Below are 57,671 nucleotides of genomic sequence, written 5' to 3'. Positions count from 1 at the left end.
CCATGCCGTTCGCCCCGTATTGACTCATACCAACACCGTGACCGAAGCCTTTCGTCGTAACGATGATTTTATCCCCTTGTTGTTTCCACGTGAAATCAGAAGAACGTAAATCTAACTTTTCACGAACTTCTTTTCCAGTTAATGTTTTTCCTTGAAAAGCTACATCCTTTACGCGCTTTCCTTCCGTAAGGTCTTTAATATTTCCAACCTTCCCGTCTGCTAGCACTTTCACACCGAGACGTTTTTGAAAATCAGCTACTGTAAATGTTTGCTCGCTCGTAAACTTTGGAGAGGCTTGATCCCACGGACTATCTACACTTTTCAAGTACGGATAATCATTTCCCCAATAGTCAACTGCATTTTCTGTTCGGCCATTACTCGTTGAAAAGAAGGATGCTGAAATTGGTTTTCCATCATACGTTAAAACTTGTCCTGCTGTTTTCGAAACGGCTTCTTCGATTTTCTTCAAATTATTTTCGTAGTTATTACCCCATTGCTTCTTCAATTCATCTTTGCTTTTGTACACTTGATCTTTCACCGTATCTGTCACGTCCGCATTATTTTTCTTTCCTCCGCTTAGCATACGTTGTACTACAAATGTTCTCGCTGCTAATGCCTGCGCCTTTAGTGCCTCTATTTCAAAACTGGCATTCATCTCAGAAGCTACTACACCTGTCACATACTCCTCCACTGGTAATGTTTCTACCTTCTTCTGTTTTTCGCGATATACAGCAACTTGAACAGCTGTATCTACTTTTCCTGGAGCTGGTATGCTTTCTATCGCTGGAGGAGTTTTAGAGGCCGTTTCTTCCCCTACTTTTGCTTTCGCAAATGGAATAACAAGGGCTGCAGGTACAATGATAACGAGCGCTATTAAGAGCGCTACTGTAATAAAAAGTGGCTTTGAAAATTTCATCCTATTTTCCTCCAATATAAAAGCTTTACTCCATTCATTCTTATGGAACAACTCTTTCTTTTAGAACATACTTAAGGGGAAGAGTATAAAACAGAAATTTTCTAAATATTTTTACTGGTACGTGCATAAGTATAGAATTTATTGACTATAACAGTAATAACCAAAAAAAATAGCCCCTATGTCAAAAGACATAGAGACTATTTTAATTAAGCGTGAAGATCAGAAACTTCTTGTTCTTTCACTTCTTCTACTTTTTCGTTTACACGTTCAATAGTTGCACCTAATGCAGCTAATTTCTTATGGAAGTTTACATAGCCACGGTCAAGATGTTTTAACTCAGTTACACGAGTATAACCTTCTGATACTAAACCAGCTAAGATTAATGCAGCTGCAGCACGTAAGTCGGTTGCTGCTACTTCAGCACCTTGTAAGCTGTTTGGACCGTTCATAATAACAGAACGACCTTCAATTTTAATATCAGCATTCATACGACGGAATTCTTCAACGTGCATAAAGCGGTTTTCGAATACCGTTTCTGTAATCATGCTTGTTCCATCAGCTTGTAGTAATAATGCCATCATTTGTGATTGCATGTCTGTTGGGAAACCTGGGTGAGGCATAGTTTTAATATCAACCGCTTTTAACTTATCTGGGCCGATAACACGTACACCTTCGTTTTCCTCAATAATTTTAACACCCATTTCTTCCATTTTCGCTGTAATTGAGCGTAAATGTTCAGGTACAGCATTTTCAATTAAGATGTCTCCACCAGTAATTGCTGCTGCAACCATGAATGTTCCCGCTTCAATACGGTCAGGAATAATAGAGTGGTTTGCACCATATAATTTATCAACGCCTTCGATACGAATCGTTCCAGTTCCAGCTCCGCGTACTTTCGCTCCCATCGCATTTAAGAAGTTAGCTAAGTCAACGATTTCTGGTTCTTTCGCTGCGTTTTCAAGAATTGTTGTCCCTTTTGCTAATGTAGCTGCAGACATAATGTTTTCTGTCGCGCCTACGCTTGGGAAGTCTAAGTAGATTTTAGCTCCTTTTAGTTCTCCCTCAACATATGCCTCAACAAAACCGTTACCAACCTGTACTTTTGCTCCCATTGCTTCGAAGCCTTTTAAATGTTGGTCAATTGGACGTGAACCAATTGCACATCCACCAGGAAGTGCAATACGAGCACGACCGTTACGTGCTAATAATGGTCCCATTACTTGAACAGATGCACGCATTTTACGTACATATTCAAATGGTGCTTCAATGTTTAGTTCTTTAGAAGAATCGATTGTTACTTGATTATTTTCAAATACGACTTCAGCATTTAAATGACGTAATACCTCATTAATTGTGTATACATCAGACAAAACTGGTACTTCAGATAGTACATTCTTTCCATCACTCGCTAATAGGGCTGCAGCGATTATAGGTAATACAGCATTTTTTGCGCCCTCAACACGCACTGTGCCGTTTAACCGCTTTCCGCCACGGACGATGATCTTTTCCAAATTATTCCCCTCCGTGTCCTTTTTTCAGTATCTATTCACTCAATACTCAGAAGTTATGATCGGTGTGCCAACCACAATTGTATCTTTGTTGTCTGTAGAACGTATTGCTATTTGCACATTTATTTTCTCTCTATTTGTTGAAAGAGCGTCATCCCACTTTTTATTGTATGCGGAGACTGACACAAATGCTCTTTCTTCTACTTGTTCGATCGCTCTTGCTGAAAGATCTTTCAAAACCTGATTGGTTTTATTTTGCAAAACACCTTCAATCTTATCATTCAGTACACCTTGAACACAAGTGTAAATTATAGGTTTTTCACTAAAAATTTTATTCATGTTTTGAACATACTTCGGGTCCCATTTCGCCCCACTTACTTCAAAGATAATGAAAGTGTTTTCTTTAGTATTTTCTTTACTCCAAGTTACTACTACTCGTTCTTCATAAGAAGAAAGCTTTTTATAGGATGTAGCTTTATATCCATCTGGAGATTGCTCTACTTCCCACTTTTGAATATTTGCCTTTTCCTTCACATCGTTTAACAACTTTTGAAACGTATGTATGTTAGAAATTGTTTTTGTTTCTCTCGCTAACCATGACCATTTTTCTACTTTAGCATCATTTTTCTCTAAAGCCTTGATCATGCTCTCCATTTTCTGTTCATCGCTTATCGGTTTCATCTCTCTATATCCAACCAAAAATAAAACAACACTAAGTGCAACAATAAGAATGGCTTTAAGCTTCAATTTCATCCCCTCCTATCCCCATTGTTAACGGAGATTTGAGGTTCTATACACTTACTTTACTAAATACGTTAAACTCTTCGAATAGCCTAAATAATCAAGGAAAAAGTTACTTACAGATGTCCCAATTGCAATTGTAATTAAGATGAGTAATACTCGCGTCTGCAGCACTTTTCCGGACTTCATTAAACGCTCAATGTGAATGCCTTGTAAGGCCCACCACGTAATGGTAATAAACAATAAATGCGAAACAATGGCAATCAGTGCTTGTTGCCCTAAAAGTTGTGCCAAAAAATCGACCCCTTTTTACTCAGCTACTACTTATGAAAGAATATAAAAACGATACCATAATAAGTAGGAGCTACACTTTTTCAAATGCACATAGACATCTTACATTTTACATCGTGATTTTCTTTCCAAAAACGTATATCTACATTACAAGTTAACACAAAATAAAAAGCGCAGAGTACTGACTCCACACCTTTTATTTTCACTATTGTACCACGTTCCCTAAGAAGAAGAAATCTTTCATTAATGGAAAATATTCATAAAAGAAATTGTACCCAATCATCGGCATAATCCCTAGTATTACAATCGAAATTGCACAAAGACTCATAACAACCTTTATATTTAACGGTAACCGTATTCTCTCTTCTGTCTCTCCGGTGCGGAAAAACATTTGTTGTAAAATACGGAAATAATATACGAATGAAACAACTGTCGTACCCATCATAATCGAAGCTAGTACGTAATGTGCTGGCTCTACATGAAGTGCGCCTAAAAAGATATTAATCTTTCCAATGAAGCCAGCCGTTCCTGGTATCCCAGCCAACGATAAAATAAAAATTGTCATCATTATCGCTGTAAATGGCGACCTTTTATATAAACCTGTGAAAATTGTTATATTTTCCTCATTATTTTGTAAGATTAAGCCGTGGATAATGGCAAATGCGCCTATATTCATAAGCATGTATGCCAGCATATAAAACCACATGCTATCCATCGTAAATGGTGATAATGCCACAAGTGGAACGAGTAAATACCCTGCATGAGCAATGCCCGAATAAGCAAATAAACGCTTTATATTGTATTGTTTTAACGCGACTACATTCCCAACAATCATCGTAATACTTGCTAGCACTGCAATATATATACTCATATGCCCATATAAAGATTGCATATCTCCTTGTATTAATACACTTGCAAAGATCATAAGGAACAAACGAATAATGAGTAGGAACCCAGCAATTTTAGAAATCGTTCCAAGAAAAGCAGTAACAGGTGTAGTCGCTCCTTCATACACATCAGGTGCCCACATATGAAACGGCACTGTGGCAATTTTAAATGAGAGACCAACTAGCAATAAAAGAAATGCGAGAGCTAACAATAACTGAATACCACTAGCGAGCTCCCCAGTGAGTACCTTTTGCATATCTACAATGTTAGTTGAACCTGTAATACCGTATAAATAACTCATTCCGAAGAGCGTAATCGCCGTTCCAATTCCTCCGCTAATGACATATTTCATTGCCGCTTCATTTGATGCACGGCTCTTTTTTCGTATTCCTACTAAAATATAAGAAGAAAGTGAAAGTAACTCCAAACCAACGAAAAGGGTAATAAAATCAACACTAGAAGCCATGAACATCGCACCAAGAAGCGCCATTAAAAATAAATAATAATATTCGCCCTTATCTTCGATTGAATTCTTCTTATCATCGCTCATCGCGGTGCATAAAATGAGAGCTGAGGCACCTAATAGCAACGTTTTAAACCCTTTTGAAAATCCATCTAACACAAACGATCCATTTAAAATATCTCCTGCCGGTTCGCTATATAGAGTAATTAATGACACGATTGCTAATACGATGGCAGCAATCGCACCAAGAGCTACATATCTATGGTTCAGCTTAAAAAACAAATCACATATGGAAAGGAGGATGGCGGCGCCGAGAATAATAAATTCTGGCACCATTAGATGCCACGATAAGCTAAGTAACGTATTCATATCCATCCTACTTCACCCCCAATGTTTTCAATGTATTTTGAAGCGGATCCCCTAGTATTTCTGGCATAACTCCAATTGCAATAATACAAAAGATAAGTAGTAAAACAGGGACATACTCCCATCCGTGTATATCAGATTTTGCTTCCCACTCTTTCTTTCCAAATGTCACTTGAAGTGTCGCCCTTAATACATACACAGCGGTTAAAATGATGCCAATCACACCGACTGCAGCAATGACGGGCTCTCCTTGAAATAAACCGAGAAAGGCAAGAAATTCACTAACAAACCCAGACATCCCTGGTAATCCGAGCGATGCCATTCCTCCTGCTAAGAAGAAGCCGCTAAGTACTGGGACACTTTTTGCGAGTCCACCAAGCGCTGTAATGTCTGATGTTCCGAAACGTTGTTCTATAACACCGAGTAAGAAAAACAGCAAGGCTGCAATTAAACCGTGCGATACAACCTGGAATAACGCTCCTTGTGTACCAGGTGCATTAAGTGACGCAAGTCCCATTAACACAATTCCCATATGCGAAATACTAGAGTAAGCCAGTACTTTCCTAAAGTCTGTTTGGATGAGCGCTAAAAAGGCACCGTATAATAAATTAATTACGCCTAATATCGCAATTAGTGTTGCAACATCGTGAAAATATTCCGGGAATAGCCCTTTCCCGAAGCGAATAATACCGTACGCTCCAATCTTCAGCAAAACACCCGCATGAAGCATAACTACAGCTGGATGCGCTTCTATGTGTACATTGACCATCCAGCGGTGCAACGGAAAAACAGGTAGTTTAATTGCAAAAGCAATCATTATGGCAATAAATACACTAAGCTGCAAACTACTTGGGATGACGAGTGCTCCCTCTGCGTTTACGCTTCTTAATATCTCTTTCAGCTCCACAATATTTGTTGTACCTGTTTTCGCGAACAAAATTGAGAAAACAATGAGCAAAATAGCTGAGCCAATACCGTTATATATTAAATAACTATACGCAGCCTTTTCACTCGACAATTTTCCCCACTTTCCAATTAATAAGAACATTGGTGGCAACGTAATTTCAAAGAAGATAAAAAACAACATTAAGTTTTGAGCAGCAAAGACGCCGAGCATTCCTATTTCTAGCATGAGTAACAGCATATAAAATGCTTTTAAATTTCTTTTAATAGAAAAGGCTGCAATTGCTGCAAGCGTTGCTAGAAGAGCCGTCAGTACCATCATGACAAGCGACAAACCATCAATACCGAGCTCGTAATAAATAGAAAACCACCTTTTATCTACCGCTGTAAAATCGCCGAACTTAATCCACTTCATCTTTTCATCGAATAGTGACAAATTCTTTCCAGAAGCATATGTACAAGCGAGGACGATAGCGATTCCAAATGGAAGTGCCGTCCCAAATAAGCCAAGCGCTCGCACTGTACGCAATTCCTTTTTCGGTGTTAATACAAGCAATAAAATTCCTAAAAGCGGGGAAAAAATGAAGAACGTTAACAACAAATCATTCATCGTAAATCCCCTCCCGTATAGAGCAAAATAATGACGAGTACAGCGAGCGAAACCGCCGTTACAGTACCGTACACTTGTACATTCCCGTTTTGAAGTTTCGATCCAAGGTTACTTGTGCCTTTCACTACACTTGCAATTAAAACTGCAATTCCTTCGACTACATACACTTCAAATAAGCGAAGCACATGAGCGATTCCTTTCGTAATAGGGATCACCGTCATGTTGTATAGTTCATCCACATAATATTTTTCTTTCAAAAGATTATAAAGCGATGTTTCCGTACCCCCAGCCCAATTCCTAGAAATTGATTTCTTCCTATATATGAAATATGCAAGAGCGATTCCCGCAAATGAAACGAGTGTCGCAACAATCATAATCCAAACTGGTCCATGCGTTTCTTCAACCTTAAACCCTACATCTTTCGTCAACCAATCTCCGAGAAACGTCCCAAACCATGGTGTATTTATATATCCTGCCACTACTGCGAGAACGCCGAGAACAATCATTGGATACGTCATAACGCGAGGCGATTCATGCACTTCTTCCTTCGTCTTCGTTTCTCCAGTAAAGACAAGAAAGTAAAGGCGGAACATATAAAACGCTGTTAAAAATGCCGCAATTACTGCTAAAGTAAATAAAACGTAATTGCCATTCATCCACGTCGCCGCTAAAATTTCATCTTTGCTGAAAAAACCGGAAAGCAGCGGAACACCGCTAATGGCAAGGGTACCTATTAAAAATAGCGTACCAGTTACTTTCATCTTCTTCTGTAAACCGCCCATTTTATTAATGTTTTGCGTATGCACAGCATGAATTACACTTCCTGCCGCCAAAAATAGTAGTGCTTTAAAAAAAGCATGTGTCGTTAAATGAAATATACCAGCTACATAACCGGCAGAACCTAACGCGAGCATCATATACCCGAGCTGGCTAACTGTAGAATAAGCAAGCACCCTCTTTATATCTGTTTGCACAAGACCGATAGAGGCCGCAAAGATTGCAGTGAAAGCTCCAACGATTGCCACTGTCTGCATCGCCACTGTACTTGCTGAAAATAGAGGGAACATCGTCGCTACTAAATATACGCCAGCTGCGACCATCGTCGCCGCGTGAATAAGTGCCGAAACGGGTGTTGGCCCCTCCATTGCATCTGGCAACCACGTATGAAGCGGGAACTGACCTGATTTCCCCATCGCCCCGATAAAAATTAATATCGCTGTTATTGTAATCATGTAAGGAGGTAGATCCCCTGTATAAATCGCCCTAAATATTGCGTCATATTCAAAACTACCTGCGTACCAAAAAATTAAAATCATCCCGATAAATAAACCAACATCCCCAATACGGGTCATAATAAAAGCCTTTTTTGCAGCAGCCTTCGCTTCTTCTTTAAAGAAATAAAAACCGATAAGTAAAAATGAGCCAAGGCCAACTAATTCCCAAAATATATAAAGTTGTAATAAATTCGTTGATATAACAAGCCCTAACATCGCAAATGTAAAGAGTCCTAAATATGCGTAAAAGGTCGGTAATCGTTCATCACCTTTCATATAACCTTTCGAATACACATGTACAAGTAGACTCACAAGCGTCACGATAAATAACATTAAAGCTCCTAATGCAGTCACTTCAAAGCCGAATGATATATCCACATCTCCAGCTCTAAGCCACACCCACTTATGCTTCACGCTTGCTTCTGAAAACCTTTCTATTAACACAAGTACCGCAAGTATAAAGGAGAGAAAGACGAAAAAAATACTAAGTACGCTGCTTCCTTCTCTAATTTTCTTCCCGAATATAATAAGTAACAAAAACGAAACGAGTGGGAAAAGCGGTATGAGCCATGCATAATCGATCATTGTTTCCTTCCCCCTTTTTCGGTCACAATGTTATCCTTTGAGCGTATCCATTTCATCCACCTGAACTGTCGTACGATTACGATATAAAGCAATTAAAATAGCGAGTCCTACCGCCGCTTCCGCTGCCGCTACAGCCATCGTAAACAGTGAGAAAATTTGACCTGTTAAATTCGGAAATAAGCCTAATTTACTAAACGCCACTAAGTTTAAATTGGCAGCATTCAGCATTAATTCGATACAAACTAATACGATTACTGTATTCCGCTTTGTTAAAGCTCCAAATAGACCGATGCAAAACAAAATAATCGCAAGTGTTAAATATGCAGAAGCTGGAACGCTACTCATTGGAATCCTCCTCTTTCTCGTCCTTTTTCGCAAGTATAATTGCGCCAACGAGTGCTACAAGTAAAATAACTGAAGTTAGTTCAAATGGAATAATATATTTTGAATAGAGAAGCGTACCGATTTGAAGTGTGTTGTTTTCATGGAGAGGTAAACTTCCTTGTGTGCTTTCATTTGCAAAATCAACATTATTAACAGCGAAATACATAACCGCTCCAAATGCTACAACTGCAAAGAAGATAATCCATTTTCGAAGAGTAAGACGCGATTCATTTTCCGCGTTATGTTTCGTTAACATAATGCCGAAAATCATAATAATTGTGATTGCACCGGAGTAAAGTAAAATTTGTGCAACGCCTATAAATTCGGCTGACAAAAGAAAATACAAACCTGCAATGCTGAGAAATGTCAGAACGAGAGCTAGCATCATGTGCATAACTTTCGTTAAGTTCAACATAAGAACACCGCCGATAATTGCAGACAAGGATAGTATAAAGAATGCTACAAACTCGCCATTCATGCCTTATTCTCCTTCCTGACGTTTTCGTCGTTTTCGTCAAGCCACTGCAAATTTTTAAATAAGTCATCACGTGAATATTCCGCGAGTTCAAAGTTATTTGTCATGACAATTGCCTCTGTCGGACAAACTTCTGTACATAAATCACAAAGAATACAAATTTCAAAATTAATATCATACGTGTCGATAATTTTTCCTTTTTTCGTAGGATCCGGATGTTTCTTTCCTGTTAACTGAATACAGTCTGTCGGACAAATGTTAGAGCACTGATTACAAACAATACATTTCTCCGGATAAAATTTTTGAATCCCCCGAAAACGGTCTGGCAACGGCAACGGTTGATTTGGATAATCATACGTTACCTTCTTCTTGCTCAAATTACTTAATGTATATTTTAACCCTTTAAATAGTCCTTTCATCTCTTACTGGCACCCCCCTCATAGATTAGAAGAATAACTCCTTAATCAATGCCGTTAAGAAAATATTTGCAAGTGCAATCGGCAATAATACTTTCCATCCAAACTCCATTAACTGGTCACCTCTTATACGCGGGAACGTAACGCGGAACCAAATTAATAGAAAGACTACACTGCTAAATTTCAAAGCAAACCATACGGCACCTGGGATAAATCCAAGAAACATGACTGGATTCCATCCGCCTAAAAAGAGCACTGTAATTAACGATGCCATCCCGAAGAAATATACGTACTCTGAAAGCATGAAAAACGCCCAGCGAAAACCGGAGTATTCCGTATGATATCCAGAAACAAGTTCTGACTCCGCTTCCGGCAAATCGAATGGCGTCCTATTTAATTCTGCAACTGCTGCGATTAAGAAAACGACGAAGCCAATTGGCTGTACGAAAATGTACCAAACCTTCTCCTGCGCCGCTACAATCTCATTTAAATTCAGACTACCAGCTAGCAAAACGATACCAATTACACTCATTACGAGCGGAATCTCATAAGAAATCATTTGCGCCGCCGCACGCATCCCTCCTAAAAGGGAATATTTATTATTCGATGCCCATCCCCCAGTTACAACACCTATCGTCGTAATACCGGAAACAGCAATATAATAAAGTAGCCCGACTCCAATATCTGCAAATTGAAATTTATCAGTGAACGGGATAACCGCAAGCACCATAAATGCTGGTGCAAATGCAATGACAGGCGCTAATATAAACAGCGGTTTATCTGCTGCTTTCGGAATACTATCTTCTTTCAATAATAGTTTTAAAACATCAGCTACCGTTTGCAGTAAACCGAATCGGCCTCCAACCTGGTTTGGTCCAATCCGCCCTTGCATAAATCCCATCACTTTCCGTTCTGCCAAGATTCCATATGTAACGAAGCCAAGGACTGCAAATAGTAGAAGTACCGCTAATCCGAAAAAAATGAAGAAATTCGTCCAGCTTGAAGGTGATTGTAAGAGCGTCTCAATCATTAGCCATCAACCTCCCCAAGTACAATATCAACTCCACCTAAAATCGTAATTAAATTAGCGATGTTTTCACCTTTCAATAACTTCGGTAAAATTTGCAAGTTATAAAAAGATGGCCTACGAAACTTCAAACGGTACGGCTCTTTCTTTCCGTCACTTGCGATATAACAACCAATCTCTCCGCGCGGCGATTCGATACGTACGAACGCTTCTCCCTTAGGTGCCTTAATAATTTTCGGTACTTTTGCCAGCACAGCTCCATCTTTCGGGAACTGCTGAACCGCTTGCTCAACAATCTTTAAAGACTCCTCGATTTCTTGCATTCGGCAAACGTAGCGATCCCAAGCATCTCCCACGCTTCCAACAGGAATATCAAAATCAAAACGATCATAAATCGAATACGGCTCATCTTTGCGAAGATCCCAGTTTACTCCAGTGCACCGCAAATTTGCTCCGCTTAAAGAATACGAGATCGCTTCTTCCGCGCTATATATACCAACGCCTTTCACACGATTTAAGAAAATCTCATTACCGCTAACAAGATCATGATAACCTGCTAATTGCTCCCTCATATACGGAACAAACTCTTCCACCTTTTCAATCCAACCATCTGGCGCATCCCACTTCACACCACCAACTCTCATATAATTAAAAGTAAGCCGTGCCCCGCATAATTCATTTAATAAATTTATAATCATCTCTCGTTCACGAAACGCGTACAAAAACGGGCTGACCGCTCCTATATCAAGAAGATTCGTCCCCCACCAAACGAGATGACTCGCAATTCTTCCTAACTCCATCGCAAGTACTCGCAAGTATTCGGCACGCTCCGGAATTTCAAGCCCCATCATCGTCTCCACAGCATGGCAAATGACGTAATTATTCGTCATGGCTGATAAATAGTCCATTCGATCTGTATAAGGGATAATTTGCGTATACTGTAAGCTCTCAGCGATCTTTTCGGTCCCGCGATGCAAATATCCAATAACAGGTGTAGCTTCTTTAATAATTTCCCCGTCAATCTTAATTACGAGCCTGAACACACCATGTGTACTCGGATGCTGAGGTCCTACATTCAAAAGCATCTCTTCCGTGCGGATCATAGCTACACCTCCACATCATACGGTTCATAGTCTTTTCTAAGCGGATATCCTACCCAATCATCTGGCATTAAAATACGCGTTAAATTCGGATGCCCTTTAAATACAATGCCGAGCAAATCGTATGCTTCTCGCTCCGGCCAGTCAGCTCCTTTCCAAAGCGCTGTCACAGATTCGACTTGCGGCGCTTCCCGGTCTAGCTTTACCTTCACCGCTACCGATTGTTTCTTGCCATATGAAAACAAATGAACATACACTTCCATATGTGTCACAAAATCCGTCGCATGTAGCTCTGACATATAATCAAAAGCAAGTCCCTCATGGAATCGCAGTGACTCCATCACTTCATAATACTTTTCGGGATCCACCACAAGAGTTGGCACATCCTTTGACAGTTTATTAATGTAGGAATCTACTAATGCACCCTCTCCTAACTTCTCCCTAATAGCCTCAACATACTGATTTAAATACGGCTGATTTACGGACGGTTCTTCCTGCTTCGGGTCATCCTCTTTCTTACCTTCAGCTCCCTTTTTCTTCGCTCTTGCAGCCGCTGCTGCTTTCGCTTTTGCCGCTGCAATTGCCTTTGCCTTTTCATCTCCCGAATCCCCATCACCTTGCGAGGCTTTCTGCTTCGCCAATGCTGCCGCTTTCGCCTTGGCCGCCGCCACCGCTTTTGCCTTGGCTTTCGCTTTTTCTTCTTCCGTTACTTCTTCGGTTCCTTCTCTTTTCTGCTTCGCTAACGCTGCCGCTTTTGCTTTTGCGGCTGCTGCTGCCTTCGCCTTGGCTTTCGCTTTTTCTTCTTCCGTTACTTCTTCGGTTCCTTCTCTTTTCTGTTTCGCTAATGCTGCCGCTTTTGCTTTTGCGGCTGCTGCTGCCTTCGCCTTGGCTTTCGCTTTTTCTTCTTCCGTTACTTCTTCTGTCCCTTCTCTTTTCTGCTTTGCTAATGCTGCCGCTTTTGCTTTTGCGGCTGCTGCTGCACGTCGTTTTGCTTCTTCTATAGTAATATCATCATTTTTTGGTAGCGCTTTCTCTTTTTCTTGATCTTCCTCCTCAAGTTCACTTATTTCCGCCTCGTGTTTCGCTACAAGGCGTTTTCTCGCTTCTTCTTTCGCACGCCTAGCTGCTTCTTTTTTTAGATCCTCTAAATCTTTATTTGGATTACTCATTTATTCGTCACCTGCTTTCCGGTCTTTGCCTCGTAACGAATTTTCTCTTTTAATTTATTAATTCCATAGATTAAAGCAGCTGGATTTGGGGGACAACCAGGAATATACACATCAACTGGTACGATTTGGTCTACACCTTTCACAACAGCATATGAATTTACATACGGACCACCTGCTGTCGCACAAGATCCCATCGCAATAACCCATTTCGGTTCGGGCATTTGATCATATAAACGCCGAACAATAGGAGCCATCTTCTTCGTTACTGTTCCCGATACAATCATGACGTCCGATTGCCTTGGTGAAGTTCGAAAAAATGACCCAAATCGATCTAAATCGTAATGTGATGAGCCTACCCCCATCATTTCAATTGCACAGCATGCCAGTCCGAATGTCATCGGCCATAAAGAGTTGCTCCTCGCCCATCCTTTCAACTGTTCCAATGTAGAAAAAAAGATATTTCGTTCTAATTCTGCTCGCTCATTTGGATGTAATTCCTCAAAATTTATAACCATTGTAACACCTTCTTTTTCCAAGCATACGCTAATCCAACTAGCAACATTACAACAAAGATGAGCATTTCAATTAATGCAAATAAACCTAGCTTGTCATACGCAACAGCCCAAGGATATAAAAATAAAGTTTCTACATCAAAGATCACAAACAATAAAGCGAAAATATAATAACGAGCATGAAACCGAATATTTGCATCATGAAAAGGCTCAATTCCACTCTCATACGTCGTCGCCTTTGCTGCACTTGGTTTATTTGGGCGCAGCATCCTTCCTAATGTAAGAGCCACTACCGGCAGCAATATACCTAATAGCAAGAAAATCAAAACGATCATATAACTATTTTCATATACACTTGCCATTGTGAAACCCTCCCCCCTAAATTAAGAACAAGTTCACATAGTAAACAATATGTCCTAGTTGCAGTAATTATTATTTTTAAATTTTTCTAAATAATGCAACTATTCTAATCATTATAGCAAACTTCAAATTCCTATGTCGATATGTTGGGAGACAGAAACAAGAATTATTAAAATCTATCTTTACAACTTGCTATAATTGTGCAAAATAAATATAAAACTTATATATGCTTTTCAAGAAACCGTAGGTGATATAAATGAAAAAACAAACACATGTAAGTATTCTTATAAGCATTGTATTGCTGTCTATAACGCTTCACTATGTAGCAATGCCTTTTGTATATGAATACTCATTTCCTTTTCAGCTATTAATCGGAACGAGCACCCTATTAATTGATATTATCGCTTGTAGTTATATACTTTATTTTTCAAACATGAAAGAAGGGCTATCTCGTTTATTTTGGATCATATTATCTGTTGGAGCTCTCTCTTATTTTATCGGTGATATAGTCGTTGCCTATCAGCGTTTAATTGTAAAGGACTTCTATACGTTCGTTGATCCATCTGACTTTTTTTACTTACTTTTTTTAGTTAGCTTTACGTTTGCCTTTCTATACGAAATCATTTATAACCGAGATTTATTAGAAAAACTTTTTATGCTATGTGATATTTGTATTATCGTTACAGCCCAATTTACTTTAAGTTACTACTTACTTATTGAACGAACTATTCATATCTTTACAACATCCTATATCGACATATTTGTTCAACTTACCTATCCAATGGCTGATTTACTCTTTCTCTTAATAGGAATCAACCTTTTATTCAAACCACTATCCTTATTACCTAAAAAGGTCGGTGCACTTCTTGGCAGTGCTTTAATTTTATATGCTACTACAGATGCGATTTATGCTTATATAAAATACTTCATACCAGAGTATTCTATGTTTACAGTTACGCCTTTCTATCAAGTAACCTTAGTACTAGTAGCAATCGCCTGTATTCTCCATACAAAAAAGCCTGAAAAACAAGAACAAGTACTACTAACACCTAAAATTGGCGAATCAATCCGATTATCATTACCGTATATTTCTGTATTAATGCTTATTGTTTTTATATTAGTTGAATACGTTTTTGCGCCTATTATAGTAATCGGACTTATAATAACTTTTTCTTTCGTTCTCATACGTCATAGTTTAGTTCGAAAACAAAATAAAATATTATTGATCGCTCAAATGCAATTCAACTCAGAACTCGAGAAACAAATTAAACTACGTACAGAAGATTTAGTAGAACAGAAAAATGAACTCTATCATAATCAACAAATGTTTAAATCTTTATACGAGCATCATCCAGATCCAATTTTCACATTAGATTTGTACGGTAATTTTCTCAAAGTAAATAACGCTGGTACTACTTTACTCGGTTATCAAACGAATGAATTATTAAACCAGCCTTACTATTCACTCATATACGAAGAAGATTTAGAAGAAATGATTAACGCCTTTCATCGCGTGAAAAAGGGATATTCGATTTCTTTAGAAATACGGGCTTACCATAAAAACAGAGATATTTACTACTTGCACGTTACCGCCGTACCGATCTTTTTAAAGGAGAAAATTTCTGGGGTTTATTTAATGATTAAAGATATTACGGAAAGCAAACAACAACAAGAACAAATCAACTTCCTAGCATACCATGATACTTTAACAGAGCTTGCAAATCGTCGTGCATTTCATCAACATTTAGAACAGGCAATTGCGCGAGCAAAAATATCGAAAAAGCCTTTTGCTGTTATGTTTCTCGACCTAGACCGTTTTAAAGTTATTAATGATACCCTCGGTCATCGAGTAGGAGACTTATTGCTCATCGCAGTAGCAAAAAGGCTCGAAAGAATAGCAACATCAAATATGAAACTCGCGCGGCTAGCTGGGGATGAGTTCACAATCCTTATCGAGAATTACAAAAAAAAGCCAGATGTCCAAAAAATAGCTGATAGGATTGTAGCGGCCATGAATGAGCCATTTGAAATCGAAAATCAACATTTACAAATCTCACCGAGCATCGGAATTGCAATATACCCTGAAGCAGGTGAAGATGCGCTATCCATTTTGCAGCATGCTGATATGGCCATGTACGAAGCAAAGAATAAAGGAAAAAACGGTAGCTCTCTTTACACGAAAGAACTATATAAAAAAATGGAACGAAAAGCTCGAATTGAAAAAGATTTGCCAATCGCTTTAGTAAACAAAGAATTTTATCTCGTTTATCAACCACAAATTGATACGACAACAAATAAAATTATCGGTGCTGAAGCTTTAATACGATGGAAACACCCGCTATTAGGTGACATTTCACCATGTGAGTTTATTCCAATTGTAGAAGAGACGCCACAAGTAGTCCCACTTGGACATTGGGTATTACAAGAAGCTTGTCTTCAATTAAAAATATGGCATACCTTTGGCTACCAAAATTTAAAAATAAGTGTTAATTTATCCGCAAAAGAATTCCGGCAAGATCAATTAATCGAAAACATTTCACAAATATTAAACGACGTGCAAGTCGACCCAAAATATGTAACCCTTGAGTTAACAGAAAGAATTGCAATGATTGACGAGAAAGAAACGTTATTGAGACTGAAGCAATTAAAAGAGTACGGTATCCAAACTTCCATTGATGACTTCGGTACTGGGTATTCTTCTCTTGCTTATTTATCAATTTTTCCAATCGACACATTAAAAGTACCGAGAGAATTTACACAATTAGCTGATCATCGTCCTGAAGAACGAGCCATCGTTTCTACAATACTTTCCCTCGCAAATACTTTAAATCTTTCAGTCGTTGCCGAAGGAATTGAAACCGAAAAACAGCTTAAGTTTCTGCAAAAACATAACTGTAAATATATGCAAGGTTACTATTTCAGTAAACCACTTACTAGTAATCAATTTATAAAATTTCTACAAAAAACCCCCAGTATGAACAAATAATTCATACTGGGGGTTTTATAGTGCTAAATTTTTTTCTCATAATATTCTTCTGCAATCTCTTCGTAAAAAGCTGCAGATGTCGTATAGAAATATGGAATTAACCATAAGAATCCAATCCCTAACGTAATACAACTTAATATAAACCAGCCAATAAAACTTAAACATAAAATGAAATACTCCATCTTATGTCCATCCATCATACGACGACTTTCTGTAATAGCTTGGTTCAGTGAATACTCAGGATGATCGTTTATAATAAAGTATGTCATCGCATAAGAAAATGATTTAATAATACCTGGAATAATGAACAATAACGTCCATAAGAAAAGATAAAGATTTACTAATAAATATAATAAAAATGATTTTAGAAATCTCTTTCCCTCTGAAAACCAAATGAATACATTACCAATACTAGCTTGCTTTTCACGAAGGATATTTAAACCAAGGTAATATCCACCTAAAGTTAACGGTCCAGTTACAAAAAATGAAAGAATATTCGTTGAAAGTGAACCATTTGTTTTTTGCCAACCGAAAATTAAAGAAAATCCCCAATCAACACTAAAACTAAAAGCCGTGATAAGAATTGAAATGAGTAGTGTAGCTCCAACAGCTAATCCCCATTTCCCTTCTAATGAATCTAGTGCTTCTCCTTTTAAATCACTAATCATGCGTAGCCTCGCCTCCTATACACAATAATTCTATTAGTATAGCATGTTCCTATTGAAATTCACCTTTTGAAATGTAGCGATAAAAGTGTGCTGTCGTCGTACTCATATACGGACTAAGCCAAAGAAATCCTATTCCAAAAGTAAGCAGCGCTAAAATAGCCCATCCTATGAAGCTCAGCCATAAAAGAAACAAATCTAACTTATGACCCTTCATAAGATTCTTACTTTCCTTCATCGCCTGCGAAACACTATATTCTGGATTTTCAATCATCACATAGTACGTCAGTGCATAAGAAAAATACATCACAATCATACCAACAATTGAAATTGCTAATAGTACGAAGAAAGCTATTGCAAATGACGTATTCCCTTCTTCACCTAACAATGCAAATAAGCCTATTAACAGCATCGGAATCCATGTACCTGTATATAACAAAATCGCAAGCATTGCCCACATTGTTTTCATCATTCTTTTAAAGCCACGAAATCCTTCGAATAAGTAATCTACTTTAGCATCTTCTCGTTTACTAATCTGTAAAAATACATTTGTATAACCATATGACGTAATCCCATACGATGCGTTACTCAAAATTATCATAATGCAATAAAAAATTCCAAAGGTAATACCTGCTCCAATTGACATCGTTTCCTCTTCAAATGATCCAGTTAAGCTTACAACTGAGAGAAATATAATAATTCCTGGAATTAATAGTATAAGCATTGCAGCCAGCGAAACAACATAACTTAAAATAAAATATAAAATTGTTGATCCAACACCTAGTCCCCATTTTCCCTTTAAAGAGTACAATGCTTCTCGCTTCATTTCACCAATCATTGATCCATCCCCTTTATGAAATATAAATTGTTGTACACTTCTACTTATACAAGCATCAATATAATTATACCAGTTTTGTAAAATTATCCATAAAATACACAAAAAAAAATCCGTAAAGGCAAAGCCCTTACGGATTTTTTTACTTCATATCGGAAACGTTCAAACGGTTCACAGCACGTTGTAATGCCATTTCTGCACGTTTAAAGTCAACATGTGCTTGTTTATCTTGCAGACGTTGCTCAGCGCGACGCTTCGCTTCATTTGCACGATGGATATCGATATGGTTTGCTTCTTCAGCAGATGATGATAATACAGTCACTTTATCTGGACGAACTTCGATAAAACCACCGCTTACTGCTACATAATCAGTGTGTCCACCATTTTTCAGACGAACTGCACTAATTTTTAATGGTGCAACAGTTGGAATGTGACCTGGTAAGATCCCCATTTCCCCACTCTCTGCTTTTACACTTACCATTTCTACTTCTTTTTCGTAAACCGGTCCATCAGGAGTTACAATACTGACTGGAAATGTCTTCATACTTCGTCCCTCCTAAGGCCTTACGCCATCATTTTCTTCGCGTTTTCAATAACTTCTTCAATGCCACCTACTAAGCGGAATGCATCTTCTGGAAGGTCATCATATTTTCCTTCTAGAATTTCTTTGAAACCACTAACTGTATTTTTTACAGGTACGTAAGAACCTTTTTGACCTGTAAACTGCTCAGCTACGTGGAAGTTTTGAGATAAGAAGAATTGAATACGACGAGCACGATGTACAACTAACTTATCTTCTTCAGATAACTCATCCATACCTAAGATAGCGATGATATCTTGAAGCTCTTTATAACGTTGTAAAGTTTGCTGTACCTGACGAGCTACTTCATAATGCTCTTCTCCTACGATTTCTGGAGAAAGTGCACGAGATGTAGATGCTAATGGATCTACGGCTGGGTAAATACCCATTTGCGTTAAACGACGCTCTAAGTTTGTTGTTGCATCTAAGTGAGCGAACGTTGTAGCTGGTGCTGGGTCAGTATAGTCATCGGCTGGTACATATACCGCTTGGATAGACGTGATAGACCCTTTATTTGTAGATGTAATACGCTCTTGTAATTGACCCATTTCTGTTGCAAGTGTTGGTTGGTAACCTACCGCAGATGGCATACGACCAAGAAGGGCAGATACTTCAGAACCCGCTTGCGTGAAACGGAAGATGTTATCGATGAACAGAAGTACGTCTTGTCCTTGCTCATCACGGAAATGCTCAGCCATTGTTAAACCTGTTAATGCAACACGTTGACGTGCTCCAGGTGGCTCGTTCATTTGTCCGAATACCATCGCAGTTTTCTTGATTACGCCAGAATCGCTCATTTCGTGGTATAAGTCATTACCCTCACGAGTACGCTCACCTACACCAGCGAATACAGAGATACCACCGTGCTCTTGTGCGATGTTATTGATTAACTCCTGAATTAATACTGTTTTACCTACGCCGGCACCACCGAATAGACCGATCTTACCACCCTTAATGTAAGGAGCAAGTAAGTCTACTACTTTAATACCAGTTTCAAGAATTTCTACTTTAGTAGATAATTCTTCGAATGCAGGTGCTTGACGGTGAATTGGATCACGGTGTACATCCGCAGGAAGTTCACCATCTAAGTCAATTGCATCACCTAATACGTTGAATACACGTCCAAGTGTTGCATCACCAACTGGTACAGAGATTGCTTTACCAGTATCTTCTACTTCTGTGCCACGAACAAGTCCATCTGTGGAAGACATCGCAACTGTACGAACTGTATCATCACCTAAATGAAGTGCAACTTCAAATGTTAAGTTCATGCTTCCGTTTTCGTTGCTTTGTTTTACCGTAAGGGCATTGTAGATTTCTGGTAGCTTTCCGCCATCAAACTTAACGTCTACAACCGGACCCATGATTTGCGTAACGCGCCCTTTATTCATCGGGTTCCCTCCTAGCTTTCTTTTAATTAGCTACCTCTATCAGAGAGGTTAGCTTTTAATTTTTTATTAGTTTAGCTTACGCGACTCTCCTGAAAGAGCCGCTTCCGCTTTTTATTGAATCCAGCTCCAGCGGTTAGAATGTTCGGTGGCTTCGCTTTTTCCTACGAGGCACAAATCGCCTCTACATCAAAAGGCTCCATCCCCCTCTCATTCTGAACGAACCGCTTCCGCTTTTTAATACTATTCTAACGCTGCTGCTCCACCAACGATTTCCGTAATTTCTTGCGTAATCGCTGCCTGACGCGCACGGTTGAATGAAAGTGTAAGTGAATCGATAACTTCCATTGCGTTGTCTGTAGCACTCTTCATTGCTGTCATACGCGCTGCGTGCTCACTTGCTTTACCGTCTAGTAATGCACCGTACACTAAGCTTTCTGCGTATTGTGGCAATAGTACTTTTAAAATTTCTTCTTCAGAAGGTTCGAATTCATAAGCTGTCGTCGGTTTGTCAGACGCCACATCAGTAAGCGGTAAAATTTTATTTTCCGTTACCTCTTGTGAAATTTTACTTACGTAATGGTTGTAGTAAATGTACAGCTCATCATAAGCACCATCTGCGAACATCGCAATTGCTCGAGAAGCAAGGTCTTTAATATCAGTAAATGATGGGTGGTCAGATAATCCAACTACTTCATCAATAATGTTAAAGCCGCGACGTTTTAAATAATCACGTCCTAGTCGTCCAAGCACAATAATAGAATATTGGTTTGAATCCATATTATGACGTTCACGAATTACGTTACTTACTGTACGTAATACGTTACTGTTATAACCACCTGCTAGTCCGCGATCAGACGTAATAACGATGTATCCTGTACGCTTTACAGGACGCGCATTTAGCATTGGATGATTAATCCCTTTGCTTCCTTGCGCAATGCTCGCTACTACTTCTTGAATCTTTTCCATATACGGAACGAAAGATTTAGCATTTTGCTCTGCACGGTTTAACTTAGATGCAGATACCATCTCCATCGCTTTCGTAATTTGACTCGTTTTCTTTGTCGAGTTAATCTTCGCTTTTATATCGCGTAAAGATGCCACAGGTTTTCACCACCTTTTTTCCGGAAGTTGGCACGATTAGTAAGAATCCTCTTCCTAATCTACGTTGCAAGATATTCTTGCTCATGATTGAAGGAAAAGAATAGGTGCACCTACTCTTTTCCTTTACATGACCTTTAGCAATCTCAGAGCCCGAGATGCCTTTTATATATACTATCTAGCTCCAGCGGCTTGAATGAGCCGCTTCCGCTTTTATTATTCAGAAGCTACGAATACTTTTTTAAATCCATTGATTGCTGCTGCAAATTTGTCGTCATCCGTAAGTTTCTTAGTTGTGCGGATTTCTTCTAATAAGTCAGTCGCATTAGAATCTAACCAAGCATGGAATTCTTCTTCAAAACGAGTGATATCTACTACTGGGATATCATCTAGGAATCCACGTGTTAAAGCGTAAAGAATGATAACTTGTTTCTCTACACGTAACGGTTTGTGTAATCCTTGTTTTAATACCTCAACAGTACGAGCACCACGGTTTAATTTCGCTTGAGTTGCTTTATCAAGGTCAGAACCGAACTGAGCGAACGCTTCTAACTCACGGTAAGATGCAAGGTCAAGACGAAGTGTACCTGATACTTTACTCATTGCTTTAATCTGAGCAGATCCACCTACACGAGATACAGAAGTACCCGCATCGATCGCTGGACGTACGCCAGAGAAGAATAGGTCAGATTGTAAGAAGATTTGTCCATCCGTAATAGAAATTACGTTTGTTGGGATGTATGCTGATACGTCCCCTGCTTGTGTTTCGATGAAAGGTAGTGCAGTTAAAGAACCGCCGCCTTTTGCATCACTTAATTTTGCTGCACGCTCTAATAAGCGAGAATGTAAGTAGAATACATCCCCTGGGTAAGCTTCACGACCTGGAGGACGACGTAATAGTAATGACAGCTCACGGTAAGCCGCTGCTTGTTTTGATAAGTCATCATATACTACTAATACGTGTTTACCATTGTACATGAACTCTTCACCCATTGTTACACCAGCATAAGGAGCTAGGTATAGTAATGGAGCTGGTTGAGAAGCAGATGCAGTTACAACGATTGTGTATTCTAATGCACCGTGCTTACGTAGTGTTTCTACTACGTTACGTACAGTTGATTCTTTTTGTCCAATTGCTACGTAGATACAAATCATGTCTTCATCTTTTTGGTTAATGATTGTATCAAGTGCAACTGCTGTTTTACCAGTTTGACGGTCACCAATGATTAACTCACGTTGACCACGGCCAATTGGTACAAGAGCATCGATCGCTTTAATACCTGTTTGAAGTGGCTCATGAACAGATTTACGATCCATTACACCTGGTGCTGGACTTTCGATTGGACGAGTGTTTGTTGTATTGATTGGGCCTAAACCATCAACTGGTTGACCTAATGGGTTTACAACACGACCAATTAGTTCTTTTCCTACTGGTACTTGCATGATGCGACCAGTACGACGAACTTCGTCACCTTCACGGATTTCTGTGTAAGGTCCTAAAATGATAATACCTACGTTGTTTTCCTCTAAGTTTTGTGCTAGTCCCATAACGCCGTTAGAGAACTCTACAAGTTCACCAGCCATAACGTTATCAAGACCATGAGCACGCGCGATACCGTCACCAACTTGGATAACTGTACCAACATCACTAACTTCGATTTCAGACTGATAGTTCTCGATTTGTTGCTTTATCAGTGCGCTAATTTCTTCAGCTCTGATGCTCATGTGCTTCACCCCTATCTATTCTTCATTAATTCACGCTGAATACGTGCTAATTTTCCTTGTAAACTTCCGTCATAAATGCGATTTCCAATACGTACTTTAATTCCGCCTAGTAAATCTTCATCTACAACATTTTTCACGCGAATTGCATCTTTTCCCGTTCTCTTTGCAAATGCTTCAGCAATGTTAAGCTTCTCTTCTTCTGATAGAAGACGAGTAGAATATACAGTTGCATCCGCTACGTTACGTTCTTCATTAGCAAGAACAACATATTCATCTGCAATTTCAGGTAAGATATCAATGCGTTTGTTATCAATTAAAATATATAACGTATTTAAAATAGATTCAGAAACAGATCCGAATACGTTTGCAAGAAACGTTTTCTTTTGTTCCTTTGAAATGTTCGGTTGCGTTAAAAAGCTATGTAGTTCTCCGTTCTTTACATAAACGTTTTGTACAAGGCGTAATTCCTCTTCAAACATTTCTAATACGTGTTTTTCTTTTGCAATTTTAAAAAGAGCGACAGCATAACGTTTTGCTACAATCCCATTGCTCATCGCGCTTCTCCTACTTCTTTAATATAATCGCGAATTAACTTCACTTGATCTTCTTCTTTTAATTCTTTTTCAATTACTTTAGAAGCAATTTGAACAGATAAAGAAGCGACTTGTTCTTGTAAAGCAGCAATTGCTTGCTCTTTTTCGCGTTGAATTTCTTGTACAGCAGATGCTTTAATTGATTCTGCTTCTTCTTTCGCAGCAGCAACAATAACATCCTTTTGATCTACAGCTTGCTTTTTCGCTCTTTCGATTAACTCTTGTGCTTCAACACGCGATTGTTTTAACATCTCACGTTGTTCTTCTACTAATTTCTTCGCTTCAGCATTATTTCTTTCTGCAGCGTCGATTTCATTAGCAACGTGCTCTTCACGTTCTTTCATAATTCCCATTAAAGGACCCCACGCAAATTTGCGTAGCATTACTAATAGAAGTAAGAAAATGAACAATGTATAAGCAATCGTTCCAAATGGAATGGAAGCTCCTAATAATAAAGTTGGCACAAGGATTCACTCCCTTCAAAATATCTAAATTGATCATATGAAAAAAAAAGACATACGTTTCGTTCATAAAGCAATGGCGAAGAAAGTTCGGAAAAACACTCTTCGCCATCTATGTAAGGGGAGTCTCCCTTATTTGTTCATTACGATGAATGCAATAACTACACCGATGATTGGAAGTGCCTCAACTAAAGCAACCCCGATGAACATAATTGTTTGAAGTGCGCCTTTTAATTCTGGTTGACGAGCAACACCTTCGATTGTACGTGATACGATAAGACCGTTACCAATACCTGCACCTAATGCTGATAAACCAATTGCAATTGCAGCTGCGATTACACCTAAACTCATTTAATTTGTCCTCCTTTGTATTATAAAAAAATAAATTTTTTCTTACTTAAATTATATTAATGGTCATGGCTTACTTTATGAGCCATATAAACCATCGTTAACATAACGAAAATAAATGCTTGGATTGATCCAACGAATACACTGAATCCCATCCATGCTAACATTGGTACAAGCGCACCTAATGCCCCAAGGACTGATGCTCCGCCCAACTTAGCAAGTAATCCTAATAAGATCTCACCTGCATAAATGTTACCAAATAAACGAAGACCTAACGTTAATGTGTTAGCAAACTCCTCAATAACCTTTAATGGGAATAAGAATTTCATAGGTTGGAAATAACCTTTTACGTACTCTTTCGTACCCTTCATCTTAATTCCATAATAATGGGTGAGGGTAACTACCATCACGGCTAATGTTAATGTAACTGCTGGATCAGACGTTGGTGATCTCCACCATGCAATATGTTCGCCAGCTTCAGTTGCTGAATACATGAATGGTAAACCAAGGAAGTTCGATACGATGATAAACATGATAAGCGTAACGCCAAGCGTTAAGAAACGTCCACCTGTTTTCCAGTCCATCGTACTATTGATAATCCCTTTCACGAAGTCAAACACCCATTCCATGAAGTTTTGCATCCCGGTTGGGCGAAGAGCTAAGCTGCGAGTTCCGATAACAGCGATTAAGAAAACAATAACTGCTGCTACAGTAACCATCATAACTGATGACAAATCGAACGTTAAACCTAGAAATTCAACTAATTTACCGTGTTCCACTAGTAATTCACCTCTCTTCCCTGCTCTTATACTCTAAATAAAGAAAATCTATGATCATGACAAGGTATCCTGTCAGCAATCCTACACCTAGGCCCCACATCGCGATTAACTCTTGATATTTGGCTGCAAATAAAATTAATAACCCAATCGTGGCGAATCTTGAATATGTACTTACCGCTGTTGCCTTGAACTTCACGTTTTCTCCATTTGTTACGCGATCTAGCAGCTTGTCTGTTCTACGTGCAATGATGCGCAAACTAAGAAAACTGAAAATCGTACCGATAATCAGTCCAAGAAATACATCCTTGTAAGAGGTAAATCCCCATCCTAGCACTAGAAGCGCAAGCAAGTAGTACATATATTTCTTTTGTCTTTGGACAAGTCCATGTACGTCTATCATCATTGCTCTCCCGAATAGTAATGTCGAATGAGTCGAATCATTGCGTATACCCCTGTTCCTAGTCCGAGTAATAACCCTATAATAAGAAACAACGGAAACGTTCCAACCTTATTATCAATCCACTGCCCACCAAAGATTCCAACAAGAATAGAACCGACTAATTGAGCAAGAATACCTGACATTAAAGCATAAGCTTTTATATGGCTGCGATCGTTTTTTTGCAAGGATTCATCCCTCCAATATGTAACCCTCATTCACGATGTGTTAATAATAACTCATTTTTTTGCATAAATCCTATACAAAACAAAAAGTTTACATTTTCGTCACGGAATAGATGTAATTTTGTCACTGAAAGCCCTACCATCTATCCCCGTTGTTAGCATACAATAGGGTATTAACAGTGTCAACGAGAAATCGTAAAAAATCTAAAAATTTGAGTATTAGGCATTTCCTCCCAAAAATGAAAACGTTCCCCTTCTAAATACTGGTTACATATATGCAATTTCTAACAGTTTTCTCTTTATAATAGAAGGAAATGTTCACAAGTTTGTCACTATTATATTTTCGAGATATAACGCTTTTCTTCCATAATATAGTGTTCCTCAGACGTAAGACTTCTATATTATATGTGAGGTGTATGCAACTTATGTTGTATATACGATGTATATTTATCCTCTCCCCCTCCCCTACTTGCTTACAGCAAAAAGACGAGCTGGGGAATCTCCCCTGCTCGTCAGTTGTCTTACTTCGTTCCGAATAAACGGTCACCAGCATCACCAAGACCTGGTACTACATATCCGTGGTCATTTAATTTCTCATCTAATGCTGCTACATAAATATCAACATCAGGATGTTCTTCTTGTACTACTTTTACCCCTTCTGGAGCTGCAACGATACACATTAATTTAATTTGTTTCGCACCGCGCTTTTTCAGAGAGTTAATTGCTTCAGCCGCAGAACCACCTGTTGCTAGCATCGGATCTAGTACGATAAAGTCACGCTCTTCTACATCCGTTGGAAGTTTCACATAGTATTCTACCGGTTGCAATGTTTTAGGGTCACGGTATAAACCAACGTGTCCTACTTTTGCTGCTGGAATTAATTTCAGAATTCCATCAACCATTCCTAAACCTGCACGTAAAATCGGAATTAAACCAAGTTTTTTACCAGCGATCACTTTTGTTGTCGCTTTGCTTACAGGTGTTTCAATTTCAATGTCCTTAAGTGGAAGGTCGCGAGTAATTTCGAAAGCCATTAAGCTTGCTACTTCGTCCACTAATTCACGAAAATCTTTCGTACCTGTATTCTTATCGCGAATATATGTAATCTTATGTTGAATTAACGGGTGATCAAATACATACAGTTTTCCCATGTGAATCTCTCCTTTAGATGATATTCATGCGTTTGCACGCTTTTTTACACTATTTACGATTGTAAAGAAAACGCTACTAATATTCAAGGGCAAATTTGGCAAAATCATGATTTTACAATGAATCTATCTAGTATCTTTACCAATTATGGGAGCTGTATCCTTCATTATATCGCCAAAATTTATTCATCATTTGTATACATACTTTAAAAATAATATATGTCCAAAAAAAAGACCGCCAAAACAATTAAGTCTCGGCAGTCTTCTTCAATCTATTATAGATTTGGATACATTGGGAATTTGCTAGTTAACGCTTCTACACGCTTACGTGCTTCTTCTAATGCAGCTTCATTTTCATGATTTTTTAATGTATAAGCAATAAGTGACGCAATTTCATCCATTTCTTCTAAACCAAAACCACGAGATGTTACAGCTGCTGTACCGATACGTACACCACTTGTTACAAATGGGCTTGCTGTTTCAAATGGAATTGTATTTTTGTTCACTGTAATACCAACTTCATCTAATACGTGCTCTGCTACTTTACCTGTGATTTCTAAGTTACGAACATCAATCAAGATTAAGTGATTGTCTGTTCCGCCAGAAACAAGTGTAAGTCCTTCTTTTTGAAGACCTTCAGCTAAGCGGTTCGCATTGTTAATGATATTTTGTGCATATGTTTTGAAATCATCTTGAAGTGCTTCACCAAATGCAACAGCTTTTGCAGCGATTACGTGCATAAGTGGACCACCTTGAATACCAGGGAAGATTGATTTATCAATTTGTTTTGCAAATTGCTCTTCACATAAAATCATACCACCACGCGGACCACGTAACGTTTTATGTGTTGTCGTTGTAACGAAATGTGCATGTGGTACTGGATTTGGATGTAAACCAGCAGCTACTAAACCTGCGATATGTGCCATATCAACCATTAAATAAGCGCCCACTTCATCTGCAATCTCACGGAATCGCTTGAAATCGATAACACGAGGGTATGCACTTGCACCTGCAACGATTAATTTTGGTTTATGTTCTTTCGCTTTTGCTAATACATCATCGTAATTAATACGGTGAGAGTCAGCATCCACGCCATATTCTACGAAATTATATTGTACTCCACTGAAGTTAACAGGGCTTCCGTGTGTTAAGTGACCACCATGAGATAAGTTCATACCAAGTACTGTATCGCCTTGCTCTAAAATCGTGAAGTATACTGCCATGTTCGCCTGTGCACCAGAGTGTGGTTGAACATTTACGTGCTCTGCGCCGAAAATTTCTTTCACGCGATCACGTGCGATATCTTCTACTACGTCTACGTGTTCACAGCCACCATAGTAACGTTTTCCAGGATATCCTTCAGCATACTTATTCGTTAAAACAGAACCTTGTGCCTCCATTACTGCTTCACTTACGAAGTTTTCCGAAGCAATTAACTCAATCTTTGAACGCTGTCTTCCTAGTTCTGCCTCAATTGCAGCAAATACCTTTTCATCTTGACGTTTTAAATGATCCACCAAAATCCCCCTTTTCTGAACGAATTACATCGATTCCCAACAGTTTTTTCTTATTTATTCAGAAAAAACGAAAATTCAGGTTGTAATTCTTTCGAACCTTCATGTTTTCAACTACATTCTAACATGACTTTCTATATCATAAAAGAAAAAAAAGACCGAAAATCGGTCTTTTCTTTCTTCTATTATAAAGTCAGACAACATACCTTTTACCTTATGATAAACAGGTACTATATGACTTTCTAATTTCTCATATTTAACGGCAAGTGGTAGTCTCTTCCACTGCCGCATAGACAGCACGTGCTCCACCAATTAGTTTTCCACGTGTTTTGGCCATCGTTACATGCGCACTTCCAATTTCCTTCACACTTGTACGAACCGGAACAGCTACATGCTTTAAATGCATACCGATAAATGTATCACCAATATCCATCCCTGCATCAGCTTTAATAAACTCAACTACTACCGGATCTTTCAAATTGTGATACGCATATGTCCCCAATGCACCACCTGCTGATCTAACAGGCGTAACTGTTACAATTTCAAATTGATATTTTATCGCTACTTCTCTCTCAACTACTAAAGCACGGTTTAAATGCTCACAACATTGAAACGCTAATTCAATACCTGTTTGCTCTTGAAATTGTTTTAACTCAGAGAAAATCGCCTCTGCTACTTCCATCGTTCCTGATGTTCCAATTCTTTCGCCTAGCACTTCGCTCGTGCTACAACCCACTACAAAAACTTGACCGCTTTGTAATGAAGCTTGTTCTTGGAAATCAGAAAGCGACATTTGTAGCTGTTCTCTTACCTTTACGATTTCTGTCATTACGCCTCTTCCTTTCACAGGTTGGTTCACCAAATTATATTTCACACTACTGATAGTTAGAATCTATTACTTTGTTTCGTATGTTTTAATTTTTCCTACGCGGTTTTCGTGACGACCACCTTCATAATCAGTTGTTAACCAAATTTTCGCGATATCACGCGCTAGACCAGCACCAATTACACGCTCGCCCATTGCTAGCATGTTAGTGTCATTATGCTCTCTCGTCGCTTTCGCGCTGAAAGTATCATGAACTAACGCACAACGGATACCATTTACTTTGTTTGCTGCGATTGACATACCAATGCCTGTCCCACAAACTAAAATACCACGATCTACTTCACCATTCGCTACCATTTCAGCTGCTGGAAACGCAAAGTCAGGGTAATCAACAGAACCAGCTTCACATTCACAACCTAAATCAATATATTCAATATTTAACTCTTCTAATAAACTTACAAGTTCTTTGCGGATATTCATACCGCCGTGATCAGATGCTATTACTACTTTCATTTTTACCCCTCCAAAGTTTCAATCAATTATCTTCATTTCACACTCGCTACCTCATATAAGAAGAAGTGATCTCCAATATCGTATTATACACGAAACATCAACCTACTGAATGTTTTTTCAGTAAAGTTTGTACAAGTTTTTCCATCTCATCTAACGTTTCTTTATAAATAGAAAGCGAGCCTCCAAATGGATCTGAAATGTCCTTGCCTATACCTTCAGTTAATCCATATAACGTATTTAATTTCTTTTCAACGCTCGGATAATGCCCAAGTACAATTTGCTTATGGTTTTCTGTCATCGTTACGACAATATCAGCCCAATCAAGCAAAGTTTCATTTACTTGCTGCGCCGCATGATCAATTGAAATTCCTTTTTCAGCTAAAGCTTCCTTCGCATGTACCGATGCATCGCTCCCAGGATAGGCGAAAACACCAGCAGATTGCACTTCAAACTTATCTCCTCCGTGATGACGAAGCAACGCCTCAGCCATTGGACTACGACATGTATTGCCAGTACAAACAAATAACACTCGTTTCATTCAAACCCACCCCTATATTCAATTTCTTATCATTCATCATAACTTACATTAGAATAGAACAAAAGAAATGTGAATATACAAAAGGCGCATTTCTCTTATATTTTTTCTAAGAAAAATGCGCCTTATCCACATATATGTGAAACCCTATTTCCAAGTGCCTAGAGTATTTTAACATACATACTGAACACGCAACAAAAATAAGGAATCCATTTCATACGAAACGGATTCCTCTTATATTGCAATTATTTCATTGTAACTTTCATTACTTCTGTTGAACCTTTTGTAGCTGCTACGCCTACAGTTGTCTTAATAGACTCAGCTGCATCTGTGTTTGTAATAACAATTGGAGTAATTGTGCTTTTCGCTTTTTCACGGATTAATTCTAAGTCGAATGAGATTAATTTATCTCCAGCTTTTACAGCTTGGCCTTCAGAAACGTGAGCTTCGAAACCTTCACCTTCCATTTTTACAGTTTCTAATCCAACGTGGATTAAAATTTCTGTACCGTTTTTCGCTTTAATTCCGATAGCATGTTTTGTGTGGAATAATTGTACGATTTCACCATCAACTGGAGATACAACTACACCTTCAGTAGGATCAATTGCAACACCGTCACCCATCATACGACCAGCAAATACTGGATCTGGTACTTCTTCAATATTTTTCACTGCTCCAGTTAATGGAGCTACGATTGTTTCTTCATTTGTTTTTGAACCAAGACCGAATAATTTTTTAAACATAGGATAGTCCTCCTTATAATTTACCTAAAAGTTTATAGGGCAATCCCTAGTAAAACTCGGGATACATGTAAGACTTCATACTTCGAATATTATACTGTAAAAACGCTTTCGAAATAAATTATGTCATTACTAATAGACTCTTATTGTAGCGCTTCACAAAATTCCAGTCAATTCTGATTGTCTGAATAACAATTAGAAGTTAACTTCTATTTATATTTTCTCTTTTTTTGCCCAACTTGTCTAGAGGTCTTTACTACATTTTATTTTTTGTTGTTAATTTGTAAAATTTAATTCAAACTTTTTTCAAAATCCACTTGACTAAAGTAAGTAACTATTTTATTATTACTTACATAAGGTAAGTTAATAACTTTTAGGAGGTTTTTAAAAATGATGGATTTCGGTCTACTTATTATTCGTCTTATTATAGGAATTACATTCATGGGTCATGGCGCTCAAAAATTATTTGGTTGGTTCGGCGGTTACGGTTTAAAAGGAACAGGTGGCTGGATGGAGTCAATCGGTTTACGTCCTGGTGTATTTATGGCATTTATGGCTGGCGCAACTGAATTACTAGGTGGTTTCTTATTTGCATCAGGTATTTTCATTGTAGTTGGTTCATTATTTATCGTTGGAACAATGTTAATGGCTATCTTCACTGTTCACGGAAAAAATGGTTACTGGGTAACACAAAACGGATATGAATATAACTTAATGTTAATCGCTGTCGCTGTTGGTGTAGCTTTAATCGGGCCTGGGGCATACGTTTTACTTTAATTTTTATCTCAAATTTGAGATTCTTGAAAAAGAACTTACTTCATTACAATTGAAGTAAGTTCTTTTTATGAAACAAAATATTATTTCCAGCAGGATTTTCTCATCGTTATCTTGTAAACAAACAATAAGTATTCATATTTAGAAAGGGGATTACAAGCATGTTATCCATTAATCCAAATGAACAAACTGAAAAAGATAATTACAAATTACTTACCGGAAGTATCATCCCTCGTCCTGTCGCATTCGTTACTTCTGTAACAAAAGAAGGTGTACTAAACGGAGCACCATATAGTTATTTCAATATTGTCGCTGCTAATCCACCACTTATCTCAGTATCTGTACAACGAAAAGCAGGAGAAAGAAAGGACACTTCCCGAAACGCAATTGAAAAAGGAGAATTTGTCGTACATATTTCTGACGAATCGTATGTAGCAGCAATTAACGAAACAGCAGCTAACCTCCCGCCAAATGAAAGTGAAATTGAACTAGCAAAACTAACACCAATCGAAAGTGAAGTCATCTCTGTTCCAGGTGTAAAAGAAGCAAATATTCGAATGGAATGCGTATTAGAACGTGCAATTCCACTTGGCGGAACGGAAGACTCACCAGCTTGTGATCTACTAATTGGACGCGTCGTTCGTTTCCACGTTGCAGAACATCTATATGAAAAAGGGCGCATTCACGCAGAAGGACTCAAACCAATAAGCCGCCTAGCAGGACACAACTATGCAAAATTAGGAGAACAATTTGAATTAGTTAGGCCAGTTTAAAAGTGGAAGTGGCCCGTTTAGCTCTGACCAGCTAAGGTTCTCTCGCACAAAAGGTGCTTTTTACCTTTCGTGCGGGAGGTTCTTAGATGCGAAGAGCTGGCCACTGGAACTGGATAATATCTAAAAGCGGAAGCGGCTCGTTCAGAATGGGAGGAGGATGGAGCTTCTGACGTAGAGGCTCTTTTTGCCTCGCAGGAAGACGCGAAGCCACCGACCATTCTAGCCGCTGGAGCTAGATATATCTAAAAGTGGAAGCGGCTCGCTCAGAATCGCAGGGCACTTCAAGCTCTCGACCTTGAAGCGCTTTTTGCTTCATGCGAGAGAGCGAAATGACCGGAGATTCTAGCCGCTGAAGCTGGATAATATCTAAAAGCGGAGGCAGCTAGATTCCTCCCATCACTCAAATATAAAATCCCCTGCTTTTTAGCAGGGGATTTTATCATTGTAATTCTTCCTTCTTTTCCTCTAAAGTAGGCATTTTCTCTTTTTTCGGCTTCCCTAGCTTAATTACGAAGAAGTATAGGGAAAGCAATGTAATAAGAAAAACAATTAAAAACGGGTACGGAGAGTAAAAAGCACGCGCCGCCTCAGTCTTTCCCGCAACAAATTTCAATGACTCAATATCTAAAAACTCAGCAAACATTTGTACACCGAGCATACTAAACCAAAAAACAAAAAAACTAATAATAATACCAAAAACTTGCTTCAATCTCGTCATTCATCTCATCCTTTCTATATCTGTAATTTTTAGCGTAATAAATATAGTACAAACAAAATATTCACAGAAAGGAACTATCTCACCATTCACGAATTAACTTAATCCAACCTAACATCGAAATTTGCAAAATAATACCCCAAATTATAAGTCTTCTTAGCCATCGAGGAAAGAAGGTTAAAAATTTAACATACCATTCCAATAGCTTGTTCATAATTCCCTCCTACATAAAATTATATAGGAAAAAGGATATATAATCCAAACCCAACCAAAATGATACCACCTACTATCTCACCGTATGTACCGAGCATATCTTTCGCATGTCTCCCAATTAATAAACCAATCCACGCTAATAACATGCTAACAAATCCAAAAAGTAAAATCGTAATAATTGTCTGTGCCCCATAAATACCAAGACTAAGCCCTACTGAGAAACTATCTATACTGACGCCAAATGCAAATACGAATAAACTAATTCCAATAGGGGCAGTTCTAGTCTCTTCATTTTGTAAAATGGTCGAATATACGATATAAAACCCTAGTCCGATTAATAAAATAGCACCCGCAAAATGTGCGATATCTCCATATTTCTCTGATAAAAAACGACCTAGTACCATTCCTATAAACGGCATAATAATATGAAATATCCCTATCGTCATACCAATATACAGGATTTGTCTTAACTTTAGGGGCATCATCCCCATACCAAGACTCACCGAGAACGCATCCATCCCTAAGGCGAATGCCATAATTATTAAAGGTATTAGCTGTTCAAACGTCATTCATGCCCCTCCTTGGACGTGCTACTTCACAATATGCTTATCCAAGGAGAAATATTCTGTTTGCTAATCTTACCTTATCATTCAATAATAATATGATGTCCTGCCGCTTTTGTTAAACGATTCATAATTGCATTCCCTATTCCTTCATTAGGGAATGACTCACTAAAAATAACATCCACTTCACTTGCATCAAATGTTCTAAGTACATCATATAATTTAGTCGCAACGCTAGCTAAGTCACTTCTAACACCACAAGATAATATAACATCTGCACTATATACATGCTGATACTCTTCTGTCGTTAATACGCCTACTTTAAATCCTTCTTTCTTTTTCTCATCCACAAGATGCTGAATAAACTCACGTGAGCCCTCGACAATACTAAGTGGTGCTTTCGGCGCATAATGTGTGTATTTCATTCCAGGCGATTTCGGTTTTTCCTTCTCATCCTTTAAAGCTGGATCTAAAGAAACAGTACCTATCACCGCTTCTAATTGTTCTTTCGTAATCCCACCTGGACGTAATATTGTTGGAACCGTGCTTGTACAATCAATTACAGTTGATTCAACGCCTACTCCAGTTGCACCACCATCAACAATACCTGCAATCTTCCCATTCAAATCTTCATATACGTGAGAAGCTAATGTTGGACTTGGACGCCCTGAACGATTCGCACTTGGTGCCGCAACAGGTACATTCGCCTCTTCAATAAGAGCAAGTGCAATTGGATGATCAGGCATTCTTACTCCAACCGTATTAAGTCCTGCCGTCACCTTCTCTGAAATTCCTTCTTTTCTCGGCAAAATAATTGTTAATGGTCCTGGCCAAAAATGCGCCATTAACTTCTCTGCAACTGGTGGAATTTCTTTCACAATCCCATCTAACTGAGATTTTGTACCTATGTGGACAATGAGTGGATTATCACTCGGTCTTCCTTTCGCTTCGAAAATTTTCGCGATTGCTTCATCATCCATCGCGTTTGCCCCTAACCCATATACTGTTTCCGTAGGGAAAGCAACCGCCTCATTTTCTCTTAATAATTTTGCTGCTTCTTGTAACTGTGGATAATATTTTTTTCTTTCCACAACATTATCCACAACCCACATATTTGTATGCATTTTTTTCCACGTCCTTTTCTAGCCTTAAATACTTGTCTATTTTTAGTTTACTATGAGATTTATCCAAAAGACAAACAAGGTTTATCCACAAAATGTGGATAAACCTAATTAATCCGTGGATAACTTTGTGAATAGCTGACAATTTAGTATTATTGCATTCTGCTCTTTTATATTTTTACAAAAATGTTCTAGCTGTTGAATTCCCTCTGGAACCTCATCCTTTTCTATAGTAAAAAATTCAAAGAACTGAAAGATCGGTACAGATTGTGGATGATTTGTTAGTAAGTACAATTGTTGAACACTTTTTTCTTTCATATACTGCAAAAACATTTCAAAAAAATATAAGAAAGTCTGTTTATCCACATGAGGTGTGAATAAACAAGAACGAATAAGTACATCTTCCCCACTTTGTTCATAACCAATTACAGCTCGTATTTCTTCCGCCTCTTCCAAAATCATAAATTGTGCGTACAACTCATTTATTTTATCATCTTTTTTATTAGCTTGTCCGAAAAAAGAATGTAATCTTTCCACATCTGCTTTCGTAGCAAAATACACTTTCTTCATAATAAATCCCTCCTCATTTTTATATATGAGGAGGGATTTATTAATAGTACTATTTAGAGAATAAAGATGTAAAAGCTTCTACAATAAACAATTTAACTTCTGGCTTTTCTTCTTCCTCTTCTACTTTTACATACTCATTTTGCTGTTCTTGTTTTTTCTCCACAGATTTCTCCACTTTTTCCACATTTTTTGTTTCTTCTTTACTTACAGGCTGCTCTTCGACTTTTGTTTCATTTTTCACTACTTTCTTTTCAGAAGCTGTTACTTTTTTTACTGCTTCCCGCTTTACAACTTTCGTTTCTTTTACCTCATCCTCTTTTTTCTCTTCTACATTTACTACTTCTTCATTATCTATTTGTTTTACTTGCTCCTCTTCAGGAGATTCAGCCTTCACAACATGTTCTTCTTTCCTTACAGCTGTACCACTTGAAAAATCTAAGAAACACATCGGTGGAAATAATACACACCACCAGTTTGCCCCTTCACCTTCCCCAATTGTAATTAAGACTGCTTCATATTCCCCTGCCGGATAAATAAAATTCCCATATACCTTTGTAGGAAACTTTACATTCTTACTAAATTTCACTTGAAATGATTCTTTACTTCCTTCTCTTTTTAACGTATTTTCCACCGTTTTCTCGATTTCTGGAATATGACTTTGAATTACTTTGCGCGCCTCTTCAAATGAAGTTAAATCCGCTACCCATCCATCAATTTGTGCTTTTACTTCATCACGCACTTTACGCTTTAATGCCTGGTCTTTATCTGAATCACTATTTGCTAAAATTCGTAATCGAACGGCCTCTTTCGGAATAACTGAAGGCCCTTTCGCATCAGCTTTCATATATCCAAACTGCACAAGTAACTGTGCACCAATTAATAGTATAAGAAGATAAGCAATAACTTGTTTTTTCATTTCCTCCACCGTCCCTTCTACAAACAGTGTGGACAGACTTTCATCTTTCTAAACTATTAAATTCAAAATCTATATGAATTTTTCCACAAAAAATAGAGTAAGGTGTGAACCTTACTCCATCTCTGCAAATACCATACGATCTTTTCCGTTAATATCGAAAACAACCTCAACATGAGCATGTGGAAAAGCTTGTTGTAACAATCTTTTTACATCCTCACCTTGTCCTACTCCAATTTCAAACGCCACAATCGCTTTCTTCTGCAACACATTCGGCAATTCTTCCATAAAACGGCGATAGAAATCTAATCCGTCTTCACCACCAACAAGTGCTCTCTTCGGCTCATGCTCTTTCACAACAGGAGAAAGACCACGCCAATCCTCTTCCGGTATATATGGAGGATTTGAAACAACAACATCTAGCTTTTGACCCGTTTTATGAAATGGTGACAATAAATCACCGTGATAGAACGTTACTTCTGCACCTAAAGCTTTTGCATTTTCTTTTGCAACTTCAATCGACTCTTGTGCAATATCTACTGTATACACATGAAGATTTTTATTTTCTAAAGCAAGCGTAATAGAAATCGCTCCACTACCTGTACCTATATCTGCTACATGTAGTTTCTCATCACCAAAATGGCGCTCGATTCTTTCTAATACTCCCACTATAAGCTCTTCTGTTTCCGGCCTTGGTATTAATACTTCTTCATTCACAAAGAAAGACCGTCCATAAAATATTTCATAACCAATCATATATTGAATAGGAATACCTTCTACATGCTTATGGATAAACTCCGTAAAGCTTTTCTCTTGTTCCTCAGTTATTTCTTCACGCATATTCATAAGTAATCCTGTTCTGTTCACCTTTAATACATGACAAAGGACAATTTCTCCCGCATTTTCATCTCGTCCATTTTCCTGTAAAAAAGAAGAAGCCCATTTCAGGGCTTCATAGACACGCATTACTCAGCTGCCTCCATCTTTTGAGCCTGATCTTCCATCACTAAGGCATTGATGAAATCATCTAACTTACCTTGTAAGATTTGATCTAGCTTTTGAATCGTTAAACCGATTCGATGGTCTGTAACACGGTTTTGCGGGAAGTTATACGTACGAATACGCTCTGAACGATCTCCCGTACCAACAGCTTGTTTACGGTTTTGATCATACTCAGCTTGCGCTTCTTGTCTAAACTTATCATAAACACGTGCGCGTAATACTTTCATCGCTTTTTCTTTATTCTTGATCTGTGATTTCTCATCCTGACAAGATACAACTACACCAGTCGGTAAATGCGTTAAACGCACCGCTGACATCGTTGTATTAACGCTCTGTCCACCAGGTCCACTAGAAGCGAATGTATCAACACGAACATCTTTCTCATGAATATCAATTTCTACTTCTTCTGCCTCTGGTAATACAGCTACAGTTGCTGTAGATGTATGAATACGTCCACCAGATTCCGTTTCAGGAACACGTTGTACACGGTGAGCACCATTCTCGAATTTCAGCTTCGCGAAAGCACCTTTACCATTAATCATAAAGATAATCTCTTTATATCCACCTAACTCTGTATAGCTAGCCTCAATAATCTCCGTTTTCCAGCCCTGTACCTCAGCGTAACGGCTATACATACGGTATAAGTCACCAGCAAATAAAGCTGCCTCGTCTCCACCAGCAGCTCCACGAACCTCAACGATAACGTTCTTATCATCATTAGGGTCTTTTGGAACAAGTAAAATTTTCAGACGCTCTGATAATGTTTTATCTTGTGATTCTAACTCAGAAACTTCTTCTTTTACCATTTCACGCATTTCTGCGTCTAACTTATCTTCTAACATTGCTTTCGCATCTTTTAATTGCTCACGAACATCCTTATACTCACGATACACCTCTACCGTTTCCTGTATATCAGACTGTTCCTTTGAATATTCACGAAGCTTATTTGAATCACTAATAATCGCTGGATCACTTAACAATTCATTTAACTTCTCATAACGATTTTCTACAGCTTGCAAACGATCTAACACATCATTCACCTCTACATCCTAGTATCTAATACAAATAGTATATGGTACTTACTCAAAAAAACGCAAATTATATTTAAAAGCGCAAGCGGCTCGCTCAGAATCGCAGGCCATTGGAGCTCTCGACCTTGAAGCGCTTTTTGCTTCGAGCGAGAGAGCGAAATGGCCGGAGATTCTAGCCGCTGGAGCTAGATAATATATTTAAAAGTGGCGGTGGCTCTTTCAGCTCTGACCAACTAAGGTTCTTTCGACCTAAAGGTGCTTTTTACCTTTCGGGCGGAAGGTTCTTAGATGCGAAGAGCTAGCCACCGGAACTAGATATATTTAAAAGCGCAAGCGGCTCACACCGCTCATTCTCTCTATTTTGAAAAAAACCCGCCTTGCGCAGCGAGTTTTACTTATCTTTGTTTGCAGGTACTGCATGACAATGACGACAACGTGGTTCATACGATTCTGAAGCTCCAACTAAAATAATTGGATCATCAAATGCCGCTGGTTCTCCATCAATTAATCGTTGTGTACGACTTGCTGGAGATCCACATACAGAACATACTGCTTGTAGTTTTGTCACATGTTCAGCAATCGCCATCAGCTGAGGAACTTGTCCAAATGGTAGACCACGGAAATCTTGGTCTAAACCAGCTACAATGACACGATAGCCACGATTTGCCAATACTTGCACCACTTCCACAATGTCCCCATCAAAAAATTGCACCTCATCGATTGCAATAACATCCAGCTCTTCTGTAATATGTTCAAATATATCCTTTGAAGCTGAAACAGGAACTGCTTTTACCTTTAATCCGTTATGTGATACAACATCTTCTTCACTATATCGATTATCAATACATGGTTTAAATACAATTGCATGTTGTTTTGCAAATTGCGTACGGCGCACACGGCGGATTAGCTCTTCTGACTTGCCAGAAAACATACTACCGCAAATCACTTCAATCCAGCCATTTTGATTTATTAAGTACATGAAGCTCTCCTTTCATCTACTTTTCAGTTAAAAGTAGGGTAAAGGTATAATATTTTCGCAAAAAAAACAGACAAGCGAATACATACACTTGCCTGTTTTATGTTTTTATTACTTAAGACCGTATTTCTTATTGAAGCGGTCAACGCGTCCGTCTGCAGTAGCAAACTTCTGACGTCCAGTGTAGAATGGGTGAGAATCAGAACTGATCTCAACTTTTAGTAATGGATAAGTGTTACCATCTTCCCACTCAACAGTTTCGTTAGATCCTTTAGTAGATCCGCTTAAGAATTTGAAGCCTGTGTTTGTGTCCATGAATACAACTTTCTTGTAATCTGGGTGAATTCCTGCTTTCATTCTTTTCATCTCCTTCCGCCCTGAATCATTTTCGAAACAGAGTTTTTCATCTTCAGCTGCATACACAACTATATTGATGAAACACATATGATGAAATTATAACAAGGCTAACTTCATTTTGCAACTACCTGTTTTTGTCTTTTGAAATTAAAAGTGTAGACGGCTCGTTTAGCTCTGACTGGCTAAGGTTCTCTCGCACAAAAGGTGCTTTTTACCTTTAGTGCGGGAGGTTCTTAGACACGAAGAGCTAGCCGTCGGAACTAGATACAATTTAAAAGCAGAAGCGGCTCGTTCAGAATGGGAGGGGGATGGAGCTTCTGACGTAGAGGTGCTTTTTACCTTGTAGGAAGACGCGAAGCCACCGACCATTTTAGCCGCTGGAGGGAGCTCATCCAGCTCTGACTAGCTCAGGTTCTTTCACTTATTTCTCTCTTTAATATCACCTAAACAGCATAAAAAACTCGCTTACTATAAAATAAGCGAGTCTTGATTTTTTCCCTTTACTTAGTTGTTACATACCTTTTCGAGTCTGCAACAATGTTTTGTAAAAACTCTTCATTTGTCTTCGTTTGACGAAGCTTACGTAAGAAACTTTCAACAAAGTCTGGTGTATCACGCATTGTCTTACGAATGCCCCATAACTTGTCTAAATGTTCTTTTGGAATTAATAGATCTTCTTTACGTGTACCAGAACGACGAATATCAATCGCTGGGAAGATACGACGTTCAGCTAATGAACGATCTAAGTGAAGTTCCATATTTCCAGTTCCTTTAAATTCCTCGTAAATAACATCGTCCATACGTGATCCTGTATCAACAAGGGCTGTTGCTAAAATTGTTAAGCTACCGCCTTCTTCAATATTACGTGCAGCTCCAAAGAAACGCTTCGGTCTATGGAAGGCAGCTGGATCGATACCACCTGATAATGTTCTACCACTTGGTGGAATAACGAGGTTGTAAGCTCGAGCTAAACGGGTAATACTATCCATTAAAATGATAACATCTTTCTTGTGCTCTACAAGACGCATCGCACGTTCTAACACAAGCTCAGCTACTTTAATATGATTTTCTGGTACTTCATCAAAAGTAGAACTTACAACATCTCCTTTAACAGAACGTTCAATGTCTGTTACTTCCTCTGGACGCTCATCAATTAAAAGTACAATTAGTTCTGCTTCCGGATGATTTGTTGTAACACTGTGCGCGATTTCTTTTAATAGACTTGTTTTACCAGCCTTTGGAGGCGCAACAATTAAACCACGTTGTCCAAATCCAACTGGTGCGATTAAATCCATGATGCGTGTCGGTAACTTTTTCGGTTCCGTTTCCAATTTCATTTGGCGATCTGGGTATAATGGTGTTAATGCAGGGAAATGCACACGCTCTTTTGCTGAATCTGGATCATCTCCGTTTACAGCTTCAACTTGTAATAACCCAAAATAGCGTTCATTTTCTTTCGGAGGTCGTACTTTACCAGAAACCTTATCTCCATTACGTAAATCGAAACGACGAATTTGCGAAGCTGAGATATAAATATCTTCTGAGCTTGGAGAATAGTTGATAGGACGTAGGAATCCAAATCCTTCTGATTGAATAATTTCTAATACGCCTTCCATGAAAAAGAAACCTTCTTTTTCTGCTCGAGCTTTCAAAATAGAAAAAATCAGCTCTTTTTTCGTTAACTTGCTATAATACGAAATCTTAAATTCTTTCGCAAGCTCGTATAACTCTTTTAATTTCATGTTTTCTAATGCTGCAATTGACAAATTCATTCAGACACCACACTTTAACGTTATTCTCTTTTTTCATGGGTAAAGGGAAAAAATACGGAAGGCAAATAATTAATAATGAAAGGCAATAAGTTCAAGTAGGGTAATATTCACTATTGTAACCCTTTTATCTAGTTTTAATCAATACGTTGGAACACAAATACAAGAAGCGAAGACAAGAAAATTTGTCTTCGCTTCTTATTTAATTTAGTTCCAGCTCCGATAGTTAGAAAGATCGACCATTTTAACCTTTCTGAAGGAGCTGCTTACGCTTTTTATTTAATCTAGCTTCAGCAGCTAGAATGGTCGGTGGCTTCACTTCTTCCTGCGAGGCAAAAAGCACCTCTACGTCAGAAGCTCCATCCCCCTCCCATTCTGAACGAGCTGCTTACGCTTTTTACTTAAATCCAGTTCCAGTGGCTAGAATCTCCGGTCATTTTACTCTCTCACTCGAAGCAAAGAGCGCTTCAAGGTCGAGAGTTGAAAGTGTCCTGCGATTCTGAGCGAGCCGCTTCCACCTTTTACTTAATAACCAAGTTCGGTTTTTTATTTAAGCTATGACGACCATCTACGAAGCGAACTGTGCCTGATTTTGCGCGCATAACAAGGGATTGCGTTGTTCCTACGCTACCTTTAAATTGAACACCACGTAATAGTTCTCCATCTGTTACGCCTGTTGCTGCAAAGATTGCATCGTCACCTTTTACTAAGTCCTCCATGCGAAGGATACGATTAATGTCTTCTATGCCCATTTTTTTACAACGTGCTAATTCAGCTTCGTTTTGTGGCAATAGTTTTCCGTGAATTTCTCCACCTAAACATTTTAAAGCAACTGCTGCTAATACACCTTCAGGTGCTCCACCAGATCCAAATAAAATATCTACACCTGTACGATCAAACGCTGTATTAATCGCTCCAGCTACATCTCCATCATTAATCAATTTAATGCGCGCACCAGCTTTACGAATTTCTTCGATAATTTCTTGATGACGTGGACGATTTAAAACTGTCGCTACAACATCTTCAATATCTTTATTTTTCGCTTTCGCAACTGCACGTAAGTTATCAATAATAGGCGCATCAATGTCGACCGCCCCAACTGCTTCTGGGCCAACCGCGATTTTATCCATGTACATGTCAGGGGCATGTAACAAATTACCGTGGTCTGCAATTGCAATGACAGCAAGAGCATTCCAGCCACCGGCTGCTACGATGTTTGTCCCTTCTAAAGGATCAACCGCAACGTCTACACGTGGTCCATATCCTGTACCTAATTTCTCTCCGATATATAGCATTGGTGCTTCATCCATCTCACCTTCACCAATTACAACTGTACCTTTCATCGGAATTGTATCAAATACATCACGCATAGCTGATGTTGCTGCACCGTCTGCCTCATCCTTTTTCCCGCGCCCCATCCAACGCGCTGATGATAAAGCTGCAGCCTCTGTTACACGTACTAACTCCATAGATAAACTTCTTTCCACGATAATCCCTCTCCTTTAAGCCTTTATATTTCTGCCGTATTTTGTGAACCGTGTTTTTCTATAAAGTGTACTTCCGCAAGTAGTGATGCTTCGCTTCCCCCTTGCGGAAGTATCACTTATGCGTTCTTCATTTCTTCAATTTCTTGCTTTGTCATTTGTTCTCGCCAAATGTTTGCACCAAGCCCTTTAAGCTTGTCCACTATATTCTCATAACCTCGATCAATATGCTCAAGTCCTGTTACTTCTGTAATTCCATCTGCCATTAACCCTGCAATAACAAGTGCCGCTCCTGCTCGTAAATCACTCGCCTTCACTTTTGCACCTTGCAGTAACACAGGACCAGTTACAATTGCCGAACGACCCTCTACTTTAATTTGAGCATTCATACGACGTAATTCATCAATGTGTTTGAAACGGGCACCGTAAATTGTATCTGTTACAACTCCCGTTCCGTGTGCCTTTGTTAAAAGCGTCGTAAACGGCTGTTGTAAATCCGTTGGAAAACCTGGATATACAAGCGTTTTGATATCAACTACTTTTAACTTTCTATTACCGTTCACCGTAATTTGATCATCGTTCGTTTCAACTTGAACACCAGCTTCTCTTAGCTTTGCAGTAACTGATTCTAAATGCTGAGGAATAACGTTATCAACCGTTACTTCTCCTCCTGATGCAGCTCCTAGAATCATATACGTACCAGCTTCAATACGATCTGGGATGATAGTATGGTGACAACCATGTAAAGAGTCAACACCATCTATTCGGATTACGTCAGTACCAGCACCTTTAATACGTGCTCCCATGCTTGTTAACAATGTAGCTACATCAATGATCTCAGGCTCTTTCGCTGCATTTTCAATAACAGTTCTACCTTTCGCTCGTACAGCTGCTAGCATAATATTAATCGTAGCTCCTACACTAACAACATCTAAATAAATACGTGCCCCGCGTAGCTCATCTGCTCTTAAATAGATGGCACCTTGTTCATTCGTAACATGTGCACCTAGCGCTTCAAACCCTTTAATATGCTGATCAATCGGCCTCGGTCCTAAATGACATCCACCCGGAAGCCCAATAACAGCTTTTTTAAAACGGCCAAGCATTGCACCCATTAAATAATAAGAAGCGCGCAATTTTTTCACTTTTCCATTTGGCAAAGGCATTGCAACCATGTTAGAAGGATCGACTACCATCTCTTCCTCCTGTCCATAAGTTACTTTCCCTCCAATTTCCTCTAGTAAGTCTCCTAACATTTTCACGTCCGAAATATTAGGGACACCACCAATAGTTACTGGAGTATCTGCTAAAATTGTCGCTGGAATTAATGCAACGGCACTGTTCTTTGCACCACTTACTCGAATTGTTCCATTTAAAGCTCTTCCGCCTTCAATTAGCAATTTTTCCATATTGAGCTCCCTTCTTGTGAATGTATTTACTTTCTATCTTTTTATAGAAAGCTCCCCTTAAGAATCTCAATTACTCTTTCCATCCCAAAACTCAATAAATAGGAAACCATTATCTTCATTTCTCCTGTAGCACGAATAGATAAAGATCAACTATTCATCGAATTTACTTTATCAATTTAGATACGTTATCACATTTATTAATAGGACTATGCACATTATTTTCTATTTAAAAACCAAAAATGATAAAATCTTTAGACTTGTTCACGCTTTCATTATACAACGAAAGGAAACCGTCTAAAAGACTAGACGGTTTCCAAAACGGAATTTTATTCTTACGCTTTACCGTTAGAACCGAATTCGCGAATTTTACCAATAACAGTTGCTTTGATAGCGTCGCGGCCAGGTCCGATAAATTTACGAGGATCGTAAACTTCTTGGTCTTTGTTTAATACTTCACGAACAGCTTTTGTAAACTCGATTTGGTTCTCAGTGTTTACGTTGATTTTTGAAGTACCTAAAGAGATAGCTTTTTCGATATCAGCAGTTGGGATACCAGTACCACCATGTAATACTAAAGGTACGCCAGTGAAGTCACGAACTTGTTCCATTTCAGCGAATCCTAAGTTAGGCTCACCTTTGTAAGGACCGTGTACAGAACCTAAAGCTGGAGCTAGGCAATCGATACCTGTTGCTTCAACAAGGTGCTTACACTCTGCTGGGTCAGCGTAAATTACGCCTTCAGCGATTACGTCGTCTTCTTGTCCGCCAACTGTTCCAAGCTCAGCTTCAACAGATACGTTACGAGCGTGTGCGTATTCTACTACTTGTTTAGTAGTTTCAACGTTTTCTTCGAATGGGTGGTGAGAAGCGTCGATCATTACAGATGTGAAACCTGCATCGATTGCTTCTTTACATTTTTCGAAGCTTGAACCATGGTCAAGGTGAATCGCTACAGGAACAGTGATGTTCATTTCTTCGATTAAAGCTTTAACCATAGCTACAACTGTTTTGAAACCAGTCATATGACGAGCTGCACCCTCAGATACACCTAGGATTACAGGAGATTTTTCTTCTTCCGCAGCAGCTAAGATAGCTTGAGTCCACTCTAAGTTGTTCATGTTGAATTGACCAACTGCGTATTTTCCTTCTAGTGCTTTGTTTAGCATTTCTTTCATAGAAACTAAAGGCATGGTGAATCCTCCTAAAAAACGTTTTTTGTATCCGATAAGTTCTTATCGCTGGTAGTATGACCAGAATAAGGTAAAATATGTATATCTACATACCGGACTTTTTTCTACACTCAATAGGATAACAACTTGTACTCAAAAACTCAACCGTATTCACCTGCACAATAGTCCATGTAAACGCTTTTTTCCATATTTTTTATAAAAAATTCATTTTTATGCCTCTACAGCGAGCTCATTTCTCACAGCTTGACGAATTTCATCAATATCAAATGGTTTAGCAAAATGCATTAAAGCTCCTAAATCTTTTGCTTCTTGGATCATATCAAGCTCTCCATAAGCAGTCATTAAAATTACTTTAATACTCTCATCAATTTCTTTTACATGCTTTAAAATCTCTATACCATCCATGCCTGGAATTTTCATATCTAACACTACTAAATCTGGATTATCTTTTTTCACGATATCTAAAGCTTGAAATCCATTCGCTGCTTGGAATGTCTGATAACCTTCTTTTTGGAACACTTCATGTAATAACACACGAATCCCATATTGATCATCAACGATTAAAATTTTACCTTCCATAATTCCCAACCTTTCTGTGTAAGTACAAGATTTAAAGCTTCTTATATCTTAACGATTTAATTTCGCTATTCTTTGGCAAATTCCTTCCTATTCTTTCTTATTTTACCGTTTCCTATTTTGTTATGCTACCCTACGATTTCACCTTTCTAAAAAAATAAATTATAATGAAAGCCGGCAAACACGTACGAAGGGAGTAACATTATGTTAAAAATTTTTTCAACTCAATTAAGTGGTTATTTCTCCAGAGTTTCTCAAAAAGAAGAAATGAATATAGAAGATAGCGCTCGTTTACTTGCTCAAGCACTAGTTGGCGATGGTTTCATTTATTTACATGGTACAAATGAAATGGAGGGCGTTGTTGCCGAGGCACTATTCGGTGCTGAACCAATGAAGCAAGCAAAACGCTTATTTGAAAATGGTAAAGAAGCAGAAGTAACCTCTGCGGATCGTGTACTTCTTATTAGCCGTTTTTCAACAGATGAAGCGGTTGTAGAAATTGCAAAAAAACTACAAGAAGAGGGACACTCTATTGTGGGCATTTCTGCTCTTCAAGAAGGGACAGAATCACTGGAACGATATACAGACGTACATATTGATACAAAACTGTTAAAAGGTCTTATTCCAGACGATGAAGGTAATCGCTACGGATTCCCAAGTTTAATAGTAGCTTTATTTGCTTATCACGGGATTAAATTTACAATCGATGAAATGTTAAATGAATATTAAAAAAAGCGCCTTATTTCAGGCGCTTTTTTTATTACTTGCTCTCTTTATTCGTAATAGAAGCTCTTACGAAGTCATGGAACAATGGTTGTGGACGGTTTGGACGAGAAACAAGTTCTGGGTGGAACTGTGCTGCCACGAACCAAGGATGATCTTTTAATTCAATGATTTCAACTAGACGACCGTCTGGGCTTGTACCAGAGAATACAAATCCTTCTTTTTCCATATCCGGACGGAACTGGTTGTTGAACTCATAACGATGACGATGACGTTCATATACAACCGGCTCATTATAAGCATTGTAAGCATTTGTTTCTTCAGCAAGCTTACATGGGTATAGACCAAGACGAAGTGTACCACCTAGGTCCTCTACATCTTTTTGTTCTGGTAATAAGTCGATGATTGCATATGGTGTGTCAGGGTTGATTTCAGAAGAGTTAGCACCTTCTAAACCTAATACATTACGTGCGAATTCGATTGATGCAAGTTGCATACCTAAGCAAATTCCTAAGAATGGAACTTTGTTTTCACGAGCATATTGAATCGCAACGATTTTACCTTCTACACCACGATCGCCGAAGCCACCTGGTACAAGGATACCGTCTGTATCGCCAACTAATTCTTTTACATTTTCTGCTGTTACGTGCTCAGCATTTACCCATTTTACTTCTACATCTGTGTCGAATGAGTAACCAGCATGACGAAGTGCTTCTACAACAGAAATATAAGCATCTTGAAGTTCTACATATTTACCAACAAGAGCGATTTTTGTTTTCTTAGAAAGATTACGCACTTTGTTAACTAGAGCAGTCCACTCTGTCATATCTGCAGCTGGATTGTCTAATTTTAAGTGGTCACAAACGATTTGGTCCATATTTTGTTCTTGAAGAGATAATGGAACCGCATATAAAGTATCTGCATCGCGAGCTTCGATAACCGCTTTTGTATCAATGTCACAGAATAATGCAAGCTTGTCTTTCATATCTTGAGAAACAGGCATTTCTGTACGAACAACGATAATGTTTGGTTGAATACCTAAGCTACGAAGTTCTTTAACACTATGTTGTGTTGGTTTTGTCTTCATTTCACCCGCTGCTTTTAAGTACGGGATTAACGTACAGTGAATGTACATTACATTGTCACGACCGATGTCGCTCTTAATTTGACGGATTGCTTCTAAGAATGGTAGAGACTCGATGTCACCAACAGTTCCACCGATTTCTGTAATAACAACATCCGCATTTGTTTCACGACCAGAACGATATACGCGTTCTTTAATTTCGTTAGTAATGTGAGGAATAACTTGAACTGTTCCTCCTAAATATTCACCGCGACGCTCTTTTTGAAGAACTGAAGAGTAAATTTTACCTGTTGTTACGTTGCTGTATTTGTTTAAGTTAATGTCGATAAAACGCTCATAGTGACCAAGGTCTAAGTCAGTTTCTGCGCCATCATCTGTTACGAATACCTCACCGTGTTGATATGGGCTCATAGTCCCTGGGTCTACGTTAATGTATGGATCAAACTTTTGAATCGTTACGTTTAAACCACGATTTTTTAAAAGTCTTCCAAGAGATGCTGCTGTAATACCTTTTCCTAAAGACGATACTACACCGCCTGTTACAAAAATATACTTAGTCATGAAAAAGCTCCCTTCTATTTTGCTGTTATATAATCACCGTTGCAAAGCGCAACGTATGTAGATAACACTGTATCCATCTTATTGTTAGACTCTTTTTATTTTCTAAACAAAAAACAAAAAAGAAAATTGCTCCCCTCATCACAAAAAGTAATAAGTAGGGAGCAATTTTCTTTTATATTTACACTTTAAAAGTATTATCGTCCTTTTTTAAAGAGCCCAAAAATGATTCTACATGGACGATAATGAAAAGTCAAGAACTACAGTTCTTCCTCTTCTTCTTCTTCAGTTTCGTCATACTCAAGTTCTTCTTCAGCGAAGTCGTCGTCATCTTCGTCTAAATCATCAAGATCGTCGTCATCTCCGTCTTCTTCTTCAAGAACCTTGTCCAAATCTTCTACATCATCATCTTCGTCTTCACTTACGTCTGCATCGTCGAAGTCATCTTCATCTTCTTCAATGTAGTCGTCAAAACCGTCTTCTTCAACTTTACGTTTCTTCTTCGGTTTTGGTTGAGGCAAGATTTCTTCATCAATTTGCTCGTATGGGTACCAGCTGCGTAGCCCCCAACGATTTTCTCCTAAATTAATGAAACGTCCATCGATGTTTAAGTCTGTATAAAATTGTGCGATTTTCGCATTAACTTGCTCTTGAGATAGTCCCAGCACTTGAGCGATTTCTTGAACCAACTCGTTGAATGTCGTTGCTTGTTTTTTATCCCCTAAAACGCTATGTACAACTTCAATCATTGAACATTCTTTTAGCTCTTCTGGTGAATATTGCTTAAAATCCACTTATGCGGCACTTCCTTTCATCAAATATAACCTTATATATAACGGCCTGCTTAAAAAAATCCATACTATTCATTATAAACAAAAGTCGCACAAATATGCTACAAAAAAAACGGGAAACTTTTATAGGGTAGTAAAATTATAATTTGTCTGTTCCTTATTTCGGAAGCATATGGGCCCCTTGCAATACATACCTAATTTGCATTTCTGTATATTCTTCGAGCGTATACAGTTTTTGCAGCGCCCAGCGTCTAAATCCCCACATCTGTCCTTGTATAAAAATATTATGGGCAAGAAGCTGTATTTCTTTTTTATTTAATGTAAATGTTCCATTTTCCGTACACTGTTCTAAAATATTCTCGAACATTCCTACCATTTGAAACTCCTTTTCTAATACATACGGAAGTGATTCTTTCGGTAAAAAGCGTACCTCTTGATACATTATCAATACTTCTTCCTGTAATTCATCCATCACTTTAAAGTAATTCGTTATTGCTATCTTTAAACTTTCTACACTCCCTTTTTCTGTACAAACTACTTCCTCTAATCTTTCTTTTACATGTTCATAAATACTATCACAAACTAAATACAAAACATCATCTTTTGTACGAATGTACTCATAAAGTGTCCCTATACTAAATCCAGCCGCTTTTGCAATTTCTCTCGTTGTTGTACGCGGAAATCCTTTTTGTTTAAACAGTTGCACCGCACCTTTAATCATTTGCTCACGTCTTAACGCAACTAATTTTTCATCTTTCACCGATGCATGTACATTATGTTTAACCATTCCCTTCACCTCTCTCTATTATTTTTTGGAAGGAAAAAGCGTAGGAAAATACCTACGCTTTCGTTCCTACTTCGTTAACATACGAGAAATTACAAGCCTCTGAATCTCTTGTGTTCCTTCATATATTTGTGTAATTTTTGCATCTCGCATATAACGCTCTACTGGATAATCTTTCGTATAACCGTAACCACCAAATACTTGCACCGCTTCAGTCGTCACCCTCATCGCTGTATCTCCTGCAAATACTTTTGACATCGCTGACTCTTTTCCATACGGAAGCCCTTCTGATTCAAGCCAAGCCGCTTGATATGTTAAAAGGCGTGCCGCTTCTACATCTGTTGCCATATCCGCAAGTTTAAAGCCAATCCCTTGCTGCGCCGCAATTGGTTTTCCAAATTGATGGCGCTCCCTTGCATATTCTACAGAAGCATCTAAAGCCCCTTGTGCAATACCAACAGCTTGCGCCGCAATACCGTTACGACCTCCATCTAATGTTTGCATCGCAACTTTAAACCCTTGCCCCTCTTCTCCAAGTAGATTCTCTACAGGAATACGGCAATCTTCAAACATAATTTCAGTCGTTGGTGAAGAGCGAATCCCTAGCTTGCTCTCCTTCTTCCCAACTGAAAATCCCGGTGTATCACTTTCTACAATAAATGCACTCGTACCGCGCTGCTTTGATTCAGGATCAGTTAGCGCAAAAACGACATAAATATCAGCAATACCGCCATTTGTAATGAAAATTTTTGATCCATTTAAAATATAATGGTCTCCATCTCTCTTTGCGATTGTCTTCATTCCACCAGCATCCGATCCAGATCCTGGCTCCGTTAAGCCGTATGCACCAATTTTCTTTCCTTCAGCCATCGGTCGTAAAAACTTTTGCTTTTGCTCTTCCGTCCCAAATTTAAAAATTGGCCATCCTGCAAGTGAAGTATGCGCGGACAGTGTTACGCCTGTTGAAGCACAAACGCGGGATAATTCTTCAATAGCGATTACGTACGCTAAGTAATCGCTTCCAATTCCACCGTACTCTTCAGGCCACGGAATACCGGTTAAACCAAGCTCTGCCATTTGATCAAATAATTCTCGATCAAATCGCTCTTCCTCATCACGCTCAGCTGCTGTTGGTGCCACTTCATTTTTAGCAAAATCTCGAACCATTTTTCTTATCATTTCATGTTCTTCTGATAGTTTAAAATGCATCTCCGTCTCCCCCTCGCCCTTTTATAAAGCACGGCTAATAACAAGTTTCTGTATTTCACTTGTTCCTTCATATATTTGCGTGATTTTCGCATCACGGAAAAATCGTTCTACTGGATAGTCTTTCGTATAACCGTAACCACCGAACACTTGCACCGCCTCAATCGCGACTTCAACCGCTGTCTTAGAAGCAAATAATTTCGCAATAGATGCTTCTTTACCGCATGGTAATCCCTGTGCCCTAAGAGATGCCGCTCTATATACGAGTAACCTTGCTGCTTCGACACTTGTTGCCATATCTGCAAGCTTGAAGCCAATCCCTTGCTGCGCCGCAATTGGCTTCCCGAATTGCTCTCTTTCTTTTGCATAATCAATTGCACAGCCAAGCGCCGCTTCAGCAATTCCTAACGCCTGCGCACCGATTCCAATTCGCCCAACATCTAAATTCGCCATTGCCACCTTAAATCCTTGTCCTTCTTCCCCAAGTAAATTCTCAGCTGGCACTTTCATATCTTCAAAAGTAAGTTGTACTGTACGAGAACCGAGAAGTCCCATCTTATGTTCATCTTTTCCAATGATTAAACCAGGTGTATCTTTCTCTACTATAAATGCAGAAATACCACTTTTTCCTGCCTCTGGATTTGTAGAAGCGAATACAATGTATGTACTTGCTTCACCACCATTTGTAATAAACACTTTCGATCCATTAATAATATAATGATCACCTTTTTTCACAGCTCTTGATTTCAAACTCCCTGCATCTGATCCTGCATTTGGCTCTGTTAAAGCAAATGCACCTAAATATTCCCCAGTTGCAAGTTTAGAAACATATTTTTTCTTCTGTTCTTCTGTTCCGAAATATAAAATCGGATTCATTCCAACTGACGTATGTACAGCTAAAATTACACCAACTGTTGCACTTACCTTTGAGATTTCCTCAATTGCTAGAATGTAAGATATAAAGTCCATTTCTGCCCCACCGTATTTTGCAGGCGCTGGAATACCCATTAATCCAAGCTCACCCATCTTTTGCAAAATCTCTTTCGGGAACACCCCTTGTTCCATACTAGGAACAAAGGGAGCTATTTCCTTCTGTGCAAAATCCCGAACCATTTTCCTCATCATTTGCTGCTCTTCATTAAAACGAAAGTTCATATATTCCGCCTCCATTTGCTATATATCCTTTAAATAATTTGGTAAGACCACTATGTTGTAACAAAGGGGGCATTTATTCGTAAACGTAGAATCCACGACCTGTTTTACGCCCTAACCATCCTGCATTCACATACTTACGTAATAACGGACATGGGCGATATTTACTATCTCCTAATCCTTCATGCAACACTTCCATAATGTATAAACACGTATCTAAACCGATAAAATCGGCGAGTGTCAAAGGCCCCATCGGATGGTTCATACCAAGCTTCATGACTTCATCAATTGCTTCTTTCGTCGCTACACCTTCATATAACGTATAAATTGCTTCGTTAATCATCGGTAGCAAAATACGATTTGATACAAAACCTGGGAAATCATTCACTTCAACTGGTACTTTCCCAATTTTTTTCGTAATATCTTCAATTGCTTCATATACCGCATCATCGGTAGCCAAACCACGAATAATCTCAACAAGCTTCATAACTGGAACTGGATTCATAAAGTGCATACCGATTACTTTTTCCGGACGCTTCGTTACCGCTGCAATTTCTGTAATTGGCAGAGATGACGTATTCGTTGCTAAAATTGCGTGTTCTGGAGCAATTTCATCTAGATTCGCAAAGATTTTCTTTTTAATATCCATTTTCTCAACAGCTGCTTCAATAATAAGATCCGCTTCTTTCACACAATCTAAATCAAGCGTTACTGTAAGACGATTTAATGTGGCTTCCTTCTCTTCTTCCTTCATACGTCCTTTTTCTACTTGCCGTGCTAAGTTTTTCGTAATGATAGCCAATCCTCTATCTAATTGCTCTTGCTTTAAATCTTGTACCTTCACGTCATACCCTGCCATTGCACATACTTGTGCAATTCCTGATCCCATTTGCCCTGCACCAATTACAACAATGTTTTGTACACCCATTTTTTCTTCCCCCTTAATTGTTAATAAATTTTATACCCTCGAACTTTAATTAGTGAACTTCAATCATCACTGCGTCCCCTTGACCGCCACCGCTACAAATCGAAGCAATTCCAATTCCACCGCCGCGCTGCTTAAGTGCATGGATTAGTGTAACGATAATGCGCGCTCCGCTTGCTCCAATTGGATGTCCCATCGCTACCGCGCCGCCATTTACATTCAATTTTTCCGGATCAATTCCTGCGATTTCTGTACTTGCAATTGCTACCGCTGCAAAGGCTTCATTAATCTCGAATAAATCAATGTCTTCAATTGTCTTTCCTGTTTTTTCAAGCAATGCGTTAATTGCATAACCTGGAGTTCTTGGGAAATCTTTAGATTCCACTGCAATTGCTGTATGCGCCAAAATTGTCGCTAATGGCTTTCTTCCTTCTTGCTTCGCTCTGTCTTCGCTCATTAATACAAGTGCGGCACCACCATCGTTTAGTCCCGGCGCATTACCAGCTGTCACCGTCGCTGTCTTATCAAATACAGGTTTTAACTTTGCTAACTTTTCAATCGTTGTATCTTCACGTGGCGCCTCATCCTTTGCAACGACAATAGGATCGCCTTTTCTTTGCGGAATCGTTACTGGCACGATTTCCTCTTCAAAACGCCCTTCTTTATGCGCTGAAACCGCACGCTGATGGCTACGATATGCCCATTCATCTTGCGCTTCACGAGAAATTCCATCTTCCTTTGCAACTTCTCCGCCATAAACGCCCATGTGTGTACCTGAAAATGCGCATGTTAAACCGTCAGCAACGTTTAAATCAATAACTTCGTTGTTGCCCATTCTGTATCCCCATCTTGCTCCACGTAAAATGTAAGGACTGTTACTCATCGACTCCATACCGCCAGCTACAATCAGTGATTGATCGCCAGTACGAATAATCTGATCCGCTAACGTAACCGCACGAAGCCCTGATGCACAAACTTTATTCACTGTTTCCGTCTGCACTTCCCAAGGGATTCCAGCAGCCCTCGCAGCTTGGCGCGATGGAATTTGTCCCTGCCCACCTTGAATAACCGTTCCAAATATAACTTCTTCAACATCACTAGCCGCAACATTTGCTCTTTCAAGCGCTGCTTTAATTGCAATTCCTCCGAGTTCCGTCGCTTTTACATCCTTTAAAGATCCTCCAAATTTTCCAACTGGTGTTCTTGCAGCACTTAAAATAACTGTTTTACTCATGTTTCTTTCCCCCATTTCATTTTTTAACACTGAGCGCTCGCTCGGTATTCCTACGTTGAGAAGAGGTGCAATCATTGCACCTCTTTCTAAAGTTGTATACATTCTTACAAACTACATTGCTTCTTTTTTCTGTCCGATAACAGATCGTTCTAAAATCTCTGTCACATCAAGAGTTTGAACTTTCTCTTCTACCTCTTTCGCTTTCGTTCCATCACTGATCATCGTTAAGCAATATGGACAACCTGTACCGATAATGGATGGCTGTACAGCTAATGCTTGTTCTGTACGAGCAACGTTAATACGAGAACCTGTTGTTTCTTCCATCCACATTAAGCCACCACCTGCGCCACAGCACATTCCAGTTTCACGGTTACGTGCCATTTCTACAAGATTCACTCCAGGAATCGCTTTCAAAATGTCACGTGGCGCTTCGTACACTTCGTTGTATCTTCCTAAATAACAGGAATCATGGTACGTAACTGTTTCTTCAATAGCGTGAACAGGCTTTAAGCGCCCTTCTTTCACCCACTGAGCTAACAATTCTGTATGATGATAGACTTCTGCTTGCAAGCCAAAGTCCGGATACTCATTTTTAAATGTGTTATAAGCATGAGGATCAATCGTAACGATTTTCTTCACTCCTGCCTTTTCAAATTCTTCGATATTCTTTGTCGCCATCTCTTGGAATACAAATTCATTTCCGAGGCGGCGTGGTGTATCTCCAGAATTCTTTTCTTTATTACCGAGAATTGCGAATGAAATGCCTGCTTCGTTCATTAACTTCGCAAACGATATCGCAATCTTCTGACTACGATTGTCGTATGATCCCATTGAACCAACCCAGAATAAATACTCGAATTCCTCCCCAGCTTTTGATTTTTCTTTTACAGTTGGAACTGTTACTTCGTCATCACCTTGGCGCCATGTTTCACGCTCTTTACGGTTCAGACCCCACGGATTCCCTTGACGCTCGATATTTGTCATCGCGCGTTGTGCTTCCGCGTCCATTTTTCCTTCTGTTAAAACGAGATATCGACGTAAATCAATAATTTTGTCAACATGCTCATTCATAACTGGGCATTGATCTTCACAGTTACGACACGTTGTACATGCCCAAATCTCTTCTTCTGTAATAACATCTCCGATTAAACTCGGATCGTAAGCAAGCGTTGTAGACGCTGATTCTTGTTGTCCTTTTCCAGCTGCCATCATCGCTAACTGATTTCCTTGTGTATTATTGAAGGCAACTACTGGAACCCACGGTGCTTTTGATGTTACCGCAGCTCCTTTATCAGTTAAATGATCGCGAAGTTTTAAAATTAAGTCCATCGGCGATAACATTTTTCCTGTTCCTGTTGCCGGACACATATTTGTACAACGGCCACACTCTACACAAGCGTATAAGTCAATAAGTTGATTTTGTCTAAAGTCTTCAATTTTACCAACACCAAATGTTTCTTGCGTTTCATCTTCAAAATCAATCTTTTCAAGCTTCCCTGGGTTTGAAAGACGACCGAAGAATACATTAGCTGGTCCTGCAATTAAATGCGCATGTTTTGATTGTGGAACATACACTAAAAACGTTAACAAAATTAGTAAATGCACCCACCAAGAAAAATAGAACACTGAAATGGCTACGGTTTCATTTATCCCGCTAAAAACGTAAGCGATTGCAGAAGCAATTGGTTCACTCCATGAAAGCTCCTCGCCATGCCATATAAGTCCCATACCGTTACCAAGTAGCACAGAAATCATTAAGCCACCGATAAAGATAAGAACAAGACCTGATTTGAAGTTACGTTTTAAACGAACAAGCTTTTCTACATAACGTCTATGAAAAGCCCAAAATACTGCAATTAAAATAACAAGTGTGACAATTTCCTGGAAGAATGTAAATGCAGGGTATAGTGGTCCAAGTGGAAGATGTAATCCTGGTGCGAGTCCTTTCCAAACGAAGTCAATTGCTCCAAATTGGACAAGAATAAATCCGTAAAAGAACATAACGTGAATGATGCCGCTTTTCTTATCTTTCAGCAGCTTTTTTTGACCGAAAACATTGACCTTAAGGAGATCCCAACGCTCTTTAAAACGACGGTCAAATTCAATTTTTTTTCCTAATTGTATGTAGGCCATTCTCGTCCGTATAAGATATACAAACAAATATCCTGCATAAGCAATAACAGCAATGGCAGCCAGCCAATTAATGATCAGTAAGCTATTCATTTTTATGCTACCCCTCTCTTTGTAAGCCCTCTTTCTTTTTTGAATCTTCAAAAATATATAATTTTCTGAATTATATCCCCTATCCCCATTATATAATGAGTGAGCATTCAGTCAACAGTTTTTTGTTATAGAACAACACATTTTTTCATAAAGCTGTTTATTTCGGTGAAACTATAAAGTGAAACTTTAATCAGCAGGGGTGGTTCATC

At 38.7% G+C, this 57,671-nt stretch carries 61 protein-coding genes (1 of these 61 cut by a window edge); 4 read left to right on the top strand and 57 right to left on the bottom strand.

The genetic code is table 11. The features are described 5' to 3' along the window. The 15 genes from spoIID to nuoA all read right to left on the bottom strand — a co-directional run. Positions 1-916 carry the 5' portion of a stage II sporulation protein D gene (spoIID, locus tag BLT20_RS18895; protein ID WP_000672664.1) on the bottom strand. Its footprint begins 104 nt before the window's first position, so 916 of the gene's 1,020 nt are visible here — the first part of the coding sequence; its start codon is at positions 914-916; its stop codon lies off the left edge, out of view. Between the two features lie 206 nt (positions 917-1,122). Next, positions 1,123-2,427, bottom strand: coding sequence for a UDP-N-acetylglucosamine 1-carboxyvinyltransferase (gene murA, locus BLT20_RS18890; protein WP_000411274.1), 1,305 nt, complete (start codon positions 2,425-2,427; stop codon positions 1,123-1,125). 39 nt (positions 2,428-2,466) lie between these two features. Next, positions 2,467-3,171, bottom strand: coding sequence for a YwmB family TATA-box binding protein (locus BLT20_RS18885; RefSeq protein ID WP_000767916.1), 705 nt, complete (start codon positions 3,169-3,171; stop codon positions 2,467-2,469). Between the two features lie 51 nt (positions 3,172-3,222). Continuing rightward, entirely contained in the window at positions 3,223-3,459 is a 237-nt protein-coding gene (locus BLT20_RS18880) for a DUF1146 family protein (RefSeq protein WP_000057889.1), read from the bottom strand. A 202-nt stretch (positions 3,460-3,661) separates the two neighbouring features. Further along, on the bottom strand, positions 3,662-5,176 hold the full coding sequence (nuoN, locus tag BLT20_RS18875; RefSeq protein WP_033684678.1) for an NADH-quinone oxidoreductase subunit NuoN: 1,515 nt from the start codon (positions 5,174-5,176) through the stop codon (positions 3,662-3,664). A gap of 7 nt (positions 5,177-5,183) precedes the next feature. Further along, the gene (locus tag BLT20_RS18870; RefSeq protein ID WP_000998925.1) at positions 5,184-6,686 is read right to left on the bottom strand and encodes an NADH-quinone oxidoreductase subunit M; all 1,503 of its coding nucleotides are present in this window, start codon (positions 6,684-6,686) and stop codon (positions 5,184-5,186) included. Next, complete coding sequence (gene nuoL, locus BLT20_RS18865) at positions 6,683-8,545, bottom strand: NADH-quinone oxidoreductase subunit L (protein WP_000568229.1); 1,863 nt, start codon at positions 8,543-8,545, stop codon at positions 6,683-6,685. The genes BLT20_RS18870 and nuoL overlap by 4 nt, the downstream gene beginning before the upstream one ends. Positions 8,546-8,575: 30 nt before the next feature. Beyond that, positions 8,576-8,890 carry an NADH-quinone oxidoreductase subunit NuoK gene (gene nuoK, locus BLT20_RS18860; RefSeq protein ID WP_000100079.1) on the bottom strand — a complete coding sequence of 105 codons (315 nt, stop codon included), beginning with the start codon at positions 8,888-8,890 and terminating at the stop codon, positions 8,576-8,578. Further along, the gene (locus BLT20_RS18855; protein WP_001012812.1) at positions 8,883-9,407 is read right to left on the bottom strand and encodes an NADH-quinone oxidoreductase subunit J; all 525 of its coding nucleotides are present in this window, start codon (positions 9,405-9,407) and stop codon (positions 8,883-8,885) included. Before BLT20_RS18855 ends, nuoK begins: the two co-directional genes overlap by 8 nt. Then, a complete protein-coding gene (nuoI, locus tag BLT20_RS18850; RefSeq protein ID WP_000677191.1) occupies positions 9,404-9,823 on the bottom strand; it encodes an NADH-quinone oxidoreductase subunit NuoI in 420 nt (139 codons plus the stop codon). Before nuoI ends, BLT20_RS18855 begins: the two co-directional genes overlap by 4 nt. A 25-nt stretch (positions 9,824-9,848) precedes the next feature. Continuing rightward, the gene (nuoH, locus tag BLT20_RS18845) at positions 9,849-10,850 is read right to left on the bottom strand and encodes an NADH-quinone oxidoreductase subunit NuoH (RefSeq protein WP_000573426.1); all 1,002 of its coding nucleotides are present in this window, start codon (positions 10,848-10,850) and stop codon (positions 9,849-9,851) included. Continuing rightward, on the bottom strand, positions 10,850-11,950 hold the full coding sequence (gene nuoD / locus BLT20_RS18840) for an NADH-quinone oxidoreductase subunit NuoD (protein ID WP_000621434.1): 1,101 nt from the start codon (positions 11,948-11,950) through the stop codon (positions 10,850-10,852). The genes nuoH and nuoD overlap by 1 nt, the downstream gene beginning before the upstream one ends. Before the next feature lie 2 nt (positions 11,951-11,952). Beyond that, complete coding sequence (locus BLT20_RS18835) at positions 11,953-13,116, bottom strand: NADH-quinone oxidoreductase subunit C (RefSeq protein ID WP_061685356.1); 1,164 nt, start codon at positions 13,114-13,116, stop codon at positions 11,953-11,955. Then, positions 13,113-13,631 carry an NADH-quinone oxidoreductase subunit NuoB gene (gene nuoB / locus BLT20_RS18830; RefSeq protein ID WP_000236331.1) on the bottom strand — a complete coding sequence of 173 codons (519 nt, stop codon included), beginning with the start codon at positions 13,629-13,631 and terminating at the stop codon, positions 13,113-13,115. The genes BLT20_RS18835 and nuoB overlap by 4 nt, the downstream gene beginning before the upstream one ends. Beyond that, entirely contained in the window at positions 13,622-13,990 is a 369-nt protein-coding gene (gene nuoA / locus BLT20_RS18825; protein ID WP_000179273.1) for an NADH-quinone oxidoreductase subunit NuoA, read from the bottom strand. Before nuoA ends, nuoB begins: the two co-directional genes overlap by 10 nt. A gap of 254 nt (positions 13,991-14,244) precedes the next feature. Between nuoA and BLT20_RS18820 the strand changes: the two genes are divergently transcribed. After that, complete coding sequence (locus BLT20_RS18820) at positions 14,245-16,974, top strand: EAL domain-containing protein (protein WP_000745009.1); 2,730 nt, start codon at positions 14,245-14,247, stop codon at positions 16,972-16,974. Positions 16,975-16,997: 23 nt separating this feature from the next. On the opposite strand, the gene BLT20_RS18815 is transcribed toward BLT20_RS18820, so the two are convergent. From BLT20_RS18815 to BLT20_RS18720, 19 genes are all read right to left on the bottom strand, one after another. After that, positions 16,998-17,642 carry a DUF975 family protein gene (locus tag BLT20_RS18815; protein ID WP_000622462.1) on the bottom strand — a complete coding sequence of 215 codons (645 nt, stop codon included), beginning with the start codon at positions 17,640-17,642 and terminating at the stop codon, positions 16,998-17,000. Between the two features lie 49 nt (positions 17,643-17,691). After that, positions 17,692-18,477: a DUF975 family protein gene (locus BLT20_RS18810; protein ID WP_000578820.1), complete on the bottom strand. Its 786-nt coding sequence runs from the start codon at positions 18,475-18,477 to the stop codon at positions 17,692-17,694. A 139-nt stretch (positions 18,478-18,616) separates the two neighbouring features. Next, positions 18,617-19,018, bottom strand: coding sequence for a F0F1 ATP synthase subunit epsilon (gene atpC, locus BLT20_RS18805; protein WP_000847211.1), 402 nt, complete (start codon positions 19,016-19,018; stop codon positions 18,617-18,619). Between the two features lie 20 nt (positions 19,019-19,038). Next, positions 19,039-20,445: a F0F1 ATP synthase subunit beta gene (gene atpD / locus BLT20_RS18800; protein WP_001032595.1), complete on the bottom strand. Its 1,407-nt coding sequence runs from the start codon at positions 20,443-20,445 to the stop codon at positions 19,039-19,041. A gap of 240 nt (positions 20,446-20,685) precedes the next feature. Continuing rightward, on the bottom strand, positions 20,686-21,546 hold the full coding sequence (gene atpG, locus BLT20_RS18795) for a F0F1 ATP synthase subunit gamma (protein WP_000157696.1): 861 nt from the start codon (positions 21,544-21,546) through the stop codon (positions 20,686-20,688). A 213-nt stretch (positions 21,547-21,759) separates the two neighbouring features. Then, positions 21,760-23,268 carry a F0F1 ATP synthase subunit alpha gene (gene atpA, locus BLT20_RS18790; protein WP_000027519.1) on the bottom strand — a complete coding sequence of 503 codons (1,509 nt, stop codon included), beginning with the start codon at positions 23,266-23,268 and terminating at the stop codon, positions 21,760-21,762. Positions 23,269-23,279: 11 nt separating this feature from the next. Further along, on the bottom strand, positions 23,280-23,822 hold the full coding sequence (atpH, locus tag BLT20_RS18785; RefSeq protein WP_000064683.1) for a F0F1 ATP synthase subunit delta: 543 nt from the start codon (positions 23,820-23,822) through the stop codon (positions 23,280-23,282). Then, positions 23,819-24,325 carry a F0F1 ATP synthase subunit B gene (atpF, locus tag BLT20_RS18780; RefSeq protein ID WP_001142624.1) on the bottom strand — a complete coding sequence of 169 codons (507 nt, stop codon included), beginning with the start codon at positions 24,323-24,325 and terminating at the stop codon, positions 23,819-23,821. Before atpF ends, atpH begins: the two co-directional genes overlap by 4 nt. 129 nt (positions 24,326-24,454) lie before the next feature. Further along, entirely contained in the window at positions 24,455-24,673 is a 219-nt protein-coding gene (atpE, locus tag BLT20_RS18775) for a F0F1 ATP synthase subunit C (RefSeq protein WP_000052064.1), read from the bottom strand. Positions 24,674-24,729: 56 nt separating this feature from the next. Further along, positions 24,730-25,449 carry a F0F1 ATP synthase subunit A gene (gene atpB, locus BLT20_RS18770; RefSeq protein ID WP_000399871.1) on the bottom strand — a complete coding sequence of 240 codons (720 nt, stop codon included), beginning with the start codon at positions 25,447-25,449 and terminating at the stop codon, positions 24,730-24,732. 7 nt (positions 25,450-25,456) lie between these two features. Then, positions 25,457-25,849 (bottom strand): ATP synthase subunit I, encoded by a 393-nt coding sequence (locus BLT20_RS18765; RefSeq protein ID WP_000567600.1) that lies wholly within the window; start codon positions 25,847-25,849, stop codon positions 25,457-25,459. Beyond that, positions 25,849-26,073, bottom strand: a complete 225-nt coding sequence (locus BLT20_RS18760) for an AtpZ/AtpI family protein (RefSeq protein WP_001171223.1) — start codon at positions 26,071-26,073, stop codon at positions 25,849-25,851. Before BLT20_RS18760 ends, BLT20_RS18765 begins: the two co-directional genes overlap by 1 nt. A gap of 26 nt (positions 26,074-26,099) precedes the next feature. Continuing rightward, a complete protein-coding gene (locus BLT20_RS18755; protein ID WP_000232962.1) occupies positions 26,100-26,213 on the bottom strand; it encodes a DUF4024 domain-containing protein in 114 nt (37 codons plus the stop codon). 378 nt (positions 26,214-26,591) lie between these two features. Then, positions 26,592-27,221: a uracil phosphoribosyltransferase gene (upp, locus tag BLT20_RS18750; RefSeq protein ID WP_000517539.1), complete on the bottom strand. Its 630-nt coding sequence runs from the start codon at positions 27,219-27,221 to the stop codon at positions 26,592-26,594. Positions 27,222-27,493: 272 nt separating this feature from the next. Next, positions 27,494-28,735, bottom strand: a complete 1,242-nt coding sequence (gene glyA, locus BLT20_RS18745) for a serine hydroxymethyltransferase (RefSeq protein WP_000349805.1) — start codon at positions 28,733-28,735, stop codon at positions 27,494-27,496. 253 nt (positions 28,736-28,988) lie between these two features. Next, positions 28,989-29,561, bottom strand: coding sequence for a TIGR01440 family protein (locus tag BLT20_RS18740; RefSeq protein WP_000136386.1), 573 nt, complete (start codon positions 29,559-29,561; stop codon positions 28,989-28,991). Positions 29,562-29,627: 66 nt separating this feature from the next. Beyond that, positions 29,628-30,071, bottom strand: a complete 444-nt coding sequence (rpiB, locus tag BLT20_RS18735; protein ID WP_000869542.1) for a ribose 5-phosphate isomerase B — start codon at positions 30,069-30,071, stop codon at positions 29,628-29,630. A gap of 97 nt (positions 30,072-30,168) precedes the next feature. Further along, positions 30,169-30,609 (bottom strand): low molecular weight protein arginine phosphatase, encoded by a 441-nt coding sequence (locus BLT20_RS18730; protein WP_000832373.1) that lies wholly within the window; start codon positions 30,607-30,609, stop codon positions 30,169-30,171. 242 nt (positions 30,610-30,851) lie between these two features. Further along, on the bottom strand, positions 30,852-31,349 hold the full coding sequence (locus tag BLT20_RS18720; protein ID WP_000473665.1) for a PTS sugar transporter subunit IIA: 498 nt from the start codon (positions 31,347-31,349) through the stop codon (positions 30,852-30,854). 387 nt (positions 31,350-31,736) lie between these two features. Here BLT20_RS18720 and BLT20_RS18715 point away from each other — a divergent pair, with 387 nt between their 5' ends. Further along, positions 31,737-32,123 carry a DoxX family protein gene (locus tag BLT20_RS18715; protein WP_000968616.1) on the top strand — a complete coding sequence of 129 codons (387 nt, stop codon included), beginning with the start codon at positions 31,737-31,739 and terminating at the stop codon, positions 32,121-32,123. Between the two features lie 158 nt (positions 32,124-32,281). Then, positions 32,282-32,893: a flavin reductase family protein gene (locus BLT20_RS18710; protein ID WP_000949055.1), complete on the top strand. Its 612-nt coding sequence runs from the start codon at positions 32,282-32,284 to the stop codon at positions 32,891-32,893. A gap of 439 nt (positions 32,894-33,332) precedes the next feature. On the opposite strand, the gene BLT20_RS18695 is transcribed toward BLT20_RS18710, so the two are convergent. The 15 genes from BLT20_RS18695 to spo0F form a co-directional block, all read right to left on the bottom strand. Continuing rightward, positions 33,333-33,611, bottom strand: coding sequence for a DUF3935 domain-containing protein (locus BLT20_RS18695; protein ID WP_000197472.1), 279 nt, complete (start codon positions 33,609-33,611; stop codon positions 33,333-33,335). A 79-nt stretch (positions 33,612-33,690) separates the two neighbouring features. Then, positions 33,691-33,822: a hypothetical protein gene (locus BLT20_RS31110; protein WP_001037634.1), complete on the bottom strand. Its 132-nt coding sequence runs from the start codon at positions 33,820-33,822 to the stop codon at positions 33,691-33,693. Positions 33,823-33,841: 19 nt separating this feature from the next. Next, on the bottom strand, positions 33,842-34,390 hold the full coding sequence (locus BLT20_RS18690; RefSeq protein ID WP_000142475.1) for a manganese efflux pump MntP: 549 nt from the start codon (positions 34,388-34,390) through the stop codon (positions 33,842-33,844). A gap of 77 nt (positions 34,391-34,467) precedes the next feature. Next, positions 34,468-35,508 carry an L-threonylcarbamoyladenylate synthase gene (locus BLT20_RS18685; protein WP_000557353.1) on the bottom strand — a complete coding sequence of 347 codons (1,041 nt, stop codon included), beginning with the start codon at positions 35,506-35,508 and terminating at the stop codon, positions 34,468-34,470. A 108-nt stretch (positions 35,509-35,616) separates the two neighbouring features. Further along, positions 35,617-36,075: a GNAT family N-acetyltransferase gene (locus tag BLT20_RS18680; protein ID WP_000758440.1), complete on the bottom strand. Its 459-nt coding sequence runs from the start codon at positions 36,073-36,075 to the stop codon at positions 35,617-35,619. A 49-nt stretch (positions 36,076-36,124) separates the two neighbouring features. Further along, positions 36,125-36,991 carry a stage II sporulation protein R gene (spoIIR, locus tag BLT20_RS18675; protein WP_000745065.1) on the bottom strand — a complete coding sequence of 289 codons (867 nt, stop codon included), beginning with the start codon at positions 36,989-36,991 and terminating at the stop codon, positions 36,125-36,127. Positions 36,992-37,102: 111 nt separating this feature from the next. Continuing rightward, positions 37,103-37,954 (bottom strand): peptide chain release factor N(5)-glutamine methyltransferase, encoded by an 852-nt coding sequence (prmC, locus tag BLT20_RS18670; RefSeq protein ID WP_001267061.1) that lies wholly within the window; start codon positions 37,952-37,954, stop codon positions 37,103-37,105. Next, the gene (prfA, locus tag BLT20_RS18665; RefSeq protein WP_000887064.1) at positions 37,954-39,021 is read right to left on the bottom strand and encodes a peptide chain release factor 1; all 1,068 of its coding nucleotides are present in this window, start codon (positions 39,019-39,021) and stop codon (positions 37,954-37,956) included. The genes prmC and prfA overlap by 1 nt, the downstream gene beginning before the upstream one ends. Before the next feature lie 391 nt (positions 39,022-39,412). Next, complete coding sequence (locus BLT20_RS18655; protein ID WP_000280859.1) at positions 39,413-40,000, bottom strand: thymidine kinase; 588 nt, start codon at positions 39,998-40,000, stop codon at positions 39,413-39,415. Between the two features lie 108 nt (positions 40,001-40,108). Further along, positions 40,109-40,354, bottom strand: coding sequence for a type B 50S ribosomal protein L31 (locus BLT20_RS18650; protein WP_000643433.1), 246 nt, complete (start codon positions 40,352-40,354; stop codon positions 40,109-40,111). A gap of 500 nt (positions 40,355-40,854) precedes the next feature. Further along, complete coding sequence (rho, locus tag BLT20_RS18640; protein WP_001053903.1) at positions 40,855-42,126, bottom strand: transcription termination factor Rho; 1,272 nt, start codon at positions 42,124-42,126, stop codon at positions 40,855-40,857. A 518-nt stretch (positions 42,127-42,644) separates the two neighbouring features. Next, positions 42,645-43,610: a class II fructose-bisphosphatase gene (gene glpX, locus BLT20_RS18630; RefSeq protein ID WP_000442340.1), complete on the bottom strand. Its 966-nt coding sequence runs from the start codon at positions 43,608-43,610 to the stop codon at positions 42,645-42,647. 116 nt (positions 43,611-43,726) lie between these two features. Further along, on the bottom strand, positions 43,727-45,016 hold the full coding sequence (gene murA / locus BLT20_RS18620; protein WP_000413254.1) for a UDP-N-acetylglucosamine 1-carboxyvinyltransferase: 1,290 nt from the start codon (positions 45,014-45,016) through the stop codon (positions 43,727-43,729). Positions 45,017-45,348: 332 nt separating this feature from the next. Further along, positions 45,349-46,206, bottom strand: coding sequence for a class II fructose-bisphosphate aldolase (locus tag BLT20_RS18615; RefSeq protein WP_001131855.1), 858 nt, complete (start codon positions 46,204-46,206; stop codon positions 45,349-45,351). Positions 46,207-46,416: 210 nt separating this feature from the next. Further along, positions 46,417-46,785, bottom strand: coding sequence for a sporulation initiation phosphotransferase Spo0F (gene spo0F / locus BLT20_RS18610; RefSeq protein ID WP_000398594.1), 369 nt, complete (start codon positions 46,783-46,785; stop codon positions 46,417-46,419). 201 nt (positions 46,786-46,986) lie between these two features. Here spo0F and BLT20_RS18605 point away from each other — a divergent pair, with 201 nt between their 5' ends. After that, positions 46,987-47,511 carry a DUF2529 domain-containing protein gene (locus BLT20_RS18605; protein WP_000912402.1) on the top strand — a complete coding sequence of 175 codons (525 nt, stop codon included), beginning with the start codon at positions 46,987-46,989 and terminating at the stop codon, positions 47,509-47,511. Between the two features lie 31 nt (positions 47,512-47,542). On the opposite strand, the gene pyrG is transcribed toward BLT20_RS18605, so the two are convergent. The 8 genes from pyrG to BLT20_RS18565 form a co-directional block, all read right to left on the bottom strand. Next, positions 47,543-49,150, bottom strand: coding sequence for a CTP synthase (pyrG, locus tag BLT20_RS18600; RefSeq protein WP_000170460.1), 1,608 nt, complete (start codon positions 49,148-49,150; stop codon positions 47,543-47,545). Positions 49,151-49,407: 257 nt separating this feature from the next. Continuing rightward, a complete protein-coding gene (gene rpoE / locus BLT20_RS18595) occupies positions 49,408-49,941 on the bottom strand; it encodes a DNA-directed RNA polymerase subunit delta (protein WP_000346279.1) in 534 nt (177 codons plus the stop codon). A gap of 154 nt (positions 49,942-50,095) precedes the next feature. Further along, the gene (locus BLT20_RS18590; protein ID WP_000238605.1) at positions 50,096-50,725 is read right to left on the bottom strand and encodes a TetR/AcrR family transcriptional regulator; all 630 of its coding nucleotides are present in this window, start codon (positions 50,723-50,725) and stop codon (positions 50,096-50,098) included. 66 nt (positions 50,726-50,791) lie between these two features. Beyond that, a complete protein-coding gene (gene acdA / locus BLT20_RS18585; protein ID WP_000545544.1) occupies positions 50,792-51,931 on the bottom strand; it encodes an acyl-CoA dehydrogenase AcdA in 1,140 nt (379 codons plus the stop codon). Positions 51,932-51,952: 21 nt separating this feature from the next. Continuing rightward, entirely contained in the window at positions 51,953-53,083 is a 1,131-nt protein-coding gene (locus BLT20_RS18580) for an acyl-CoA dehydrogenase (protein WP_001011179.1), read from the bottom strand. A 73-nt stretch (positions 53,084-53,156) separates the two neighbouring features. Further along, entirely contained in the window at positions 53,157-54,008 is an 852-nt protein-coding gene (locus tag BLT20_RS18575; RefSeq protein ID WP_000538874.1) for a 3-hydroxybutyryl-CoA dehydrogenase, read from the bottom strand. 49 nt (positions 54,009-54,057) lie between these two features. Continuing rightward, positions 54,058-55,341 (bottom strand): acetyl-CoA C-acetyltransferase, encoded by a 1,284-nt coding sequence (locus BLT20_RS18570; RefSeq protein WP_002026635.1) that lies wholly within the window; start codon positions 55,339-55,341, stop codon positions 54,058-54,060. Positions 55,342-55,350: 9 nt separating this feature from the next. Next, the gene (locus tag BLT20_RS18565) at positions 55,351-57,462 is read right to left on the bottom strand and encodes a (Fe-S)-binding protein (protein WP_001086755.1); all 2,112 of its coding nucleotides are present in this window, start codon (positions 57,460-57,462) and stop codon (positions 55,351-55,353) included. Between the last annotated feature and the right edge of the window lie 209 nt (positions 57,463-57,671).

Origin of the sequence: Bacillus sp. cl96 (genome assembly GCF_900100505.1) — a bacterium.
Classification (GTDB): domain Bacteria; phylum Bacillota; class Bacilli; order Bacillales; family Bacillaceae_G; genus Bacillus_A; species Bacillus_A cereus.
This window is presented reverse-complemented; position numbering and strand designations above follow the sequence as displayed.

What these genes read in the sequence shown, in the direction of transcription:
- nuoN (WP_033684678.1), bottom strand. Translation starts at nt 5,176, where the DNA reads ATGAATACGTTACTTAGCTTATCGTGGCATCTAATGGTGCCAGAATTT.
- BLT20_RS18870 (WP_000998925.1), bottom strand. Translation starts at nt 6,686, where the DNA reads ATGAATGATTTGTTGTTAACGTTCTTCATTTTTTCCCCGCTTTTAGGA.
- nuoL (WP_000568229.1), bottom strand. Translation starts at nt 8,545, where the DNA reads ATGATCGATTATGCATGGCTCATACCGCTTTTCCCACTCGTTTCGTTT.
- nuoK (WP_000100079.1), bottom strand. Translation starts at nt 8,890, where the DNA reads ATGAGTAGCGTTCCAGCTTCTGCATATTTAACACTTGCGATTATTTTG.
- BLT20_RS18855 (WP_001012812.1), bottom strand. Translation starts at nt 9,407, where the DNA reads ATGAATGGCGAGTTTGTAGCATTCTTTATACTATCCTTGTCTGCAATT.
- nuoI (WP_000677191.1), bottom strand. Translation starts at nt 9,823, where the DNA reads ATGAAAGGACTATTTAAAGGGTTAAAATATACATTAAGTAATTTGAGC.
- nuoH (WP_000573426.1), bottom strand. Translation starts at nt 10,850, where the DNA reads ATGATTGAGACGCTCTTACAATCACCTTCAAGCTGGACGAATTTCTTC.
- nuoD (WP_000621434.1), bottom strand. Translation starts at nt 11,950, where the DNA reads ATGATCCGCACGGAAGAGATGCTTTTGAATGTAGGACCTCAGCATCCG.
- BLT20_RS18835 (WP_061685356.1), bottom strand. Translation starts at nt 13,116, where the DNA reads ATGAGTAATCCAAATAAAGATTTAGAGGATCTAAAAAAAGAAGCAGCT.
- nuoB (WP_000236331.1), bottom strand. Translation starts at nt 13,631, where the DNA reads ATGGTTATAAATTTTGAGGAATTACATCCAAATGAGCGAGCAGAATTA.
- nuoA (WP_000179273.1), bottom strand. Translation starts at nt 13,990, where the DNA reads ATGGCAAGTGTATATGAAAATAGTTATATGATCGTTTTGATTTTCTTG.
- BLT20_RS18820 (WP_000745009.1), top strand. Translation starts at nt 14,245, where the DNA reads ATGAAAAAACAAACACATGTAAGTATTCTTATAAGCATTGTATTGCTG.
- BLT20_RS18815 (WP_000622462.1), bottom strand. Translation starts at nt 17,642, where the DNA reads ATGATTAGTGATTTAAAAGGAGAAGCACTAGATTCATTAGAAGGGAAA.
- BLT20_RS18810 (WP_000578820.1), bottom strand. Translation starts at nt 18,477, where the DNA reads ATGATTGGTGAAATGAAGCGAGAAGCATTGTACTCTTTAAAGGGAAAA.
- atpC (WP_000847211.1), bottom strand. Translation starts at nt 19,018, where the DNA reads ATGAAGACATTTCCAGTCAGTATTGTAACTCCTGATGGACCGGTTTAC.
- atpD (WP_001032595.1), bottom strand. Translation starts at nt 20,445, where the DNA reads ATGAATAAAGGGCGCGTTACGCAAATCATGGGTCCGGTTGTAGACGTT.
- atpA (WP_000027519.1), bottom strand. Translation starts at nt 23,268, where the DNA reads ATGAGCATCAGAGCTGAAGAAATTAGCGCACTGATAAAGCAACAAATC.
- atpH (WP_000064683.1), bottom strand. Translation starts at nt 23,822, where the DNA reads ATGAGCAATGGGATTGTAGCAAAACGTTATGCTGTCGCTCTTTTTAAA.
- atpE (WP_000052064.1), bottom strand. Translation starts at nt 24,673, where the DNA reads ATGAGTTTAGGTGTAATCGCAGCTGCAATTGCAATTGGTTTATCAGCA.
- BLT20_RS18765 (WP_000567600.1), bottom strand. Translation starts at nt 25,849, where the DNA reads ATGATAGACGTACATGGACTTGTCCAAAGACAAAAGAAATATATGTAC.
- BLT20_RS18755 (WP_000232962.1), bottom strand. Translation starts at nt 26,213, where the DNA reads ATGGTAGGGCTTTCAGTGACAAAATTACATCTATTCCGTGACGAAAAT.
- upp (WP_000517539.1), bottom strand. Translation starts at nt 27,221, where the DNA reads ATGGGAAAACTGTATGTATTTGATCACCCGTTAATTCAACATAAGATT.
- BLT20_RS18740 (WP_000136386.1), bottom strand. Translation starts at nt 29,561, where the DNA reads ATGACAGAAATCGTAAAGGTAAGAGAACAGCTACAAATGTCGCTTTCT.
- rpiB (WP_000869542.1), bottom strand. Translation starts at nt 30,071, where the DNA reads ATGAAAGTAGTAATAGCATCTGATCACGGCGGTATGAATATCCGCAAA.
- BLT20_RS18730 (WP_000832373.1), bottom strand. Translation starts at nt 30,609, where the DNA reads ATGAAACGAGTGTTATTTGTTTGTACTGGCAATACATGTCGTAGTCCA.
- BLT20_RS18720 (WP_000473665.1), bottom strand. Translation starts at nt 31,349, where the DNA reads ATGTTTAAAAAATTATTCGGTCTTGGTTCAAAAACAAATGAAGAAACA.
- BLT20_RS18715 (WP_000968616.1), top strand. Translation starts at nt 31,737, where the DNA reads ATGATGGATTTCGGTCTACTTATTATTCGTCTTATTATAGGAATTACA.
- BLT20_RS18710 (WP_000949055.1), top strand. Translation starts at nt 32,282, where the DNA reads ATGTTATCCATTAATCCAAATGAACAAACTGAAAAAGATAATTACAAA.
- BLT20_RS18695 (WP_000197472.1), bottom strand. Translation starts at nt 33,611, where the DNA reads ATGACGAGATTGAAGCAAGTTTTTGGTATTATTATTAGTTTTTTTGTT.
- BLT20_RS31110 (WP_001037634.1), bottom strand. Translation starts at nt 33,822, where the DNA reads ATGAACAAGCTATTGGAATGGTATGTTAAATTTTTAACCTTCTTTCCT.
- BLT20_RS18690 (WP_000142475.1), bottom strand. Translation starts at nt 34,390, where the DNA reads ATGACGTTTGAACAGCTAATACCTTTAATAATTATGGCATTCGCCTTA.
- BLT20_RS18685 (WP_000557353.1), bottom strand. Translation starts at nt 35,508, where the DNA reads ATGCATACAAATATGTGGGTTGTGGATAATGTTGTGGAAAGAAAAAAA.
- BLT20_RS18680 (WP_000758440.1), bottom strand. Translation starts at nt 36,075, where the DNA reads ATGAAGAAAGTGTATTTTGCTACGAAAGCAGATGTGGAAAGATTACAT.
- spoIIR (WP_000745065.1), bottom strand. Translation starts at nt 36,991, where the DNA reads ATGAAAAAACAAGTTATTGCTTATCTTCTTATACTATTAATTGGTGCA.
- prmC (WP_001267061.1), bottom strand. Translation starts at nt 37,954, where the DNA reads ATGCGTGTCTATGAAGCCCTGAAATGGGCTTCTTCTTTTTTACAGGAA.
- BLT20_RS18655 (WP_000280859.1), bottom strand. Translation starts at nt 40,000, where the DNA reads ATGTACTTAATAAATCAAAATGGCTGGATTGAAGTGATTTGCGGTAGT.
- BLT20_RS18650 (WP_000643433.1), bottom strand. Translation starts at nt 40,354, where the DNA reads ATGAAAGCAGGAATTCACCCAGATTACAAGAAAGTTGTATTCATGGAC.
- rho (WP_001053903.1), bottom strand. Translation starts at nt 42,126, where the DNA reads ATGAATTTGTCAATTGCAGCATTAGAAAACATGAAATTAAAAGAGTTA.
- murA (WP_000413254.1), bottom strand. Translation starts at nt 45,016, where the DNA reads ATGGAAAAATTGCTAATTGAAGGCGGAAGAGCTTTAAATGGAACAATT.
- BLT20_RS18615 (WP_001131855.1), bottom strand. Translation starts at nt 46,206, where the DNA reads ATGCCTTTAGTTTCTATGAAAGAAATGCTAAACAAAGCACTAGAAGGA.
- spo0F (WP_000398594.1), bottom strand. Translation starts at nt 46,785, where the DNA reads ATGGAAGGTAAAATTTTAATCGTTGATGATCAATATGGGATTCGTGTG.
- BLT20_RS18605 (WP_000912402.1), top strand. Translation starts at nt 46,987, where the DNA reads ATGTTAAAAATTTTTTCAACTCAATTAAGTGGTTATTTCTCCAGAGTT.
- pyrG (WP_000170460.1), bottom strand. Translation starts at nt 49,150, where the DNA reads ATGACTAAGTATATTTTTGTAACAGGCGGTGTAGTATCGTCTTTAGGA.
- BLT20_RS18590 (WP_000238605.1), bottom strand. Translation starts at nt 50,725, where the DNA reads ATGGTTAAACATAATGTACATGCATCGGTGAAAGATGAAAAATTAGTT.
- acdA (WP_000545544.1), bottom strand. Translation starts at nt 51,931, where the DNA reads ATGCATTTTAAACTATCAGAAGAACATGAAATGATAAGAAAAATGGTT.
- BLT20_RS18580 (WP_001011179.1), bottom strand. Translation starts at nt 53,083, where the DNA reads ATGAACTTTCGTTTTAATGAAGAGCAGCAAATGATGAGGAAAATGGTT.
- BLT20_RS18575 (WP_000538874.1), bottom strand. Translation starts at nt 54,008, where the DNA reads ATGGGTGTACAAAACATTGTTGTAATTGGTGCAGGGCAAATGGGATCA.
- BLT20_RS18570 (WP_002026635.1), bottom strand. Translation starts at nt 55,341, where the DNA reads ATGTATACAACTTTAGAAAGAGGTGCAATGATTGCACCTCTTCTCAAC.
- BLT20_RS18565 (WP_001086755.1), bottom strand. Translation starts at nt 57,462, where the DNA reads ATGAATAGCTTACTGATCATTAATTGGCTGGCTGCCATTGCTGTTATT.